This is a genomic window from Paenibacillus sp. MAH-35 (assembly GCF_058135425.1).
In genome coordinates this window covers 1-57,671 of sequence record NZ_JBYUPU010000022.1, presented here as the reverse complement: position 1 = coordinate 57,671, position 57,671 = coordinate 1, and the positions used below count along the sequence as shown (strand labels likewise).

The window sequence follows — 57,671 nt, the reverse complement described above, 5'->3', positions numbered from 1 at the left end:
ATTTTGCTGTTCCTTATAAGCTTTGCGGCGATGATAGGGCACGATGCGGGTCACCTCCGTCAGATGATAGTCGGCTCATACATGTACCGGAAACTGCCGGTCTTTCCTGCTGCTTCCTGTTAGTTGTCCTTGCTCTTCTGCTTGCCGGGCAGCCGCTGATCGGCCTTGCCTTTGCCCTGAGTCCGCCGGTTGCGTTCGTCCTTACGCTGCGTATCGTGAAGCTTGTCTAAGTACGATTGCGTATCGTCCACATTCGATTCCTCCTCGGCGTTACGGATGAATTCTATCCCTACAGGAATAAGAACACGTCCTTAGTGTATCCAGAACGAAAGTAAAACCGACACGTTCAAGTTGCCATTTCGAGCAAGCGGGCCTCAGCCGAAGAAATGCCGAAAAAGCTCCCTTCCCCGAGCTCGGGGGCGGAAGCTTTACGGTATACGAAGATATTATGCGCGCTGGCGGAAGAAGTTCCAGCCGCCGATCGTCGCCGGATTGCCTTCGTCGCTCGCAAGCAAAGCTTCATATTGAAGGGCAACCTTGCGGAACGCTTCGACATAACCGTCGATTTCTTCCGGACGGAAATGTTTGAACCACGGCAGCGAGTAGACGCGGGTCGCGATCGTCTCCGATACCGGCAAGCTGCCTTTCGGCTGACGCAGGTCGCGGCTTGCGTTCGCAATAATCGTCGGCTTGCCGTGACCGTATACGTCCGCCGTATGCTGCAGCGGATGCAAATGCAGCGGCAGGTTGCAGCCCGGTCCGATCGGCACGCCTTCGGCGCTAACCGCCTGACAGAATCGCGTTACCGACAGTCCGCCGAGCTCCTCGGGCACATAATGTCCGTGCGTCGCGTACCAGCCGCCCATCGTGCTGTTCGAACCTTTCTCAGGACGATGCGCTCTAAGCCCCGGAACGCCTTCCAACTGGTCCCAGAAATAGTTCATCGCCTTGTCGATCTCGCCGATCCGCTCGTCATAATACTTCAATTGAACGCGGCCGACAGCGGAGCTGACCTGGTGCATCCGGAACTTGTAGCCGCCGAGCGGCAGACCGATATTCGGCTGCAAGTACGGAGTTTGAATCTCCGCGTTGTTCCGCTCGTAATGGCCGAACGCGATCGCACGCTCGTAAATTTCCAGATCGTTCGTAACGAAAATGCCGCCTTCGCCGATCGCAAACGATTTGCCCGCCATGAGGGACATCGCCCCGACGTCGCCGATCGTTCCGACCCGGCGTCCTTTGTAGTAGCCGCCTTGGGCATGGGATACGTCCTCGATGACTTTCAGGTTGTGCTTTTTGGCAACCGCCATAATCGCATCCATATCGGCCGGATAGCCGAGGTAATGAACGACAACGATCGCTTTCGTCCGTTCGGTAATCCGGTGCTCGATATCGTTCGGGTCCAGACACAGCGTAACCGGATCGATCTCCGCGAACACGACGGATGCGCCCAGCGAATAAGCCGGGAGCGCGGACGCCCAATACGTGACGCTCGGACAGATGACCTCGTCGCCTACGCCGATGCCGCAGCCGTAAAAAGCGCCAAGCAAGGAGCTCGTACCGTTGTTGAACCCGAGAGCGTATTTCGTCCCGAGCCAGTCGGCGAACTCGCGCTCGAACTTTTTCGTAATATCGGTACCGGACATCGAGCCGTCGCGCAGCACCTGTACGGCAGCCGCCTCGTCCTCCTCGGTAATGATCGGCCATTTAAACATACTTTGTGTCGGCTGCGGCACCGCTTTCGGACCGCCCAGAATCGCAAGCTTGTTCAATTCGCTCATCGTTCAACACTCCTCGGTTTTTAGTTACGCTGCATTAGCGTGTTCCAATCTCTTCAGCTCTCTTACCGCAAAGCTTTCCCGCCAAGCAGGCTGATCAAGCTGGCCGGATGTTCGTCGCGCAGCGTGTAGGCCGCCTTCGTACCATCGCTGCGAAACCGGATCTCCCGCCGGTACGGAGGCTCCACTCGCAGCATGGCAAACTGCCCGGGATCTTCCAGAAACCGGCGTACCGACCGTTCCGCTCCGGCACGAATCCGGTCACGGGCGATTTCGGGATGGACGTGTATCGCCCCGTTGTTGCGTTCTTTGTACCCCTCGGTATTAAATTCGTCGCCGCTGCCCGGCATGAGCCCCCGCTTGACCGATACCGTCTCGATCCCGCCGACGAGTGCAGCCGCCTCCGCCGCAAACGCTTCGTCGCCCGCCCCGAAGATCGAACGGATGCCGAGCGAAGCTCCGCACATCGCAAGCTGGCCGAACTCTCCGACCGACACGTCGTTGATCAGGTAGTCGATGACGTTGAACCAGCCGGTATGGGCCATCTGTGCGAAGTTCGTACCCGCTTTGGCATGCTGCCCGACCCAAGCGATCGCGTCAAAGGAAGAATCCAGCATCGAGAAGTAGTTGCCGTGGTACGGCCCCCGCATATACTCGGCTCTCGGGTCGAGCAGCAGATGATTGATCCCGCCGTAGCCGTGTCCGTCCACGACGAGAAATTCGGTCGCTCCGCCCGCGGCGAACCCTTCGATGGCGGCGTTCGTCTCCAGCGTGAGCAGCTTCTTGCCGTCCTCGTAATACGTTCCCCCGGGGACGACCCAGTGGTCATGATTCACAATTCCCGCTACGCCTTCCATGTCGGTCATGATGATCATCTTCATACCGGTTCACCCCATCCGCAGAGCCGCCATTCGGCACGCTTGCTTCGACCGAATGTTGTCTCAGGCAATCGCTTTCCTTTTTTCAAAGTAAATATATAATAGAACTTGAAAGGACGTATGACAGAATCGTCACCGTCACGTGACACTTTTTAACCTATGGAGGCGCCATCATGAGAAAGACGATCCTTCCCGAATATCAGGACCATATCGGCGGGCTTGCGATGACTCCGGACGGCCAGCAGCGGTTTTTTATCAACGTCGGTTCCGTCGCCCATTCGCACCTGCACCATCACGATTTCGCGGAATTGTCTTTTTTCGTGGAGGGCTCGGGCGCCGAGTCGATCAATGGCGTTGAGCACCGGATTCGTCCGGGCACCGCTTCGTTTCTGCTTCCCAACCATATGCACAAGCTGGACAGCGACCCGGACCGGACTTTTACGAAATACCGATGCATGTTCGATATGCCGATCTTGTTCGGCGTCCATGAGGACCCCGAATTTTCCAGACTCGTATACGGAATCGGAATCTCCTCGCCGTCGTTCGTCGATTTTGACGGCTCTTCGGCCGAACGGATGCGCACTACGATGGAGCAGCTCCTGGAGGAATACGGCAAGCCGGACTATCCCGGACGGCGTCACATGATCCGGCTGAAGCTGAGCGAAGCTTTGCTCTTATTCGTCCGGGAAAGCTCGGGCCAGCGGATTGCCGGTTCCGGAAGCGAGACGGAGAAAGTAAAGCTGTCTCCGATCCTGCAATACGTTCATATGCATTACACGGAGAGGTTGACGCTCGAAGAGCTGGCCTCGACTTTCCGCCAGAGCGCGCCTCACCTCAGCCGTTCGTTCAAGGAGCATACGGGCAAAGGGTTTCTCGAATATGTCCGCCAGCTTCGTATCGAAAGCGCCGTTACAATGCTGCTCCATACGAATATGAGCATTACCGATATTGCCGCTTCGGTCGGCTTCGACTCGTTTCGCACGTTCGCCCGTGTCTTCCGCGATATTAAGGGACAGACGGCGAGCGAATACCGGGAGGCTGTGAGAGCGGGACACCACCGGATGTAAGGAACTGTACGCCGGTTCATGCAGCGCAAATAACCGGAGCAAGCTCCCGCGTATTATTGGCGACGTGCAATCGATTCGGAAATTTCTCAAAAATAATCGGAAAAGTACGGACGTTCCCGGCTAATCAGCTTTTCCAGCAAATGAACGCTGGCCTGATCCGATTGGAACCGCCCGATTTTCGATAAATAGGTAGGCCGCTTGTACCCCATTAGCATCGTCGTCAGCGTCGGGATGTCGAACGAGGCAGACGGGTTCGTCCCTCCTTCGTCCAGCCGTCCTTTACCGGAACAATCGACCGTCAGCGTAAACGTTCCCTGGTTCCATTCCAGCATCGGGTCGTGCAGCTTGAACACAAGCGTGCTGTCCCTCTCCTGAAACTGAAACGGGTACTGCTCGACGAACATCCGGATGTCGACGATCCGCGCCATATAATAAGGGGCGATCGTCTCCTTGATATCCCCGTCGTCCAGCAAAAAGGCGAGCGGCTCATCCTTGAAAATGCTTCCCTTCACACGAGTAATCATTGAGAAATGAGCGCTTATAAAGTTCCACAGCCCCGTCCTCGCCTCTTCGTTCAGGAAGATCATTTCCTTTATATAAAACACTTCCTCCGCCACCCAATACAACAAATAACCGGTCGGCTGGTCGTTGCCGTCGAAGTAGATCGCCGCGGTCATATCGTCCAGATCCCAGCGCAAATACTCTTCCCAGGCCAGCTCGTTGCGCAGCATCGCCCCGTGGGTCTGCAGCGCAAAATGATCGTAGATGGTCTTGATGTCCGGATGTTCGATCGGCGTCCGCTCCACATTGCCCGGCACGCTCCTAAGCTTCGGCAGTTGGGTGTCTTGAACCTCGAAGGTCAGCTTGTCCGAGATGATCTCCCAGCCCTTGCGCCGGTAATAAGGGATCGAATACGGGTACAAATAGGAGATCGACTGCTTCCTGTCGCGCATATGGCTCAGCGCATGGAGCATCAGTTTGTTCATCAGCCCCCGGTTGGCGTATTCGGGATACGTCCCGACCCCGGTCAATCCGCCCATCTCGTATATATGGCCGAACACGTTCACCTGAAACGGGTATACCGCCAGCTGCGAGATCAGCTTGTCCCCGTCGAACCAGCCTAGCACGTCCGCATGCCGGAGAATCGGCAGCTTCGACTGCGCAATCTCCCGGTTTTCCCATCCAAATGTCTGCAAATCGCGGTCGGTCACCTGGAACACGTAACGGAGCAAGTCGTTAAACTGCTCGCCGTGTCTCGGTTCCACTTGTCGTAATCTCAGTCTATCCTGCATATGCCGGCGACTCATCATGGACCTCCTCCATCGGGTAAAACCGTTTCCATTAGTTTGATCAGATAACGGGTTCTCATACCCGGTTGGCGGTAGTCCGGCTTTCCTGAAACGGCAAAAAGGACGGGAAAAAGTCCCCGTCCTTCAAATCGCTTATGCAGACTGCTGCAGTGCGTTAAAACCGCCTACAACCTAGTACAGCTTATTCAAAACGGCCTTGGCCGTCCGCTCCAGCGACTCATACGTCCGCTCCTTATGACCGATCGCAAGCGCCGTGCAGAGCACGTCCAGCGCATGGATCTGCGACAGCTTCGAGGAGAACGAGCCGCCCTGGAGCGGGCTTTCTTTGGATGCGGTCAGCAGCACCACGTCCGCAAAATGGGTGATCGGCGAACGGGCGTGGCTCGTCAGGCAAATGATATTTGCGCCGCGCCCCTTTGCGATTTCCATCGCATCGACCAAATCTTTGGTGCTGCCGGAGGTGGAGATGCCGATCACGACATCGCCGGGCTTCGTCAACGCTGCGTTCATCGCGATAATATGCGCATCGTTCTCGGCCGCGCATTCGTATCCGATCCGCATGAACCTGTGCTTTGCGTCGATCGCGGTGATCCCGGAGGAACCCACGCCGAAGAAATACAGCTTCCTTGCCTCGCGCAGAATCGCGATCGCCTGCCGCAAGCTGTCCTCGTCCAGCAGCGTCGTCGTATTATGAATATTTTGCACGTTAATCGCGCTAATCTTCTTGACGATGATGCTCATCTCGTCGTCGTCTTCAATATCTCCGTGGATATTCTGGGAAGGCGTCGACAAGTTTTGGGCGACGGACAGCTTAAACTCCTGATAGCCGCGAAACCCGAGCTTCCGGCAAAACCGGATTACCGAGGTTTCCCCCACGTTCGCCTTCTCCGACAGATCGGTTATCGTGAAAAAGACGGCCGCTTCCGGCTCCTTCATGACGACGTCGGCCACTTTTTGCTCCGACTTCGTCAGGGAGGAATACACGCTTGAAATTTTTAACAACGTATTGTTCAAATCGGGTATTTTGGTATGTTTCATAGATTCAGGCAAGGCTGCCCGCGCGGCTTATACTTCGTTCCAGATACGGAACGTGTTGTCCATCGCTGCCTTGGCCCCCCACTTGCACTCCTCTTTGCCTTCGAATTCGATCGAGATGTATCCGTCGTAGCCGGACTCCTTCACGAGACGGACCACTTCATAGATGTCGATATCGCCTTGGCCGACGACGGCGCCGCGCATGTAGTTGCCGCTTGTGGAGCGGAACCAGCCTTCACCCGGATTGCGATACGACGGACGGACATAAAAGTCTTTGAAATGAACCATCGAAGCGTAAGGCAGGCTTTTCTTGACCGCCGCAACCGGATCTTCGTCGACGCACAGGAAGTTGCCGATATCGATCGTATGACGGAAGTTCGGACGGTTGACCGCTTCGATAATCCGGTGAACGCGTTCCGTCGCTTGTACGAAAAACCCGTGGTTTTCGATGCTGGTAACGATGCCGAATTGGTTCGCATAGTCTGCGATTTCGATGGATGCTTTCACGATCGTGTCGAAATCGGCTTCGAACTTCGCCGTGCCCGTCTCCGGAATCGGACGCGACGCTACGTCATGACGCATCCGCTTGACGCCGAGCCGTGCCGCGATATCGACATGCTTCTTCACGCGCTCGATCTCCGCACGGTAGCCGGCTTCGTCCAAATCAACGAATTTGGCGCCGATCGCGTAGTTGGAAATGTCGATGCCGACTTCCGCCGCCTTGTTCACGATCGCGTCGATCAGCTCGGAATTGTTCTCCAGCGTAAATCCGACCGGCACGATTTCCACGTGCTGTCCTCCATTATCGGCGATCCATTGAATCGCGCCCAATACGTCCATTTCTCCTGCCGAGATCGCTCTTGCCAAGCTATAAGTGCTTAATCCGATTTTCATGTTGGATTCCCTCCGATTAATAAAATTTACCCCTATTTTCAATCTACCCATCCATTGTAGCCGAACCGGAGCGGGTTGTCTGCCTTTTTTTCCGCAGAAGCGGCCGTTTTCACCGGAAGTTCACGGGATGGCGGCGCACAGCCCCTTCATTAATATAGGAAACGATTTTAAGAGCTGCCGTCCTGCCGAGCCCGGATGATTGCCGGAAAGAATCGTTATAACCGAATCCGGATTTTCTTTTTGTCCGGCGATGTGGTAGTATGAAGTTCTATTTTTTCAAGAATGCAAACCAAAGTTGGAGGTAACTGAATTGGATATTCAAAGTGCCTATCAAGAGGAATTGGATAAGCTGGAGCAAGCCTCAAGCATGATCAGTCGCAGACTGCAGGCTCTACAGTCGGTTCCGAGGTATGCCGGCGACGATGTGAACGAACAGATTCTGGACGCGATCCGGCAGGACAAAATTAGAGCGATGTCGGGCGCATCGGACGAACCTTACTTCGGCAGGCTCGACTTTCAGGAGGAAAAGGAGCAGGATGCCCGTCCCCTGTATATCGGAAAGCTCGGGATGGAGGACGACAAGTCCGGACAGCCGCTCGTCGTCGACTGGCGGGCGCCGGTGGCGAGCCTCTTTTATTCGTTTAACGGCGGCGAAGGAAACGCCTCGTACGAGGCGCCGGACGGCCTGATCGAAGGGCTTGTTTATTTGAAGCGAAATCTGGTGATCCGCAAACAAATTTTGCAGCGGGTTGTCGACACGTACGACCGCAGCAGCGACAATCCTGCCGTCACCGACGAGTTTTTATTGTACCGGCTCGGCGAGAACAAGGACAACAAGCTACGGGATATCGTCTCCACAATCCAGGCGGAGCAGGACCAGATTATCCGCTCCGTCAAAAATACGGCGCTTATTATCCAGGGAGTCGCCGGCAGCGGCAAAACGACCGTCGCGCTTCACCGGCTGGCTTATTTGCTGTATCAATACCGCGATCAGATCCGCGCGGAACGCATGATTATTTTGGCGCCCAACCGGATGTTCCTGGACTATATATCCTCGGTTCTTCCGGAACTCGGTGTCGGACATATCCAGCAGACGACGTTCGAGGATTGGGCGCTCGAGACGCTCGACGACCGGCTGTCGCTGGCGGACGAAGCCAAGCGGCTGGAGCGCTGGTTCGCTTACGGCGGCGACAAACCCGAATTAAACGACGAAGCGCCGGGCCGGTTCAAGGGATCGGTCCGCTTCATGCAGGCGATCGGCGCCGCTCTGGACGAATTCGAGACCGGCTTCGTGCCGGATGGAGATTTCGACCCGTGGCCGGGGGCCAGGCTGCCCAAGGCGAAGATCAAGGAATGGTTTTTCGAGGAATATAAGCATTATCCGCTTATGAAACGGAAGGAACGGCTCGAAGGCCGGATCAAGCGCTGGCTCGAAATGGAGCTGAACGAGACTCGCGACCCGAACGTGCGCAAGGACCGCAAGAAAAAGGGTTCGCAAAAGCTGAAGACGTACTTGAAGCTGTGGCCGGACGATACCACCTTTACGTTTTACCGGTCGTTGTTCCCGCAGGCAAGCTCCGGCGGCTCCGGCTCTGGCTCCGTCAAATCCGCCGACAAAACGGTTCGACGGAACCTCCCCGGTCTGGATATCCCGGCGGCGGTGGCCGACGAATCCGAGCGCGCGTACCGGAGCCGCCGGGTATTTCCGGAGGATCTCGCCCCGATGCTGTTCATCAGCGAGCGGCTGTACGGCATCGACGGAAACCGCACCTTCGACCACGTCGTCGTCGACGAAGCGCAGGACTTCTCGCCCCTCCAGGTTGCCGTGCTGAACCGGTATGTCCGCAACGGCTCCTTTACGATACTCGGCGATCTGTCCCAAGGAATACATGCTTACAAGGGCATCCGTTCCTGGGAAGAGTTCGTCAGCTTGTTCGACTCCGGCGCAAGCGGCTACTTCACACTGGAGCGAAGCTACCGGTCGACGATGGAAATTATCCGCTTCGCCAACCTCGTCCTGGCCGGCGGCATCCCGAACGCTATGCAGGCGGTTCCGGTATTCCGCAGCGGCGAGAAGGTAAAGGTGCTGCGGCATGCGCCGGAAGCCCGGAATTCAACGATCGTACGCGCCGTCCGCAAGCTGATGAGCGGAACCGCCTCGACCGTGGCGGTGATCGGCCGAACCGAGGCCGAATGCAAGGACGTGCATACGATGCTGCTTCGCGAGGACATCTCGGCCACACTGATCGATTCGCAGCGGAACAAGTATGAAGGTGGCTTATCCGTCGTCCCGGTATATCTTGCCAAAGGACTCGAATTCGACGCCGTTATTCTGATCGATGCGGATGAGGCGCATTACGGCGGCAACGAGCACGACGCCAAACTGCTTTATGTGGGCTGCACGCGCGCTCTCCACGAGTTGTGGGTGCTGCACGCCGGAGAACCGACTCCGCTGATTGCCGGCATGGACGATGAATATTCGAAATATTCACCTGTATAAGGAAACGTCTGCACACATTTTTACAAATGACATGAAACAAAAGACACCGCCCAACGTAGAAGTATAGGGCGGTGTCTTTTGTTACGATGAAACAGGCCGCAGAGTGGATACTCGCTTTGCATGCGGATATAGGTCGGGGCGCCTTATCGACTAAAGTCCAGGTTCCGTCTCGTCAAAAGTCGGTTTCGTTACTGGAGAACTATAGTACAATAAGTACAGTACAATTTATAGAATCGGCAAAAAAAATGAAACGCCTTCTTTTGTTCAGACCAGCGTTAACGTATGATAGAGTTTGGATACTCAAAGTATGGGAGACTACTTTATGCTGCATGGAATTACTGATTTTTTATCGACTTTCGGAATATGGGGAATGTTCATCCATTCGTTTATCGATGCGATCATTTTCCCGATCCCCGCGTTTTTTCTCCAGGTCTCCTTAAGCATATTGAACCCTTCCTCCGCCCTATGGCTTGCGACCGTCGGTTATGTCGCCTGCCTGCTCGGAACCCCGATCGGGTATTTGATCGGAAGATTGCTGGGCAAATCGGTGCTGACCAAACTCGTCAAAAAGGAATGGGTCGAAAAAGCGACCGTCATGTTCAAGAAAAACGGCGAAGCCGCGATTCTGATCGGCTCCTTTACGCCGATTCCGTTTAAAGTGTTTACGATTTTGTCCGGCGCCCTCCATTTTTCGATTTGGCGCCTGCTGGCCTTTGCCGCAATCGGGCGTGCCGCCAAGTTTTATATCGTCGGCGTCCTGTTTTATTACTACGGCAAAGCGGCGGAGCAACTGATCAACAGCTACCTCACCTACGTGTTTCTCGGGATCGCCGTCGTACTCGCCATCGGCTGGGCTTGGTTAAAAAAGCGGCAAAAGAAAAAAGAACAGGCCGTCCGGCAGCTTTCCGAGGAAAGCCCCGTTCAAGCGAGCCTTGCCCCGATCGAGCAAGCTGCGGAAACTCCTGCTCTGGAAGAAACGGTACTGGCCGATTCCCAAAAGGACCGGATTCCGAAAGATCAAGCCGTCAAAAAGATGGCTGCCCCGCGCAAGCAGGTCCCTTAAACGCACGGTGCGGCGTACGCTTCCTATACGCGAACAAGCTCTCCCAGCTTCGGTACGAGCAGCTTGTCCGGATGCAAGCCGCTTGTCCTCCAGGAGGCGTACAGCCTGTCCAGCGCTTCCTTGGGGGTATCGTCCGCAAGCCGGAACGCTCCGTAATGCATCGGCACGAACGTATCGGCTCCTACGTCCCGGAACGCCTGGATCGCTTCCTCGGGCGTAACATGCTGCGGCGACATGAACCATTCCGGCTCGTAGGCGCCGATCGGCATAAGGGCGATATCGATGTTCCGGAAACGGCGGCCGATCTCGGCGAAACCGCGGAAATATCCGGAATCTCCCGCAAAATAAATCGTAGTTTTGGCTGGATTACCGGCTGCTTTCTCATCCTTCTCCCGCTTGTCCGCTTCGATCACCCATCCGCCCCAGTGCGTCCGGTTCATGTCCCACAGCGTTCTTCTTGTCCAGTGCTCGGCCGGCACGAACGTAAAGCTGACCGCTCCCGCCTTCCAGCTGTCCCACCATGCGAACGGTTTGACGTTGGATAATCCTTTGCGCCGAAGCAGCACTTCGGTTCCTTCGGGCACCAGGTGCATCGGGTTTCCTTTCAGCTTGCGCAGCGAAGGGATGTGCAGATGATCGTAATGACTGTGTGACAGCAGCACGATATCTACAGGGGGCGTATCCGCCAGAGGGATGCCCGGTTCCGTCAATCTCCGCTCGAATCCCATCCGCGACGCCCAGACCGGATCGGTGACGATATTTAATCCGCCCAGCTGCAGCAAAAACGTCGAATGTCCGATCCAGAAAAACCGTCCGTGATCCGGCGGAGCAAGGAGTTCTGCGGGCAACTCGGCGGCATGCGGAACCTGATAGGACAAATCTTTCACTTTTCCTTTCCGTTCCTTCTGCCATAAGCGGAGATCGCGGAAAGTCGGTTTTTTCGGAGCGCCGTCCATATTTTCATATACTCGCACGTTTTCCTCATCCTTGTCTTCAACAATCCGGTATTCCTTATCTCATACGCATCAACAATGTTCCGGTTTCGGGCCATAACCGGAAGTGTTCCTCCTCCGTCCGGTTTCCATCCGGGTGCCCGCCATGTTACAATGAATACCAGATCATTAACGGAAGCGGGGAGTCCAGACATGCAATATTCGCTTAAGGAAGAAATCGCCAATGCGATCAGTCACGGCATCGGAGCGCTGCTGAGCGCAGCCGCTCTGGCCGTGCTGGTCGTGTTCGCCAGCCTGCACGGCACCGTATGGCATATCGTCAGCTTCAGTATTTTCGGAACGACGCTTGTCCTGCTGTATACATGCTCCACCTTGCTCCACAGCTTTCGGGAAGGCAAAACGAAAGATATTTTCGAGTTTCTCGATCATTCCGCGATTTATTTGCTGATCGCCGGCACGTATACGCCGTTTCTGCTCGTTACACTTCGCGGCCCGCTCGGCTGGACGATTCTCGGGATCGTCTGGGGACTGGCTGTCGCGGGAATCGTCTTTAAGGCGTTTTTCGTCAAAAAGTTCATTATGCTGTCCACCCTGTTTTACATCGGCATGGGCTGGCTCATCGTATTTGCGATCAAGCCGCTGTATGAGCAGCTTCCCTGGAACGGGCTGCTGTGGCTGGTCGGCGGAGGGATCTTTTATACGGTCGGAACGATCTTTTACGTGTGGCGCAAAGTTCCGTACCATCACGCCATCTGGCACACGTTCGTCATCGGAGGAAGCGTCTGCCATTTTATCGCCATCCTGTTTTACGTGCTGCCTATGCCGGGTGCAGCCGCCTGATACGTATAGCCGTCTTGCAGCCCCTGACACTACGCGGACCCGCCTCCAGCCGGTCCCGCCGGTGCCGGGGGCTTTTGAGATCCAATGAGTTCCAAACAAAAAAGGAACCGCACGGGTTCCGCTCTTGCCGTAATTCTAGCCGTATTTATAAGTAATGCCGTAACCGCCCTTCGGATATACCCAATGAATGTTGTGCGAAGGACAAGCCAATCGGCAAGTGCCGCACTCGATGCAGTTCTCGTACGCCACGGTGGTGATTTTCTGCTTTTTGTCCCACTCGTAGACGTCGGACGGGCAAAAGTAGTTGCAGTCCTTCGTCTTGCAGGATAGGCAAGTGTCCCTCTCCTTGATGATCAGATGCGATTTGTCGTCGCACTTGTAACGGATTGTAAACAACCGGTCGGAAACCCCGCATTCGCTCATCCGTTCATCGCCCTCCATCCTTTGTAGCCGAGCTTGAGCAGGTTCATCGAGCCGCCGGCCGCTTCGCGGATCAGACGGACCGCTTTTTTCTGCTTATCCGCCTTCGATGTTCCGTCGATGCTCAGCATCTCGAACGCCGCCTCGTTTACCGCTTTCGGCAACTTGTCGAACAGAAGCTCGGGGTTTTGCTCTTTCAGCAGACGATGCATCCCCCGGTATTTGCGCAGATCCTTCATGACGAACGTTTCCCGTATCAACTCGTCGTACCGTTTGAGCGACGCTGCAGAATAATCGCCTTTTTGGTGCGCCTCGATGATCGCTTCCGCCACCAAACGGCCCGATGTCATCGCCAGATTCGTCCCCTCGCGGTGTACGAAGTTGACCAGCTGGGCGGCATCGCCGGCTACGCACCAGCCGTCCCCCGACAACTTCGGAATCGAATGATAACCGCCCTCGGGAATAAGATGGCCGGAATATTCCTTCATCTCTCCGCCTTGAATCAATTTGCGGATCATCGGGTGCTGCTTCACCGCATCCAGCAGCGCGTACGGCTTCACTTTCTTATCGCGCAGATGATTCACCATCACGCCGATCCCGAGCGAGATCGTATCCTTATTCGTATACAGGAAGCCCATCCCGGCCATGCCAAGCGACGTTTGTCCGACAAACTCGATCGTGACGCCTTCGTCGCCCTCCAGTCCGAAACGGTCCTCGATTTTTTCTTTGGGAAGCGCGATCACTTCTTTGACCGCCAGCGACACCTCGTCGGGAGCCCATTCCTTATGAATGCCCAACTGCTTGCCAAGCAGCGAGTTGACTCCGTCGGCGATGACGACGACATCGGCATACAGGTCGCCCTGGTCGCGGTCCGTCCGGACGCCGACCACGCGCCCCCCTTCGATCAGCAGCTCGGTCGCCACCGTCTCATACACCGGGATCGCTCCCGCCTGTACGGCTTTGTCGGCGAACCACGGATCGAACCGGACCCGCAGTCCCGTGAAGCAGTTGTACGGATCTTTGAACGCTTCGTTACGATGTCCAAGCGTGACGACCGATTGCTCGCCCATCAGCCACAGCCGCTGCTCCACGATATGCCGCTCGACGGGAGCGTTCCGCTCCTTCCAGAATTCAGGAATCAGTTCTTCGATCTGCTTCCTGTATAATACGCCTCCGAACAAGTTTTTGGCACCCGGAAATTCGCCTCTCTCCAGCAAAACGACGGACAATCCCGCACGAGCCATCGTCAGAGCCGCCGCCGCGCCTGCAGGGCCGGCGCCGACGACGACGGCGTTAAATTTTTCGGTCATGAGCCGCTACCCCTTCCCTTATTCGGCGATGTGTGATCCGTTATTGCCGACGCCGACTGTTTGCGCCGCTTCATTTCCTCGGTTATAGCCGGTACGATCTTGAATAGATCACCTACGATCCCGTAATGGGCGAATTGGAAAATCGGCGCCTCCGCATCCTTGTTAATCGCGACGACGACCTCGGAATTGCTCATGCCGACCGTATGCTGGACCGCGCCCGATATGCCGATTGCAAAATAAAGCTTGGGCCGCACGGTCTGCCCGGTCTGCCCCACCTGATGCTCATACTTGATCCAGCCGGCATCGACGGCGGCCCGGGAGGCGCCGACGACTCCGCCGAGCGTATCGGCCAGCTCCCGGAGCATCGCAAACGGCTCCGGGCCTCCCAGTCCGCGGCCGCCCGCTACGATAATGTCCGCTTCCTCCAGATTGATTCTCCCCGTTTCGCGGACGAAATCGAGCACTTCGGCGGCAATGTCCCCAGGCTCCATCCGGAACGCGATCTCTTCAATCGCCGCCTCGCGCGAGACGTCCCGGGGCAGCGACTGGAATACGCCTGCGCGGGCGGTCGCCATCTGCGGACGATACTGCTTGCACAAGATGGTCGCCATCATTTTCTCGGAGAAGGCCGGACGGCTCGCCAGCAGCAGACGGGACGGCGGCAGCTCAACGTCCAGTTCCGTCGTGTCCGCCGTCAGCCCGGTGGGCAGATGAGTCGCGATCGCGCCGGCCAAATCTCTGCCGGTCGCCGTCGCTCCGAACAAGACGATCTCCGGCTTGGCATCCTCGATCAGCTGCAGCACGACTCGGCTGTACGGGCGTGTCCGATAATTCGCCAATTCCGGATGATCGCACCAATAGACGTGATCGGCTCCGTAATACCCGGCTTCGCGGGCGAGATGGCCGACTCCGTGACCGATGACGAGCGCTTTGACCGGAACGTCCAGCTTCGCCGCCAGCTTTTTCCCTTCCCCGAGCAGCTGCCAGGAGACCGGCTTCGCTTCGCCGTCCCGCTGCTCTACGACGATCAGGACGCCGCGGTAAGCGGACCAATCGGGCATTTGTTCTTCCGCCCGCTCCGTTGACATGGCACTTTGCCCCTTTCCCTATCGAATACAGGTTGAACCAACAATTGCGTCTATCGGCTGGCAGCTGTCCAGCCCAGCTTCTCCGGGAGCGCCTTGTCCCAGAGCAGATCCGCCAGCCGCTCGGCCATCTGCGCTTCCCCGTCGCCTTCGACCATCGTTGTCTGCACGGCTTTCACTTCCGGAACCCACGTCTTGGATACGATCGTCGGCGAACCTTTCAACCCGATCTTCGTTTTGTCCAAATCCGGGAAATCGGCGGTCGTCCAGACGACGGGCTTGTAACGCGCCGCCCGGATCATCCCTGGCAGCGAGGCCCGCCTCACTTTGTTCAGCTCCTTAAGCGCCGTTATAAGCACAGGCATCCTCGTACGGACCGTCTCCACCCCGTCCTCCAAATTCCGGTTCACGGTTACCGTCCGCTCCGCCGGATTGACATCCACCACTTGACCGACATAGGTAAGCTGCTCCAAATCGAGCCTGCACGCTACGCCTGGGCCGACCTGACCCGTATCGCCGTCCAGCGTTTGCTTGCCGCAAAAGACGATATCGGCAGGCCCCCACGTCTCCTCGATTTTGCGGATCGTCTTCGCGACGACATACGAGGTCGCGAGCGTATCCGCCCCGGCGAACCCGCGGTCGGTGACAAGCACCGCTTCGTCCGCCCCGAGGGAGATGCATTCCTTCAGCCCTTTCTCCGCCGGCGGCGGTCCCATCGTCACGACCGTAACGCGGGCGCCCTGTTCGTCCTTGATGCGCAGCGCTTCCTCCAGTCCGTGCATGTCATAGAAATTAACGATGCTCGGCACCCCTTGGCGAATAAGCGTGTTCGTTTTCGGATCGATCCGGATTTCCCGGCTGTCGGGCACCTGCTTGATGCATACTACGATGTGCAGCAACATATCCCCTCCTTTTCACTTTGCATCGGCACCAGCCTGATCCTCCTGCCCCGGCTTCTTGTTCTTCCTGGTAAATTCCATCTGTTCGAGCGTAGCATGGTGAAGGTCCCAGACGAACTCGTTGTCGTATTCGTAAGTGTCTTTGCCGATCCATCGGTATACGATCCCAAAAACAGCGCCGAAACACGCGAAGCAGCCCAGCATAATGACGATGAACGCGCCCATCAGGACGACGCCTCCTCCCCGGATTCCGTCGATTGCTATCATTTATATGTCCACCGCAACCAAAAAAGCACCCCCGGTTGAAGGCGCTTTCCATCATGGAGCAGGCGGTATCGGGTGCCGCATCGAAAAAGGGACCCGTAAAGGTCCCTTTTCGCCTATCTATTCTATAAGATCCGAGTTACACGTTCTCGGCCACCATCTTGTTCGTCACGCTGCCGAGGTTTTCGATCTCGACCGTTACGACGTCGCCCGGCTGCAAGTAGACGCGCTTCTCCGGAGGATATCCGAGTACGACGCCTTCCGGCGTTCCGGTCAAAATGATATCGCCCGGCTCCAACGTGAAGTGGCGGGAAATGTAGCTGATAATTTGCTTGCAGTTGAAGATCATGTCGGACGTATTGGAGTTTTGACGCTCCTCGCCGTTCACGACCGTCCGAATATTCAATTGGTTCGGATCGGCAATCTCGTCGGCGGTTACAAGCTCCGGGCCGATCGGCGTAAAGCCGTCGCACACTTTGCCGAGCATCCACTGGTTCGTACGCAGCTGCAGATCGCGCGCGGAAATGTCGTTCGCGGAAGCATAACCGAACACGCTGTCCAGCGCCTGCTCTTCGCTGACATGTTTCGTGCGGCGTCCGATCACGATCGCCAGCTCGGCTTCATAGTCGACTTCCTTCGAAGTAACAGGGAGTTCGACGTCGTGGCCGTGGCCGTTCAGCGTATTGTTGAACTTGTTGAACAAAATCGGGAACTCCGGAATTTTGGCGTTCGTTTCCTCAGCATGCTTCCGGTAGTTTAAGCCGACGCAAATGATTTTCTCCGGACGGGTCACGCACGGTCCGTAAGAAACCGATGCCGCATCGAGCCATTCCGCCCCGGAATCCGCTTCCGCTGCGCTAACGTACGATTCGACCGCTTGGCGGGCAGACGCTCCGCCTTCGATCAGTTCATGAATTGTAGTCGGAAGGGAGCCGCTGGTCCCCGAACGGGCGGCGGCCGTAATGTTCAGAATGCCGCGCGCGGTTTTTACTCCCAATTGATTCTGGTTGTCGATCTGGATGGTGACGAATTTCAACGTAGTTCCTCCCCTTTGGTAGCGGCCGTCCGTACTAACCGGGCATGTCCCGCTCGAAGGCGGGAGGCTGGTCAGACGTTTAGGTTGAACAGACGAACCGTATTGTTCGCAAAAATGTCTTCCCGCTGCTCCGCAGTCAAATCCGCTTCCATCATCTGGGCGTAATTCGTCAGAAACGAGCAGCCCGGCATGTCCGAACCGAATAAAATGCGGTCCGTGCCGACTTGATCTACCGCATAATCGATATCTTCGCGTCCGAATAACGATCCCGAAAAATCGGTCCAGACGTTCGGATAATCGCGAACCGCCTTGATCCCGTGATACGCGTTGCCGCCTAGATGCGCCATAATCAGCTTCGCTTCGGGGTAACGCTTGGCAAGCCCGGCTACATGCACGCCGGTAGATTCGTCCGGATACTGGTTCACCGCTTTATGAAAAGCGTGCAGCAAGATCGGGACCTTGTAATCGATGCAAAGCTCTACCAGCGGATATACAAGCGGATCGTCGCAATAGGCGGCAATCCACAGCTTCAGTCCGATCATCCCGTCATCCTCGATGCCGCGGCGCACAACTTCCGATGCGTCGGCATTACGCGGATTCGCGTAGACATACCCTTCCACCAAACCGGGCTGCTCGCGCTTGAATCTGACAACGTCCGCATTATGCTGCCGGACTTCGGACTCGTCCGGATATTGTCTCGCGATTCCGGAGACGAAAATCTTCGCGATATCGTACCGTTCGCAGTTCTCGAGCAGTTCCCGGGTATGCAGATCGTACCGGCCGCCCCATACATGAGTATGCATGTCGATAATCATGGTTGTTGTTCCTCCCGGGCTATCACCAATAGAAATCGGCTATATCCATCGTAGCGGAATCGGGACGGCAAGTAAACGACATAATTCGGTCTTTTATACAGACACGGTCTGAATCATGTCTTTAAACCGCCAAAACTCATCGGTTTACGGCACATAATACAGCCTGGTGCTCATCTCTTTCGCGCCTTGACGGACGGCTTGTACGATGCGCTCCCACAGCTCCGGCTCCCATCTCGCTTCCGGGATCGATACCCCGAGCGACGCCGTTACCTTCTGGGCGGTGCCGAAGACCGGAGCCGCCACGCAGCGGATGCCGTGCACCGACTCTCCATAACTCGTTCCTACGCCTTCGGTACGGATGGCGGCAATCTGCTTCATCAGTTCGCCGAAATCGGTAATCGTCGTCTCCGTCAGCCGTCCCAGCTGCTTATCCGGATACAGCTTCCCGATCTCCTCGTCGGTCATGCCGCTCAGCAGCGTCTTGCCCATCGCCGTCGCGTGAAGCGGCAGCTGCATGCCGAGATGGGAGACGAACCGTACCGGATGCGTGCTTTGCTTTTCCGCTACATACAACGCTTTATCGTGATTGCGGATCGTGAGAAACACCGATTCGTTCAGCTCGTCGACGATTTTTTGCGCGGCATATTGGAACTCGCCGGACAGATCGGTCCGCTGGGCGTACCTGCTGCCGATCTCGAACAGCTTGTAGCCGAGACGGAACGTCTTGCCCTGACTCTCCGTCTCCAAATAACCGCGCGCCAGCAAGTTTTGCAGCAGCTTGTGCGCGCTGCTCGCAGGGAGATCCAGCTCCCGGGATAACTCGGATAAATTGATCGGCTCCTGCCGCTCGGCGAACAGTTCGAGAATATCGAGCACCCGGTCGGCGGATTTGACGGTAGCGGTTTGCTTTTCGTTGTCTTTCATAGTTGCCCCTTTCCGGTGCTGGGATCAGTCGCTATTCCGGTTTGTCCGCCGAATATCGGCCGGCTATCGGGTTAAGACAGCTTGATCAGCTGGCCTCCATCGACGACCATATTCGTTCCGGTCATATAGGAAGATTCATCGGAAGCGAGGAATACGGCGGCCGCCGCAATTTCCTCAGGCTGCCCTACCCGCTTCATCGGTACGGTCCGCAAATAGTCCGCGATGGCCGGCGGGTTGTCGATCAGCGGCTTGGTCAGCCGGGTCTCGATAAAGCCCGGGCACAGCGCGTTGACGCGGATGCCTCGCTCGGCAAGCTCCAGCGCCATCGACATGGACAAATTAATCATGCCGCCCTTGGTCGTATTGTAGTGCACCTGATCCGATTCCGCCTGAATGCCGTTGACGCTGGACATCTGGATGATCGAGCCGCCGGTCCCTTGGCGGACCATCTCGCGGGCGGCACGCTGGCTGACCAGGAAAGCGCCCTTCAGATTAATCGCCAGATGACGGTCCCACTGCTCTTCCGTAATGTCCAGAAAAGGCGAGACTTCGCAAATGCCGGCGTTATTGACGGCTATGTCGACCTTGCCCCATTCGGCAATCACTCCGTCGACGAAGCGGTCCACCTGAGCCTTGTTCGATACGTCGGTCTCATACGCGATCGCTTCTCCTCCCGCTTCGCGAATGAGCGCGACCGTCTCATCCAAAGCGGCTTTGCCTCTGCCGCATAACGCAACCTTCGCACCTTCGCGCGCGAACCGGATCGCAACCGCCTGGCCGATCCCGTGCGATCCGCCGGTCACGATCGCCACTTTGCCGGATAGTCTCATCTTCAGTTCCCCTCCGTCAGTCTCGCGAAGACGCGATCGATCGCCGCGAGCGTCGCCTCGATATGCCCGGCTTCGTGAACGGTGGACAAATACCACAGGCCGTTAGGACGAACCAGAACGCCTTCCTCCAGCATCAGCTCGGCGAACTTGGCATAACGCGCGGCATTGCGTTTCTGGAACGTATCGAAGTGGGTCACCACGTCTTCGTCGATAAACATCATATGGAATACCGGACCGATCTGGTTGACGACCCCTCTCATCCCGTGCTTGCCGAACAAGGAGCGGATTCCGGAAGCGAGCTGAACCGCATGTCCCTCCATTGTACCATAAACGGCCGCGTCATTCTGCGTCAGCAGCTCAAGCACCGCAAGCGCGGCGGAAGTGGCGACGCCGTTGCCGTTGAGCGTTCCGAGATGGCTGACCTGCTCCGAGTCGATCAGCTCGAAAATCTCCTTGCGGCCGCCGACCGCACTTACCGCGATACCGCCGCCAAGCGCTTTGCCGACCGTCACCAGGTCAGGCGTCATGCCGAACCGGCCGTGAGCTCCGCCGGGGCTTAACCGGAATCCGGTGATGACCTCGTCGAAAATAAGTACGATGTTCAGCTCGCGGGTCAGCTCTCGCATTTTCTCCAGGTAACCCGGCTGCGGCAGAATACAGCCCGAGTTGCACATGACCGGCTCCGTAATAACCGCGGCGATTGAGCCCGCATGCTCGCGCAGCGTGAACTCCAGCTGCTCCGGATCGTTCCATGGCAGGAGAATAACGTCCTGCAAACTAAGCTCGCTTTGTCCCTTCGTGCCGGGAGGCACGCTGTTCGCGGCGGCGGAAGTCGCCTTCTGCATCATATCGGGGCTCGGGAACGAGGTGAAGATCGAGTCGGACCAGCCGTGATAATGGCCGTGGAATCGGACGACTTTGCTTTTCCCGGTATAAGCGCGGGACAGACGAAGCGCCAGCATGACCGCTTCCGTGCCGGAGCCGCTCAGCACCACTTTGTCCGCGCACGGCAGCACTTCCGTCAAGCGGCGGGCCAGCTCGATCTCGCCATCGTGCTGCAGTCCGTAGGTGATTCCTTTCGCCATGGCTTCACTTACTTTGGCGTTAAAGCCTGTATGGGCATGCCCCAAAATAAGCGGTCCGTAGGCGAGCTGATAGTCGATATATTCATTGCCGTCCACATCTTTCACGATAACTCCCGATGCGGATTCCACATACAACGGGGTCGGCTTCATCGAGCCGCGCAGCGTACTCGCCACTCCTCCTGCCAGCACTTGTTTCGCATCCGCCAGTTTAACACGGGACTTCTCATAGTTTTTCATCTTCGTTCTCCTCTCCGGTTATCGGTTATCCGAGCTCGTCAAGCGGGTATATAGGCCGGTACAAAGCTTCAAACTGGAAGCGGTGCAGGTTCGCCGTGCAGCATCCCGGCGTGTCGACGTCGATCGCCAGCTTGGCAACGTCGCCGAACGCCGTTTTCCATGCGAGCGCCGATTTGACTACGATGATCTGGAACGACTCGGGATCGAGTCCGACGGAGCGGACATGTCCGGGGTCCCAGGGAGCTACCCGCTTCTCGGTCAGCATCACGGTGACGCTGCCGCATTGCACGACGGCGGTCAGCCCCATGCGCGCATGCTGCCCGGTCATATAAGCCCCGACATGACGGTAATTGCCGTCAAACAACGTACGGACCGTACCGGTAATCGGCACCGGCTCGCCGTGCTTGTCGTCCGTCTTGCCGCCTACGCTGCAGCTCAATTCGCCGCCGATGCCGAGCTTCGCCGCCATCCGTACCGCTTCCGGATCGCAGAGAACGATCAGGCTTTTCTTCGAGGCGGCCAGCAGATGAGGCAGCAGCGTCGTGGAATCGGCCGGAGAGCCTCCGCCGACGTTGTCGGAGCTTTCCGTCAATATAACCGGCCCTTCCGGATGACGGGCGGCCCGTTCGACCGCTTCGGCCGGGCCCGTCTGCCGGACGAGGAACCGTTCCCGGCGCTCCCACGCCGCCGCCCGCAGCCGCTCGGCGCACTGTTCGGCCGCCGCGATGTCCTTATCCGCCGTTACGACGAACGTCATCCCCGCATCCGCCACATCGCTGTAGGGGAAACCGCCAGCCACCGATATATTGAGAATGCCAGGCGACTTCTCCAGCTCAAAGGCGAGGTCCATCAGTTCCTTCATCGCCCCGGCATCGGTCAGCATCGCTTGCGGAGCGACGAGCATCCGCGTATGAATCAGCTTCTGAACGGGCTCGATCTCCCCGTCGAGACGGCGCTTCAGCAATCCGGTCGCTTCCACGGCCCGGTCATAAATATCCACATGCGGGTACGTATCGTAGGCGACGATGATATTCGATAGAGCGACCATCGTCCCGCTTATATTCGCGTGCAGATCCAACGTTACGGCGATCGGAAGGTTGCTGCCGAGCTTCGTGCGAAGCCGCCGCAAAATTTCGCCTTCCGCATCCGGGTATGACACGGCGACCATAGCACCGTGCAAAATGACGACGAGTCCGTCGATCTCCGGCTGCACCGAATCGGCCATGCCGTTCGCGATCGCATCGAACGCTTCGTCGGTCACCATGCCGCTCGGAGTAGCCTGGGTGTACAAGCCCGGCAGCAGCTCCAGTCCCAGCGCCGCAGCCGCGTCGATGACGCCGCCCATCGACGTTTTCGTCCCGGTATACCGTTCGAGAAACGCCTCATTCCCTTGAATCCAGTCGCCAGCGAACGAGTCCAGCCCGGTTGTGCCGGGCGCAAATGTATTCGTTTCGTGAACGACGCCGATGACTCCGATCTTCTTCGGTCCGTTGTTCCCTGTATGTGCCATCGTTTTATTCCCCTTCCGCTTCGCACCAGTCGATCATGATTTCCGCGAACCAGCGGATCAGCTTGTAATAACTGTCCAGATCCATCTGTTCGTCGGCCGCATGCGCGTTCGCCCCTGAAGGCCCGAGCACCAGCGCCGGCGTCGGACTGTGCAGGTTAAACATAAATCCGTCGCAAGCGAACGGAGAACCTTGCGAAGGCCCGGGCTCCTGTCCCAAAGCGATCGCCCCCGCCTGCCTGACAGCGGCGAGAAACTGTTCCGTCTGCTCTCCCTCCGCCATCTCGCTGCCGGACAAATACCGGATAAGCGGAGTCAATTGCGGCCTGCATTTGGCCAAAATCGGGAAGTTAGGCAGCTCGCTCTCGTAAAACTCCCACAGCATGTCGAGAATTTGCGTGTCGGTCATACCCGGATACCCTTCGATCCAGAAGTTCAGCCTGCCGTCGGCCGGCAGCTTCTCCTGAAGCTCCCGGTTCGTATCGCCGGACACGATCGTCAGCACGACGACGTCGATGCCTCTGTCGGTATGGCTCCACAACGGATGAGGCTGGATAAGTTCGTTAAGCCGCTTCTTGAACTTCTGGAGCAGCATAGCAAAGGATACGGTCGCGTCCAGGGCGCTGATGAGCTCTTCCCCGTTAAAGCCGATGCCGCTTTTGCCGGAAAACTCCGCCTTCCAGATCCCTCCGCCGAGATGCGCAGGGTACGGAATCAGATTCGTCGGCTCGGGGATGATCGCCATATCGGGGTTAATCCCCATCAGCCGGCCTGCTAACGTGCCGTTGGCTCCTCCATGCTCTTCGTCGACGACACTTTCAATATATACTGTACCACCCAACCGTATATCCAATTCCTGCAAGCATCGTACTGCTTCGAGTGCCGCCGCCATGCCGCCCTTCATATCGTAAGAGCCGCGTCCGAACAGCTTGCCGTCGCGGATCGCTCCGGAGAACGGACCGTCCTCCCAAGGCTCGACGCCTTCATATACCGTGTCTGCATGACCGGAGAACACAAGCGATCTGCCACCTCCCGTGCCCGAAAACTTGCCGTGAACGTTCGGGCGGTTCGCATATTGCCTGCCTTTCATATACGCGGGGTGCTCCTGCAGTCCCGGTACCGTATCGAGTTCGTACTGCGATACTTCCGCTCCGATCGATCGAAGGCGATCTGCAAAAAACGACTGGTAAGCGGCTTCATTTCCATACGGCGGATGATTGACACTCGGGATCCGGACGAGCTCGGAAGCCAAGGCGGCGGATGCCGCCTTGTTCCTCTCCACCCATTGCCCGATCTTCTCGGATAACAGGCTTCGTTTCATCAGGCGTTTTCCCCTCTACGAGTCGGCGCATAGGCGATGACGTCGATTTCGATTTTATAATTGCCCAGGCCGCTTTGCACCGTCGTACGGGTCGGGTACGGCTTGCTGAACAACGTTTCGTACACTTTATTGTAAGCCGGCGAATCAGCCAGGCTCGTAAGGTGAGCGTTCACTTTAATGACATGATCGAGCGTAAGGCCGGCCGCTTGAAGAATCGTCTCGATGTTGCGGACGCTTTGCTCCGTCTGGGCTTCGATCGTGTCTCCGACAAGCTCCCTCGTATCCGGGTATACGCCTACTTGGCCGGACACATATACGAAATCTCCGGCGCGGAGCGCATGGGAAAACGGCAGGGGGAACTGGGGAGCGTTAGGAGCTTTAATTTCGATAGACATGGTACGGATCATCCCTTCAAATGTATAAAGTTTAGAATAAAATGTGCGCGCATTGCCTGGACTTACTGAACTTTGCCTCGGGCATCTACCGTCAGCCATTTCTCGAAGCGGCCGCCGCGTACGCCGGCAAGCCGGTCATGCAGATTCGTCACGACACAGCAATGATTCGGCACGATCCGGAGCTGCTGTCCGACCTGGAATTGTTCCCGGTCCGGAACCGATACGATGCCGTGCTCCTCGCTCAGCCGTTCGATGACGACTCCCTCATGACCGAGGATAACGCCATAACCGGGATGATACTTACTCACGTCGCTGCTTAACGTCTTCGAGCCCGCGTCGATAATGATCGTACCCGGACGCGGACGCCCGACCACCGTAGCAACCACCGTCATCGCGCATTGCTCCTCGGAGATCAGCCCCATCTTCCACTGGCCTCCGTCGCCGAATACGTAAGCGCCCGGACGCGTCTCCGTCACGCCGATCCCGGCAACGTCTGTGATGAATTTGGAAGTCGGAGTCGAACCTACGCTGATGTTCTCGATTCCGATGCCGTCCTTCTCCAGAAGCTGTTTCGTCATCAGCAGCGCTTCCGCTTCTTGCTTGGCCGCTTCACGAATCGCATCCGGAGTATTGTGGCCGTACGCATGGCCGGAGTGCGTCATCAAGCCGGTCACGCGTATGTACGGCAGCTGCGAGATCCGCTTGACCAGCTCGGCCGTCTCTTCGCCCGGCTCCCGGCCGCAGCGGTTGAGACCTGTGTTCACATCGACATAAAGAAGCACGTCCCGGTTCAAGCTTTTGCCGAATTCCGACAGCTGTCTGGCGACGTCTTCATCATCGGTGCTGAGCGTAATTTTCGCCTTCTCCATCAACCGGCCGAGCCGCTCCAGCTTCGAAGCCCCGATGACCGGGAACGCAATCAGAATATCGTCGATGCCGCCTTCCGCCATCACTTCCGCTTCCCCGAGCTTGGCGACCGTAATGCCCGCCGCTCCGTAACGGATCTGCTCCTTCGCCAGCCAGACGCTTTTATGAGTTTTCGTGTGAGGACGCAGCTTCACGCCGGCTCTGGAGGCGTTATTTGCGGTATCTCGTAAATTTTTGTCCAGTATATCCAGATCGATCAGAACGGTTGGAGACTCCCATTGCTCCATAGTGCTCATTCGAATCCTCTCCCCGAAAGGTATAGTTAGATTCCGGTGCCGGACGGACCGGAAAAAGTGTTTTCGCGATCATCGTATCACAGCACCAATTTCCCATCAAGAAAAACTTTTCCCAAATAGAAAAAAAGACCCTTGTCGAACATAAAGTCCGATAAGAGTCCAGTTTGGTCAACATTGCGGAACCGCAAGTCTGTCCCGATGTCAGGGGCGCTGTGTCCCGAAACGGGAAAAAAGGAGCTAGCAGCCCCTTCCCCGTAAAGTCGCAGCGGCTGCCGTCGATTAACCTTTGATCGAACCGAGCAGCATCCCTTTGACGAAATATTTCTGCAGAAACGGATAAATAATGAGAATCGGAATGATCGCCACAACGACTGTGGCCATCTTGATCGTCTCCGGCGGCAGCGTCTGCAGATCGCTCGCATTAACATTCAGCTCCGAGCTGACGCTTGGCGATACGATCATATTCCGCAGCACGACCTGGATCGGCATCAGATCTTTGTCGGTCAAGTACATAATACCGCCGAAGTATGCGTTCCAGTGGGAGACCCCGTAGAACAAGCCGAGCGTCGCCATAATCGGCATCGACAGCGGTAGGACGATCCGGAAGAGCGTCTGCATGTCGCTGCAGCCGTCGACCTTGGCCGCCTCTTCCACCTCGGCCGGCAAGTTCTCGAAATACGTCTTCATGATCAGCAAGTTAAACGACGAGACGAGTCCCGGTATAATAAGCGCCCATATCGTGTTAAGCAAGCCGGTCGCCCGGACGATGATGTACAGCGGAATCAGACCGCCGGAGAACAGCATCGTGAATACGATTCCGACGAGAACGAAGTTACGTCCCGGCAGAAACCTTTTCGAGAGCGGGTAAGCCAGGAACGTCGTAACGAGCAGGTTACAGAACGTTCCGATTACCGTTACGATTACCGTAATCTTCAACGCGTTCGGAATCCGGTTGCTCTCGAAAATGTATTTGTAGGCTTCGAAGGTTACTTCATTCGGCCAGATGACGAATCCGCCGTTACGCAAAACTTCCGCGATCGGAGTAATCGACATCACGACTACGTAGTATAGAGGGAACAACGTAGCAAGACCGAACAAGGTCATGGACAAGTAGATAACAAAGTCGACAACGTAATCGGATTTTGTCTTTTTGAGTATGAATGACATCGTTTTGACCTCCTACCAGATCCCGGACCCGCCGAGTTTTTTTGCAACCTTGTTCGCGGTGACGACAAGCACAAATCCGATAATCGATTTGAAGAAACCGACCGCGGCCGCCACGCTGAAATCCAGTTGCTCGATCCCTCGCCGGAATACCCAAGTGTCAATGATGTCCCCAACCTCATATACACGGGCGTTCAAGAAGATATACACTTGCTCGAAGCCTGCGTCCAAAATATGACCGATACGCAAAATAAGCAGCAATACAAATACTTCGCGGATACCCGGCAGCGTAATGTGCCAGATCTGTCGCCAGCGTCCCGCTCCGTCAACGACGGCCGCTTCATACAGCTCGTTATTGATCGTAGCCAGAGCCGCCAGGTAGATAATGGCGCCGTAACCGGTACTTTTCCAAATATCCGTTATGATCAGTATAGGCCTAAACCAGTCTTTGTCTGTTAACAAGTTCAGTGTCTCGCCCGTATTATCTCTCCACCAGGTGCTGATCAGACCGGCGTCCGGAGCCAGGAAGGAGAATACGAGTCCGTATACGATAATCCACGACAAGAAGTAAGGGCCGTAAGTGATCGTTTGAACGACCCGCTTAAACCACTGCAGTCGAATTTCGTTCAAAATCAGCGCAAACAATAAGTCCGGCAGCATGTTGAATACGATTCTGTACACGCTGATTACTAATGTGTTTCGAAGTAGATCCCAAAAGTCCGGAGACGTGAACACGGTTCGGAAATTGTCGAATCCGGCCCAATCACTGCCCCAAATCCCTTTGACCAGGTTGTACTTCTTAAATGCGATCAGCAGGCCGCCCATTGGTATATAGTGGTAGATGATGTAATACAGTATGCCTGGAAGCATCATCAGGTAAAACCAACGGTAACGGACGATTGTTCTGCCAATGAAGCGGAACTTTTGCGCTAAGCTCACAGGTCCGTCCGAATTTCCTGCCGCAACATGGTCTGTCTTCACTCCTGCATTCCTCCTGTTTGAATTGCGTTTCGTGTCGAAACGGTAAAGCGTTTACAAAGCTATCCCATACATTAATAATATTCGTTCGGGATTCTGATTACAAGGTTTGCGTGACGCAAAATATGTCTTTAAAAGGTCTTTATTGTACAAGCAGCGAAAGACCCGGGAAGCTCAAATTCGGATTACCTCTTTCCTGCAAGGAACACCGAACCGCTCGACTGTCCCGTCGCCGAGATCGCCTGTGCCGCTTGCGGTAACGGGCACGTATACGACGATGTCCCACTCCGACGCTGCCCCTTCGAGACTGACTTTTCCGTCATCGCTTAAGTCGGCCTTTAAGGTGCGGCGATATCGTTCCCAGTCGTTCACTTTTTTTCCTGTCCATAATTCAAACTGAAGTTGACGCGCTTCCGACACCAGCTTACGGATCGAATTTCGCACGGCTTCCCAGTTGTAAATATGGATCTGATGGTACAGGAAATGCGCCACTCCGCCTACCCGCTTCACCTGCTCCAGAAACGGACGGATGACGGAATTGTCGGACAGATTCGAAAGCTCCAGATCCTGGGTTAAGAAGCTCATCTCGAGCACGTCGTAATGTCGATTGCCGTCGTTCGCCCATGCGATCGGGAAGTAAGGGTGACAGGTGCCGAACAGCATGCCCACATTGCCTTTTTTGCTCGGGCCGCGAGTCTGATCGGCCGCGATCCCGTGCCGATCGCACCATTCGAACAGTTCCCCCCAGCCTTCGAAGCGGGTGTAGTGGTTTTTGTTCGACGTAATCCGGTCCATACCCGTTGCTTCCTTGAGCCATCCGAGCTGGCGGACGAACTCTTCCTCCGACCATTTGCCGCCTTGGCTGTCCAGCGCGTTGTAGTGGAACGCGAGCTCATGGCCGGCTGCTTTCACCTTGTCGTAAATGTGTCCACTGTACCCCGACTCCAGCATGCACCAGGTCGTCTGAACGCCGACTTCATCCAGCAGCGCCAGCGTCGCCTCCGCATGTTCGTCCTTATTATGGTCACTGTCATGGGAAATCATGAGCACCTGCGAGATTCCATCCGGATAATAGCCGATGAGAGGGATCGTTTTCCCGTCTCTGACCAGCGCCTCCAGCATCGATCCGATGAACGCTTCCTTCCACAGATCGGCATACGGGTATGGGAAATACGGCATGCCCGTCTCCGTTACGACCCGGTCCAGCTCCCAGTCCACAGCCATCTGATCGTCGGCTTTCAAAATGTTGTCGTTCACCGCGCCGGTCCCGTCGCTCGCAGGAACGCCGTCTTCGAGTACGGGCGCTTTCCCCTGCTGCAGCCGGACGATCGTATCCCAGATGTCGACCGACCAGCGGTACAGCCGGCCGGCCCCGACGGAGAAAACCTGCAGGGCGGGTCCCGCCTCCACTCCGTCCGGACGATCCTTCACAATCGACCCCGTCTGTTCGGCCGGAGCGGCGCTGTTCTCCTTGAACGGACGCCACGGAACGGCTTCCAGAAAACGCAGTGGCGTCTGCCCGGCGGCTTGCGTGTTCAGGTGAGCATAACCCACGCCGATCTCCTCTTTGGCGTAGCCCAGTGTCGTACCCAGCTTATTCAAGCCCGCGCATGAGATCACGACGCCGCCCCGCTCCATATACGCCGTCAGTACGGCCGCAGTTAGGTCATCTTCCGCGCAGACGGCGGCAATAATTACATCGCAGTCACAAGCTTCGACTTCCGACGCTTCATGCAGCTCGGTATAACCGATCCCTGCATGCGACAAAACTTCCCCGGCAAACGATCCGAACGCGTTCTGCCCATATTGGTTCCGCTTAAGCAGGGCATTCCGGTCGCGCAACACCGCAATTTTGGCTGCTTTTGTCATTCCACTTCTCTCCCCTCGGTTAGTCAGACCCATCTTGTTCCTGATCCCGGACACATTTCGAATCTGTATATTACCTGTATTTAATTAATCATAAAAACATTAAAAATGTATCATATGAAACGCCGATCGGCAATGAAGAAGTTTTGGCACAATGGATCAAAGTTGTTTTTTTTGCGGTTCAAACCGGTGTGAAAACAAGGAAAAAGCTTGATTTCTCAAGCTTTTCCGGCCGTTGGATATTCATCTGCACATTCGCGCCGGCAAACAGAAGCGGCGCGTTCATGGTTCATTCAAAAATCCAAAACGCAAAACAAACCTACCTGATCGGCGGATCAAGGGCAACCCACCCCAGAACGGACTAAATCGCTTTTTTCGAATCGGGCTGAAAGGAAAGCGGATACGTTTTCTCCCCGCTGCATTCGGTACAGACGTGCATGTAACATTCCGATTGTTCCTCCATGACGGTACCGCATTTGGCACATTGCTTTTTGGGCAGCGAATCGAAAAACTGGTTGACGGATGGCAGCATTCGAGACCTTCACACCTTTCGGAATAGTTGTACTAATACAGATTGTATTTAATGTGATTTTATTATATAACAATCTATGCGTAATTGCGAGAAAGAATATTTTGACAAAACAAAAACGGGCTTCCCGGCCTGTCGGCCAAAGAACCCCGCTCGCTTGCTCGCTTTTCTTCTGCTTCCCGTCAACTACGAATCAAACCCGCTGTATCTTTCCTCGTCTGCGATACTCTGAATATCGTCCGAACGGATCGTCATAATCCGGTACCCGTCCTTTTCGTGTTTTTTCATCGCTTTTTGCTTGTAAAATCGGGGACTGCCTTCCGCTGCGTCCTCGTCGTAGAACAACAGGATGCCGTCCGTTTTGCGAAGCAGCAAATCGTCTCTCGCCGTCAGCTGCCAAACACCGTTGTAAGGCTGGTTGCTCACCGTCCCGTAATAATCGACTTTGTTGAGGATGTCGTGAAAATACTGCTGCTTCTCCTCTTTCCACTTTTCTTCCGGATTTTGATAAGCCGCGATGATCGACAGCTTCAAGTGCGGATACCGTTTCTTCAGTTCGATAACGGTCTCGCACGCCCATAGATCCACGCCGTATTGGCCCGGCGTAAGCACCCACTCCAATCCTTCCTCGATTAAAGGAAGGAGCCTTCCTTCGATCGCCTTTTTAATATAAGCGATCCCTTTGTTTTTCTGATCGAATATGTTAAGCTCGTGCGCCCGGTAGCCCGTAACCAGAATGTTCTTCATCCGTATATTCCTCTCTGTGCCGTTATGCTGGTTGAAAGCAAGTCCGGCACCCGCCGCTGCAAAGTGATGTCCTATGTACGAATATACGGAATTTTTGTGCGCATGTACAACCTTTCTGTCCCGCCAAGGGAAAACGCCGTTGAAAGGTCAGCGCCATGCAAACGGGGAGAAGCACGCCTAAGCTTCCTTAGCATCGCCCAAGCTCCAGCGCGCTTCTCCTTGCAGGATCACCGGTCAGCCCTGACCCGGAGCGGTACCGCCCGGCGCGCGGAACGAACCGACGCCCCATGAGCCGAGATTCCCTTGTTCGTCCTCGATTTTCCCCTGAACGGTCAAAATTTTGCGCGACTGATGGATCAGTTCGGCGGTAACTGTTACTTTGCCCGGCCGGAGAGGCGATAAGTAATGCAGATTCAGATTCGTCGTCACCACCTTTTCTCCCGGCCTGGCGACCATCGCGGTAATGCCCATCGCATTATCCAGCAGCGAAGCGTGCACGCCTCCGTGCAAGATGCCGATGCCGTTCAGATGCCGGCTCTCTACCTCCAGCGACACGATTGTTTTGCCCGGCTCCGCAAACTCGAGGACACACCCGATATCGTCCCAAAACGTACCTCTGGCCGCTTCCTCCAGCTTGCGGATCAACTCCTCCACGTTGCCGTTCATGATGCCGTCTCCTTCCGAAGCAGACTTGACGGAAGAACCGCCTCACCGGACGCATCCCGTTCCTCTTGCATCCAGGCCCTCCCGTCCTGCTCGCCTAGCGGATGACCGTATACCTTTGCTCCGTTTTGACGCTTTCCGCAATCCGGCGCTTAAGCGCTATCGTATCGACCGGTGTGTGCCGAGTCCATTTGCGAAGCACCGACAGCTGAAGCGACAGGAGGTCGCCCGAAGCCATTGCCGCCACGTTTTGTTTGGCCGCCTGCTCGATCTCGGCGAACGCTTCGCAAACGTACACCTTCGTCATCGCTTCCGCCAGCCCGCTTTTGATCTCGCCCGATTTCGCCGATATTTTCTCCGCTCGCAGCAGCGCGCTTTCCATCGCATAGATCCGGATCATCATATCGGCCAGCCGCGACAGCACTTCCTGCTGCTCCTCCAGCTCCATCCCGTACGTTTGAACCGCCTGCCCGCCGATGAGCAGAAAGATTTGCTTCGCCGTCGCGAGCAACCGCTTCTCTTCGCCGAGTCTGTCGTCCGTCTCGCTCCTCACGGAGGTCGGCTCCAGCATGCTCTCCTGCACGCTCTGGGCACGCTCCATCAGCGGGAGTTCGCCCTTCATCGCCTTTTTCAGCAGCGTTCCGGGAATGAGCAGCCGGTTGATTTCATTCGTCCCTTCGAAGATCCGGTTGATCCGTGAATCGCGGTAGATACGCTCAATCTTGTACTCCTGGATAAACCCGTAGCCTCCGTGAATTTGCACCCCTTCGTCGGCCACACGGTCCAGCGCCTCCGTACCGAACACTTTAATGATCGAGCATTCCAGCGCATATTCGGCTATGCCTTTGGCGGATTGTACGCCCGACTGCTCGCTGCCCAGGTCGATGTCCTGCAATATCCCGTCGATCAACCCGGCCGTACGGTATACCATGCTTTCAAGCACGTAAGTAACGACATTCATCTCCGCGAGCTTCTGCCCGATCAGCGGAAAGGACGAAATCGGCTTGCCGAATTGAGTCCGCTCGTTCGCATAGGACACGCTTAGCGCGATCGCCTCCTTGGCCCCCCCGACGCAGCCGGCTCCCAGCTTGAACCTGCCGATATTCAGAATATTAAAGGCGATAAGATGACCCTTGCCAGGTTCCCCGAGCAGATTGGATACCGGGACGCGGACCCCCTCCAGAATAAGCGGGCAGGTCGACGACCCTTTGATGCCCATCTTTTTCTCCTCGGGTCCTATGCTGACCCCTTCCATCGAGCGCTCGACGATAAACGCCGAGAACAGCTTGCCGTTTATTTTCGCATATACGATAAACACATCGGCAAAGCCGGCGTTCGTAATAAACTGCTTCGTTCCGTTCAGCTCGTAATACGTCCCGTCCTCCGACAGTTTCGCCGTCGTCCTCGCCCCCAGGGCGTCCGAGCCGGACGAAGGCTCTGTCAGGCAGTAAGCGGCGATCTTGGAACCGTCGGCCAAGTCCGGCAAATACCGTTTCTTCTGCTCCGGGGTGCCGAAAAACACGATCGGCAGCGTGCCGATCCCCACATGCGCGCCGACCGACAACGCAAACGAGGAGCCTCTCGCCAGCTTCTCGCTGATCAGCGTCGAGCTCACTTTATCCAGGCCGAGCCCTCCGTATGGCTCGGGAATATCGACGCCAAGCAAGCCCAGTTCTCCGGCTTTGCGGATCAGCCGGACGGTCAAGCCGTAGTCCAGCTTCTCCAGCGCCTCGTCGTGCGGCAGCACCTCGTTCTCGATAAAATGCTCGGTCGTCCCTGCGATCATCAGCTGCTCCCCGCTCAAATCCTCGGGCGTCGTTACGCTGTTCCAGTCCGCCGAATCGATGACAAAGCTTCCGCCCTTCACCGTTGTCACCATATGCGCCGCTCCTCCTTCAGCCTTCATAAACTTCAAATACGCCTGCCGCCCCCATGCCGCCGCCGATACACATCGAGACGACGCCGTAACCGCCGCCGCGCCTGCCCAGCTCGCGGATTAACGTCGCCGCCAGCTTGGCTCCCGTGCAACCCAGCGGGTGGCCGAGCGCGATCGCGCCTCCGTTGACGTTCACCTTCGCTTCGTCCAGCTCAAGCTGACGGATCACCTGAATGCACTGCGAGGCGAAGGCTTCGTTAATTTCGAATAAACGCACCTCGTCCCGGCCGATACCGGCAAGGCGCAAAGCTTTCGGAATCGCTTCGACCGGCCCGATTCCCATCAGCTCCGGCGCTACCCCGGCGACCGCAAAGGAACGGAACGCCGCGAGCGGCTTCAGGCCGAGCGCCTCGGCTTTGCGCCTGCTCATCACGGTCAAGGCGCTCGCGCCGTCGCTGACCGGCGACGCGTTGCCCGCCGTTACCGTGCCTTTGGCCGAGAAAGCCGGCTTCAGAGAGGCCAGCACCTCCATGGACGTATCCGCCCGAATGCACTCGTCCGTATCGAAGCGGAGCGGCTTCGTCCATGCGCCCCGTTCGGGATCGAATCCGCGAACTGCCGTATCGACCGGGACGATCTCGTCTTTAAATGTTCCCGCCGCTTGCGAGGTCGCCGCCTTCGCGTGGCTGGTGCAGGCAAACCGGTCCTGCTCTTCCCGGGTGATGCCGTATCTGGCCGCCACCCGTTCGGCCGTATGACCCATGCCCATATACACTTCGGGCATACTTGCGATCAGCTCCGGGTGCGGGGAAGGCTTGAAGCCCGTCATCGGGACGCGGCTCATGCTCTCTACCCCTCCGGCAATGATCGTATCCGCATACCCCAGCTGAATGCGTTCGGCCGCATACGCTATCGCCTGCAAGCCGGATGAGCAGAACCGGTTGACCGTTATCGCCGGCACCGTTACCGGGAACCCGGAATACAAAGCCATCGCTCTGGCGAAGTTAAGCCCCTGCTCTCCCTCGGGCATTGCGCAGCCGATCACGATATCGTCCACCTGCTCTTTCGTCAGACCGGGAACCCGCTCCACAGCGGCCTGCAGCACGGTTTTGCCCAAATCTTCGGGCCGCGTCTGGGCAAGCGAGCCTTTGCGTCCCCGGCCTACGGCTGTCCGGACAGCCGATACGATTACCGCCTCCTCCATAGAAGCCACCTCCCGTCAGTTTCTCAGCGGCTTGCCTGCCGACAGCATATGCTTCATACGCGCCTGCGTCTTCGGTTCGCCGCACAAGCTCAGAAACGCTTCGCGCTCCAGATCGAGCATATACGCTTCCGTGACCTGCGTACCCGAGGGCACGTCTCCTCCGGCCAGCACATGGGCCAGCTTTCGCGCAATTTTGAAGTCGTGCTCCGAGATGTATCCGCCTTCCCGCATCGACTGCGCTCCGGCCAGCAGCACCGCTTTCCCTTCGCGGCCAACGACCCGGACCGGCTCGCCGCTTCGGCGGGCATAACCGTCGCGGTGCAGCTCCAGCACGGTGCGCCGCGCCTCGTGCACGAGCCGGTCGCGGTTCATCACCGTCCGGTCCGCGCTCCGCATAAGCCCGAGACGAACGGCTTCCGGCGCGCTCGTCGACACCTTGGCCATGCCGATCACCTCGAATGCGCGGTTGACCGCCGGCTGCAGATCGTCGCCGCCAGCCGCCGTCAATTCCGCCGCACGGAGCGCCATTTCCTTCGTTCCTCCGCCCGCCGGGATCAGGCCGACTCCGGCTTCCACAAGGCCGTAGTAGGTTTCCGCGTAAGCCGTCACCCGGTCTGCGGCCATGCACACCTCGACGCCCCCGCCCAGCGTCATCCGATGCGGCGCCGCCACCACCGGGCGTCCGGCCGTCTTCAGCTCCATCATCGCCTCCTGGAACACGCGAATAATCCGGTCCACTTCGTCCCATTCTTCTTCCTGAGCTTCCATCAAGAGCAGCATCAGATTGGCTCCGACGCAAAAGTTGCGGCCTTCGTTCGCAATAACAAGTCCGCGGTAATGGCGGCGCACCTCTTCCACGCTTTTGCGGATCATCGTCAAAATATCGCTGCCGATCGCATTGCTCGGCGAATGGAACTCCAGACAAGCGACCTCTTCACCGATGTCGATCAGACTCGCGCCGCCGTTGGACAGCACGGTGCGTCCTTTGTCCTTCAAGCCCCGGAGGGAGAGATGCTCGATATCGTCCACGAGCTGTACGTACTGCCCGGCGTGGGCATACCGCCTGCTGCCGTTCTCCCGCTTGTAAAACGTCGCGTTGCCGGCCTCGATCCACCGCTTCACCCAGTCCGGGACGATCGCCCCTTCGGCTTCCATGCGCGCTGCCGACCGGGCAAGCCCGATCGCGTCCCACAACTCGAACGGGCCGAGCTCCCAGTTGAAGCCGAGCCGCATCGCTTTGTCCACATCGGCGATCGTATCCGCGATTTCATCCGCTTTGTCGGCCGCATAGAGGAGAACCGGCTTAACGACTTCCCAGGCCAGCTCGGCATACCGGTCTTCGCCTCCGAGCAAAGCCCTGCACTTCGCCGCCGCCCCTTTGGCTGCTCGAGCCGCCTCCAGCGATGCCGCCTTCACCGGCGAAGCCTCCGCATACTGCATAGTGGCCGGATTCAGCTCCAAGATCCGGGAACCCGTATCTGTCTTCACTTTTTTGTAAAATCCTTGCCCGGCCTTCTCGCCTAGCCACCCGAGGCGGGTCATGTCCGCCAGCAGCTCCGGAGTGTCGAACGTCGCCTTCTCCGCCGGATCGGAGGCATGATCGTACACGTTTTTGGCTACATGGACGAACGTATCCAGGCCGACCAGATCAAGCGTGCGGAACGTGGCGCTTTTGGGCCTGGCAAGCACAGGGCCCGTTACGGCGTCAATCTCCCCGACCGTATAACCCCGCTCGGCCATGAGCCGCAGCGTGACGAGCAATCCGTAGGTCCCGATCCGGTTGGCGATAAAATTCGGCGTGTCCTTGGCAAATACGACGCCTTTGCCGAGCCGGTGGCCGAGAAACTGCTTCATCCCGGACAATACGTCCAGCTTCGTCGCGGGTCCCGGAATGACTTCGACGAGCGGCATATACCGGGGAGGGTTGAAGAAATGAGTCCCGAGAAAATAGGAGCGCAGCTCCGGCCCGACCGCTTCCGCCATCGCGGCGATCGAGATGCCCGACGTATTCGAGCTGACGACCGTTCCCGGCGTCCATACCGGTTCGATCCGACTCAGCAGCTCCCGCTTGTCATCCAGCCGTTCGGTGATCGCCTCAATAATCCAGTCCGTTTCCTTCAGCCGATGCAGATCGTCCTCCACGTTGCCTATACGGATCAGCTCCGCGCACCGTTCTTCGAAAAAAACAGCCGGATTCGTCTTCTTCAGCCGGATGATCGCTTCTCTCGCCAGCCGGTTGCGCACGTCCGGATGCCGGATCGTTCGTCCGGCCTCTTCCTCTTCCGGCGTAAGCCGTTCCGGTATGCGGTCGAGCAGCCATACATGAATGCCCGCATTCGCCAGATGCGCCGCGATCCCCGCCCCCATCACGCCGGAGCCGATAACGGCGACCGTTCGGATCGTTCTCATACGGTAAGTCCCTCCTTCTTGGCATCTTGATGCGTTAACTCCGCGGCCCGAACACCGATTCCGCCAGCAGCTCGGCGACGTCTTTCGCCGCCACACGATCCTCTGCGGACAGCTGCTTCGTACCGTCCTCCATCATCGTCAGGCAATACGGACAAGCGCTGGCGATCACGGCCGGCTCTACGGCGAGCGCCTGCTCGGTCCGGGCCACGTTGATCCGCTTGCCCCGGCTCTCCTCCAGCCACATCAGACCGCCGCCGGCCCCGCAGCACATCGCATTAGCTCCGGATCTGTCCATTTCGGCGAGAGTCAAGCCCGGTATCGCTCTTAAAATATCCCGCGGAGCTTCGTAGGTGCCGTTGTACCGCCCCAAGTAGCAGGAATCGTGATACGTCGTCCGCTGCCGGACCGCATGCTGCGGTACCAGCTTCCCTTCCTCCAACAGCCGGGCGAGCAGCTCGGTGTGATGGAACACTTCGACGCCGTCATCCAGGCCGAACTCCGGATACTCGTGCTTCAGCGTATTGTACGTATGCGGACAGGCGGTTACAATTTTACGCACGTTGTACGTTTGGAACACTGCAATATTTTCTTGGCACAGCTGCTGAAACAACAGCTCGTTGCCCATCCGCCTCGGCGTATCGCCGGAATTGCGCTCCTCGGCACCGAGAATCGCGAACCGGACGCCGGCATGGGCCAGCAGCTTGACGAGCGCGACGGTCACCTTTTTGGTCCGGTTATCGTAAGAGCCCATCGATCCGACGAACAGCAAATAGTCGAAATCCGGCAGATCCCGGACCGTCGGAACCCATATTCCTTTCACTTCCTCCAGCCATTTGGCGCGGTCGCCACGGCTGATCCCCCAGGGATTGCTTTGGCGTTCGATGTTTTGTAAGGCGCGCTGGCCGTCGTGAGGCATGCTTCCTTCCGTCAGCACCAGATACCGACGCATATCGATAATTTTATCGACATGCTCGTTGCCGACCGGGCACTGGTCTTCGCAATTGCGGCATGTCGTGCAGGACCACAGCTCTTCCGGGCTCATGATGTCGCCAACCAGGTTTACATCCGCGATCGCAGTCGCCGTTCCGGACCCGGCGCTTTCTCCTTCCGCGCCGCTGCCCGCCTTGATCCAGCTTTTCTTCTGCAGCTCCATCGTCGGGCCGATATCCGTAATTCCGCCGCCGCTCCATTCCCGTCCGGCAGGCTCTTCCGGCCGGAACACGGAGGCCGAACCTGCGGTGCCGGGGAAAGCGAATGCGGGCACCCAGGGCGATTTCGAAGTTACCGCCGCCCCCTTCTCGGTCAGATGATCGCGCAGCTTGACGATCAGATGCATCGGAGACAACAATTTCCCGGTCCCCGAAGCCGGGCAGACGTTCGTACAGCGGCCGCACTCTACACAAGCGTACAGATCGAGCAGCTGCTTGCTCGTAAACTGCTCCACCGCTCCCGCGCCGAACGACTCCGCATTCTCGTCCTCCAGATCGAGCGTCCGCAGCTTCCCCGGCGGAGACGAGCGGGCCAAAGCCAAATTCACCGGAGCCGTCAGCAGATGAAAATGTTTGGATTGGGGGACATATATGAGAAAGGCGAGCAAAATGAGCAAATGCGCCCACCAGGCGGCGTAATAAAACACCGCTGCGGTTACGCTCCCGGCCAGGCCGCTCATCGCTGCGGCAAGCAGCGATGCCACCGGCGCGAGCGGCGAAGCGGGCAGGTCGTGCCACAGTCTTTCGAAAGCAGATACGAGCAGCACCGACAGCAGCAAGGCTCCGATAAAATACAATACAATACTCGGCTTCCAGTCTCGCTTCAGCCTCGCCAGCTTTTCCCCGTACCTGCGATACCCCGCATAACCGATCGCCGCAAGCACCGCCACGACGGTAATCTCTTGGGAGAGCACAAACAGGTCGTAGGCGGGCACAGGCAGCCGGACGCCGAACAACCCATTCAGCACGATGTCCACCGCCCCGAACTGAAGGACGATGAAGCCGTAAAAAACAAGGAGATGCATGATCCCGCTTCGGCGATCTTTCATCAGCTTGCGGTGTCCGAATAACTGGGCGACCCATTCGCGCGCACGGCGGCGGTCGAGGCGGGCCGAACTCTCGGGCGGCCCCAGCCTCATGTAAGCGATCCGGTGGGATACCGCCTTCCCGAACAGCAACGCGCCATAGCCGGTCGCAGCTAGAAATAAAGCGAAATGGACGACTTTCCAGACCACAAATACACACGCTCCTTTCCGCTTTTGCCCTGCCGGCCGGATTATTCCCGGGCTTCGCTTCATATAAATCAGGTAGGCAGGAAGCGCAAAACGCGAATTCGCGTTACTTGCAATGTATGTTCGGCCGGGCTGGTCCCATGACAACAATACTCGTCTGCTCCGCAGCCGCGAATCCGCCAGCCGGCCGCAGCAGCCCATACGGAAAGGGGTAAGCCGATGAATGTGGTCGTATTGCTGAAACAAACGTTCGATACGGAGGAGAAAGTGCGGGTCCGGGACGATGCGGTGGATGAGGACGGCGTCAAGTTCGTCATTAATCCTTACGACGAATATGCGGTAGAAGAGGCGATCCGGCTGCGGGACGCGCACGGCGGCCAAGTGACGGTCGTGTCCGTCGGAACTGAGCGGTGTGCGGAAGCGCTTCGGACGGCACTTGCGATGGGAGCCGACGAAGCGGTGCTGATCGGGGAGCCGGACGGCGCGGACGAGGCGGTGATCGCCAAGCAACTCGCCGCCTATTTGCGCAGCAGGCTCTTCGACCTCGTGATCGCCGGACATTTCTCCGTCGACCGCGGCTCCGGCCAAGTGGCGCTGCGCGTCGCCGAGCTGCTGGATCTCCCCCACGCCGGCGCAATCACGAAGCTGACGGTCGATCCGGCTCCCGGCGGGAGAGCGGTCGCGGTCCGTGACGCGGAAGGCGACGACGAGACGGTGGAGCTTCCCCTGCCTGCTCTGATCACCGCCCAGCAAGGACTGAACGAACCGCGATATCCGACGCTTCCGGGCATTATGAAAGCGAAGAAAAAACCGTTCTCGCGTTTATCCGCTGCGGATCTGGGCTTGTCCGACAACGAGCTGGCGCCTTATACGCAAACAATCGGAATTCGGCTCCCGGCTCCCCGTCAGGCCGGCCGCCTGCTGGGCGGAGAGACGCCCGACCGCGTACGGTCGCTTCTCCAGGCATTGCGCGAAGACGCCAAAGTGTTATGAATCCGAAAAGGAGGTGTCCCCATGAGCCGTTATGTACTCGTTGTAGCCGAGCTGCGCGAAGGCGCACTTCGCCAAGTATCGCTCGAAGCGGTCGCCGCAGCCCGGATGGTTGCAGGCGAAGACGGCACCGTTGCCGTTTACTTGGCGGGTCATCACCCGCAAGCGCATACCGGCGAGCTGCACCTTGCCGGTACGGACCGGATCTTCGCCGAGGAACTGGCCGCAGGAGAGACGGTTCATACCGAACGGCTGCTGCAGTCGCTGGTGAAGATCGCCGCCTCGAACCCGCCTGCCGCGGTCGTGCTCGGACATACCGCCTTGGGCCGAGATATTGCCCCGCGGCTGGCCGCCCGGCTCGATGCCGGCCAACTATCAGACGTCATCGCGATCACGCCGGAGCAAGGCACGCTCGCCTTTACCCGTCCGATTTACGCCGGAAAAGCTTTCGAGAAACGGATCTTTCTCCGCGAGCCATGGGTCGTCACGATCCGGCCGAACAATTTCCCGTGCAAGCCGGAACGAAGCGCCGCCGAGGAGCCCGAATCGGCCAGTTGCGCAGTCGAAGCGGTCCCCGCTCCGGACAGCGGCGGTCTGCGCACCGTCATCCGGGAGGTCGTCCGCCGAACGGCGGGCAAAACCGATCTTGCGGAAGCGAAAATGATCGTGTCCGGCGGACGCGGGGTAAAAAGCGCAGACGGCTTCCGGCCGCTGGCGGAGCTGGCGGATGTGCTCGGCGGAGCCGTAGGCGCTTCGCGCGGAGCATGCGACGCCGGCTACTGCGATTATGCGCTGCAGATCGGCCAGACGGGCAAGGTCGTGACGCCCGAGCTGTACATCGCTTGCGGGATCAGCGGAGCGATTCAGCATGTAGCCGGGATGAGCGGTTCGCGGGTCATCGTCGCGATCAACAAAGATCCGGAAGCGCCGATTTTTAAAATCGCCGATTACGGAATTGTCGGGGATTTGTTCGAGGTCGTGCCGCTGCTGACCGAGGAGTTCAAACGTCAGTTATCCCCGGAATAAGCGGATATCCCGCCGCATGCACCTTTTCCGCGATAATCCGGTACCCTTCCGCATTCGGATGAAACCGGTCGTCCGCGAGCAGGTTGTCTTCCTTGCCGAGAAACTGATTGTACACATCGATGACTTGAACGTCGCCCGCATGAAACGAACGCAGATGCTCATTGAATTTATTAACCCAAAACGCCGCTTCGGCAAATTCCGGGAGCGGATTGTACAGTCCCAGCACGCGGACGAAGTAAGGATCGCCTCCGGCTTTTATCGCTTGGATCGTTTCCAGGATCGAGTCGATATTCCGCTGGTACGCCTTTAAGGCGGACACCAGATGCCGCGTATCGCTATCGAAGAAATAATGCTTTGCCGCCTGAATCAGATCGTTTCCGCCGGCGGTCAGCGTAATGATCGTTGACCGCTCCGCAGCGGAACGCACCTGCCCGTTCGTCCGGACCGTTTCGAGCACTGCGCCGGTCGTCGCCCCGCTGATCCCCGCATTTTCCGTCCGCACCTGCCGCCCGTAGCCGGTCTCAAGAAGCCGGGCATACCGGTGTACGAAACTGTGCTCCGGAAGTGCTCCCACTCCTGCCGTCAATGAATCGCCAATCGCCAAATACGCAAGCTCCCGCTTCATGAAACCTACCTCCACACGTCGTCATTGCTATACCATATTCAAGAAACGCCGAATGGGCCCCGACGCCAAGCAAAGTTTTCTTCCCGGAGACAGGCTCCCGGTTCGCATTGCGCCGCTCTTTCCTGTTACAATGGGGATATAACGCTATGGAAACGGGGGAGCCAGGATGAAACAGACCATCTGGAACACGATCGAACATCACGCGGACGCGCTTAAGGAAATCGCTCTGTTCATCGGTGAACATCCCGAACTCGGCCACGAGGAAGTGCTGGCGTGCGGGAAACTGACAGATAAGCTCAGACAGCACGGTTTCCGCGTCGAGACCGGAATACTCGGCCTGGATACCGCCTTCATCGCTACGTACGAATCGGACAAGCCCGGACCGACGGTCGCTTTTCTGTGCGAATACGATGCGCTGCCCGGACTTGGACATGCATGCGGCCATCACCTGATCTGCACGATGGGAATCGGGGCGGCGATCGGACTGAAATCGGCGATCGATACGACCGGCGGCACCATACGCGTCTACGGAACGCCTGCGGAGGAGACCAAAGGCGCCAAAGTGCCGATGGCCGAAGCCGGGTTGTTCGACGATGTCGATCTGGCGCTGATGGCGCATCCGTTCCACCGCTACGAGCAATCGGGTTCCTCTCTGGCGATGGACGCGCTTCAGTTCGAATATTACGGCAAATCGGCGCACGCCGCCGCCAATCCCCAGGACGGAGTAAACGCGCTCGACGCCGTGCTGCTTCTGTTCAACAGCCTGAACGCGCTCCGGCAGCAGCTCGAAAGCCATACCCGCATCCACGGCGTCATCACGGACGGCGGCAAAGCTCCGAACATCATACCCGACTATGCGTGCGCGCAATTTTATGTACGGTCGGCGAACCGTCCTTACACCGACGAGACCGTGCACAAAGTGATCCGGTGCGCTGAAGGCGCTGCGCTGCAGACGGGGTGCACGCTCAAGACGAGCAATTACGAATATTCGTACGACGAGCTGCGGACGAACGAACCTTTGTCGGAGGCGTTCACCGCCAATTTGCACGAGCTCGGAATTGCGGCCGACCGCGTATTTTCCGGACAGGACCACGGTTCGCTTGATCTGGGCAACGTATCCCGCCGCTGTCCGGCGATCCACCCGTTCGTGCAGGTCGTTGATGAGCCGTTCATGCTGCACACGCCGGAATTTCGCGATCACGCGATGATGAACCGCGCGCTGGACGGGATGATCCTCGGCGCCAAGGCGCTTGCAGGCGCCGCTTGCGATGCGGTGGCGACTCCGGGCATGCTGGAGCGGATTCGCTTGGCGTTTGAAGCGGACCAATAAAGCCGGGACGGTAGGACCGGATCAGACCCGACCAAACGGTCAGATGCCGACAATTTGTCGGGCCTAACAGAAAGGAGCGTTTTATGATGGGACAAGGATATACGTTCACAATCGAACCCGGATCTTTTTATTCGTTCGAGGACGAAGCCGCTTTAGTGGAGCAGTGCAAGGCATGGGGATTGCTTTCGGAGAAAGCGGCGAAAGCCAAAACATTTTATTACAAAGGGAACGGACTGAACGTCCCTTGCAGCATTATCGGATTGGCCGATCCGATTACCGCAGTCATCGAATTCGACAACAAACAGCGGCATTGCATCCACCCTTCGTATCTGAAAGAAATGCAAGCTTCTACGTTCGGCCGGAGGGTTACAGCTTTGTCGGACGACCCAACCGAAGCCGAAGATGCGGAACCGGCTGCGGCGGTACCGGCGGAAGTGCAGGAGGCTCACGAAGCTCAAGTAGCTCAGGAGGTTCAACAAGTTCAGGCGTCAACGCCGGACGAGCCTGCGGCCGAAGAACCGGCGGCTTCCGTTCCGGAATCGAAGCCCGAGCCGGCAGCCAAAGGAAAAGGTAAAAAGGAAAAGATTCAACTGCCGGAAGAAAAAGTGAAAATGACAGCCACCGTGATGGAATTTACGACAGTGCCGAACCATTTCTCCGATACGGACGACGAAGTTATCATTTACGAAGCGGTAGCCATCACCGAACCCGAGATCGAGCTCGGCTCCGCCTGGTCCAGCCACAGCGCCACTCTGAAAAAGCTGGACCTTGCGGTCGGAGACGTCCTCACCTTCGAAGGCAAGATCGTGGCCAAAAAGCTGACCAAACATCCGGTACCGTATAAAATCAACAATCCGGCCAAGCTGCAAAAAGTAACGGAAGAGTAGTGCAGCCGGTATGCGGGAACATGAAAAGCCTTCAACTCCGCATTGTCAGCGGCAGTTGGAGGCTGGTTTGGTTTGTTCTGAACACTTTGCACAATTATGGAGAGATTGCAAGGAAAGGATCGGATTTCGGATTGCTGCGGAGGTGTGGTTCTTTCACCGGAGTCACTTAGCACGCTTTAGAAGTTCCTTCCGTTTGGCGCTACACACCGGCCGGCCGTTACTGCGTTACATAAGCGAGCAGCAAAACGGCCGTATTCGCAATCGCGTCTTCGTGAGTCCGCTCCATGCCGTGGGAGGCGTGTACGCCCGGACCGATTAACGCTGCCCGGATGTTGCTGCCGCCACGAAGTGCCGCTGTCGCATCCGAACTGTAATTGGGATATATATCGACGGCAAACGGAATCCGCTCCTCCTTGGCCAGTTCGATAAGCCGCGAAGTCATCTCGTAATCGTACGGGCCGGACGAATCTTTGGCGCAGATGGATACGTCGGTTTCCTTGCATTCCAGATCGTCTCCCATCGCCCCCATATCGACCGCGATCAGCTCCCGGATATCCGCAGGCAACGATGACGATCCGTGTCCGACCTCTTCATACACCGAGATAAACACTTTCACGGTTCGCTCCGGGACGGTTCCCGAATCTTTCAGCGCCTTCAGCATAGCCAGCACGGCCGCCACGCCCGCCTTGTCGTCCAGATGCCGCGACTTGATGTATCCGTTAGCCAGCTTGCGCGTACGAGGGTCCCACGAGATGTAATCGCCTGTCTGAATCCCGAGCTGCGCTACGTCTTCTTTGCTTGCTACACGCTCGTCGAGCCGGATTTCCATATTCACCTCTTCCCGCTTCAACTCTCTTGCGTCCCCGTATACGTGAACCGAAGGTTTTACCGACAATACCGTGCCTTCATACTCCCGCCCGTCGCGCGTATGAACGCGGCAATATTCATTCTCAACCGACTGCATCATATAACCGCCTACCGGAGTGAACCGGAGTGTTCCGTTTGGCTTGACGGACCGAACCATCGCGCCGAGCGTATCGACATGCGCGGAGATGCCGAGCACTTCATCGCTTTTGCCGTGAACGGTAAGGATCGAACATCCCTTCGGGGTCCGCTCGGTTAAACAGCCGAGTGCCGCCGCCTCTTCCTCAACGAGCCCGATAATGCGGCCGCAAAACCCGGAGGGACTGGGTACCGCCAAAAGCCTGAGCAAAATGTCATTCATATATTCGCGGTCGATTCTTATCGCCATGCCTGTTTCCATCCTCTCCTGATTCCGTATCTACGTCCAGTATACCGGATTATCCCTCTCCCGGAAACTTGCGGACATCCGCCGATCGTATGAGATCGGAGCGGCAAGAGACACTATAAGAGTTCCCGCCTGAAGCTGGAACATCTCATAAACCGGGAGGTGAACACCGATGGCAGGACGGAACAATCGGCCGAAAAAGAACGGCCCGGCTGGACATCCTTCGCAACTCGACCAGTATCGCGAGGAATTCGCCTTGGATTTGACCGAGAAACCGGAAAACGAAAAGGAACGCAAAGACAAGACGCGTTACACGCAATAATTGGCGGGTAGTTAACCGATCCCGGTTACGGGGGATTTCACGTTTTACGGTAAAATCAGCATGAAGAAGAAAACCGTCCGGGAAAGATCCGGACGGTCCTTTGACGTGCAGACCCGCAAGTTTGTACCTGGGAGGGAAGCGGTACCTTCGCTCCAACCGCTCATGACTGAGATTTTGCGGGAACAACGCGGCTATACATAATGCATCGTAAAACAACCATTCGTCTGCCGAGCGGGCGGTGTCGTTTTCGCCAAAACGTATGCGCGGGCTCTGAACAAAATAGGAGCTTTTGGCATCTTCTATTTTCGGCCTTCTCGACAAACCGGGTCGGATAGAGGCGGTTTGCCCCCCTTATTTCAACCAATCTGATGGGAATGTACCCTTTTCAGGATTTTAACAGCTTCAAACCGCTCTTAATCTGTGTCCAAACAGGTTTCCGGACAAAATAACGGGTACAAAACGCTCCTATGCGGTTCCTTCCTCCCCCGCTTCAAGCGAGGCAGAAAGGCGAACGGTTGCGCCTTCAGTCCGAACGGATCGGAAGCCAATTCAGCACGCGGCTGATGTACGAATCCCAGAAGCTCCATTCGTGAAGTCCGGGACCTTCCTCGTATGTGACATCGAGTCCGACGTTCCGCGCATGGGCCAGAAACCGCTGGTTGTGCGGATACAAGTAATCTTCCGTCCCGCAAGCCTGGTACAGCTTGGGCTTAGGTCCATCTGACAAGGCTACCTTCTCGGCGAGACGAAACAGATCATCCTGTTCGGGAATGCGGTCCACTTGTCCGAAAATATAGCCGAAATCCCGGCTCCAGCGCTCAGGTCCGTCTGCGAGATCCAAAGCTCCGGATAAGCTCGCAGCGGCGACAAACAGATCCGGCCTGCGAAGCGCCAGCTTAAAGGCGCCATAACCGCCCATAGACAAACCGGCCACAAACGTATCCTCCCGCTTGTCCGACAACGGGAAGAACGCTCTTGCTTTGGCCGGGAGCTCCTCGCTGACGAACGTCCAGTACGGATACCCGCTTGCCATATCCGTGTAGAAGCTGCGGTTGACGGCAGGCATGACGATGGCCACGTTTTTGGTTCTCGCATACCGCTCGATCGCGGTATAACGCGTCCAAGCCGTGTGATCGTCCGACAGTCCGTGCAGCAAATAAATCGTCGGAAGTTTGCGGTCCGTCTGGCCGGGTTTCGGATCGGGAAGAATGACGTTCATCGATACGCCGATGCTAAGCGTATCGGAAGAGAAGCTGCATTGCATAAATGCCATGAGTGCGACCAACCTTTCGGAAATTTACGTTACGTTCAGAACGCTCTCATTATACTGCACTTTTGCCCTTGCTTTCCATCTTTCTACGCTTGATTTCTCCACTCTGTCCGCCTCTGTTGCATCGCGGAGCTGTCTTTAATCGCGCACTTAATTGGAATAAGGATTGAATACCTGTATATGTCTTGTTACAATAATACCGATCCGCATTCATTTTCCGAATACATAAGAATCGAGGGACTCGATTATGATTATCGACTGCCACAACCATCCGGACTGGTACGGGTACAACGTAACCCGCTTTCTGGACAACATGAAGCAGTACAACATCGACAAAACATGGCTGATTAGCTGGGAGTGCCCGGCGGACGAGTACAACCCCGCCTACAACAAAAGCATTCCCGACGCCGGGCTGCCCGACGGTCCGATCTCTTTCCGCCGCTGCGTCTCTTACGCCGAGCAATATCCCGACAAGTTCATTCTCGGCTACGCTCCCGACCCGCGACGACCGGATGCGATCGACAAGCTCGATCATGCGATCAAGCTGTACGGCGTCCGCGTGTACGGCGAGATTAAGCTGCGGATGATGTACGACAATCCGGATGCGATCCGCCTGTTCCGTTTCTGCGGGGAGAAAGGGCTTCCGGTTATCGTCCATATCGACTACGAATTCGACCACGGCTCCAAGTACCCGCGTCCGAACTGGTGGTACGGCGGCGGTATCGACGCATTTGAGCGCGCGGTCAAAGCATGCCCGGATACGACCTTCCTCGGACACGCTCCCGGCTTCTGGGCGCATATTTCCGGCGACGATCAATTCGACAAGGTCGCTTATCCCAAAGGCAAAGTAGTCGAAGGCGGCAAAGTGGGCGAGATGCTGCGCAAATACCCGAACCTGTACTGCGACATCTCCGCCGGTTCTGGGGCCAATGCGTTCAGCCGCGATCCCGAATTCGCCAAAACGTTCCTGACCGAGTTCCAGGACCGCATCCTGTACGGACGGGACTATTTCGACAACGTCCACCAGGAAGTGCTGAACAGCCTAGATCTGCCGGCCGACGTGCTCGGGAAAATTTACTCCGGCAACGCCTTGAAGCTCGTTCCGCTCGACTGATACAATAAGGGAACAAAGGAGCGTTCCCTATGCCTAACATTTGGACTCATTTCATATTCGGCCGCGAGCTGGCGGACCTTGTCGGATTTCAGGCGGCATCCGCCTCTCCGGAGCTCCGACGCGTCTACAATATAGGCTGCCAGGGACCCGACTTTTTATTTTATCATCGCTTCCTCCCATGGCAGAAAACGGCCGGCATGCCCGAGCTAGGAAGCGCCATGCACAGCAGACAATGCGGCCCTTTCCTGCTCGATCTGCTAGAAGCGGTACGGGGCAAGCCGCTTAACGCTCCGGACACGGTGTTCGCGCTTGGCTTTTTGACCCATCATATTCTCGATCGTAATGCGCACCCGTACGTGTTTTATTTGTCGGGCTTCAAGAAGTGGGACCATCAACGGTTCGAGATTTTTATCGATACCCTGGTCGCTCGTACACGGCTCGGGATCGAGACGTGGAACACTCCCGTCTGGAAAGAGATCGACGCCGGCGGCGCACTTCCCGGCGGGATTGCTGCAGTGTTCGAGCGATTGACGCGGCTGCACTATCCGGAGCTTGGCGGACGGTTCACCGCCAGGGACTGGGACGATGCATACCGCGATATGATTCGCGCTCAGAAGCTGTTCCACGACCCGGCCGCGATCAAACGGAAGATTACATTCGGTCAGATCGAACCGTTTCTGTTCAAGAAGGAAGTGCCTGCACTGGACTTTCTAAACGAATCGCGGAAGGAATGGCGGCATCCCTCCATTCTGGAGGAGCGGCATACCGAAAGCTTCTGGGACTTGTGGGAGCTGGCGATCCAGGACGGCGAGCCGCTGATGAGAGCGGCGCTGGACTATATTGCGCCTGAATCGGCTGTCGCAGAGAACGGATCGGCGGGATCAGCAGTTTCGGACCATGCGCATGCTCGCGTCAAGCTGGAAGCCCGGCTTGGCGATATCTCGTACGAGACCGGCAAGCCCTGCTCCGAAGGCCATAAGATCGTTCATGCAAACCCGATGCTTTGACTTCCCAGCGCCAGCGGAACGAAAAACGAATCGAATCAGCCTCCTGTTATCAGCCCTTTTGCGGACAACAGGGGGTTTTCTTTTGCCGCATATGCTGGATTCATGACGAACGAAAGTCCGTCCCGTCGCGGATGTATGAATTACCCACAATCGTTCACACTAAAGCAGATCGGCGATTCTCTAACCTTACATTAAGGAGGAAGGAGCAGCCTAAGCTATGGATCGGGATTTTACCGCACCTCATCCGAAACACACACGACATAGCTCCACGCCTCTGCTGCTTAATCCGCATATACCGTTTTGGCGAAACCGGGTGCTGCAGCTTCTTATTGCCGTTTACGCCGCCTTTTGGATATATATGGCCTTATCGCCGACGAACCGGATGCAATGGTTGATGGAAAACATGCTCCCCGTCGCAGCCGTTCTCGCCTTAACGTTTACCTACCGGAAGTACCGTTTGAGCACGCTCTCTTATTTGCTGCTGTTTGCCTTTTTTTGTCTCCATACGTACGCAGCTCATTATACGTATCAAAGCACCCCGTTCGACGTCTGGCTGAAATCGGCTTTTCATACGGAGCGCAGCTACTTCGACCGGGTCGTCCATTTTGCTTTCGGCTTACTGTGGGCGTATCCGGTGCGCGAACTGCTAGTCCGAAAAGCGAATCTTCGCGGAGTGTGGACGTATGCCGTTTCGGTGTCGATCGTGTTCGGCTGCAGCGCTTTGTTCGAAATACTGGAGATGGTCGTCGCCCTGATCGGCAGTCAAGCCGGCGAAGATTACATGGGCATGCAAGGCGATCTGTTCGACAGCCAGAAAGATATGGCGCTTGGAATGGCCGGAGCCGTCGTCGCCATGGGATTGCTGGGGTGGATCAATAAACACCGGAATACGGCTAGATGATAAAAGCCGCATCCTGGTGGAGCTGCTTGCCCAAGGAAGGATCGGCATCGCGGATGTATTCGCCTGTTCCCCACTTCTGCTGCCTAGTTAGATGCATCGCTTCGCTACAAAACAACCAAATTCGTCTCACCCAACAACCGCATCTAGCAAAAATCGTAAGGGGCCAGCTTCGCGAAAACGCAAATCAGCTGACCCTGTAACAAATAGGAGTCTTTAGCGAGGCTGTCGATTCATTGTGGACAACCAAGTGGAAAGGGAAAAGATTACCTTCTGGCGAGTTTTGTCTGGAATCCCCTACCTTACAATCCTTATGAAATCAAGGGATTCCGGACAACCTGTCTGAGCAGAAGAAGGTAACTTTTCACTTGGAACGGCCTGCTATCACTTCTACACAATGAATCGACAGTCTCTTTAGCATCCTCTATTTTTGCCTTTTTCGGAGGGCAGCAGCTAATAAAGGCGGCTTGCACCCCTTATTTCAACCAATTAGCGGGGGAGTACCATTTTCGGGGATAATAGAGGGTACAGATCGCTCTTATTTTTCCGCCAAAGCGGGTTTTGGACAAAATAGGGTACAAACCGCTCTTATTCGGTTTTGGGTTTGGGTTTGGCCTTGGGTTTGGCCTTGGGTTTGGCCTTGGGTTTGGCCTTGGGTTTGGCCTTGGGTTTGGCTTGGACCATGGCTTTTGGCTTCGCGCTCGCGCTCGCTCTTGCTCATGCCCTGCCCCTGACCATAGCTTCTCCCGGCGCATTGGCTCGGATCAATCGCTCCGCTGGTTGACAGGTGACGAGCTATTAATTGTATGAGAGAATCGAAAAACCGATGCCCCGGAGGGACATCGGCCGATTCTGGTGCGGTGCGGTAAAGAAGAGAAGCTGCAAGCGTCAAACCTCCGCCGCTGCCGCCTCTGCCGCGCCTTTTTGCAAATTCACTTTCATCAGCATAGCGATTCCGACGATGAAAAAGACGGCCAGCGCCAGTATGCCAAGCCGGCTCGAACCTGTCATCAAACCGACTACCGAAAAGACAAACGGTCCGACAATCGCGGAAAATTTGCTGGACACCGTAAGAAATCCGAAAAATTCCGCCGGACGGTCCTGCGGCACGAGCCGGCTGTAGATCGAACGGGCGATCGACTGACTGCCGCCCTGCACCATCCCGACAATAAACGCTAGCGCGTAGAAATGCCAGGTCTCGCTCATAAAGTAACCAAGCAAGACAATCAGCACGTAAACGCTTAACGAAATATATAACGACCGCTTCGAGCCGAGCCGCTCCGCGATTTTACCGAACAGCAGCGTGAACGGGATGCCGACAAACTGCGTAATGACAAGCGCGCCGATCAGATGACCCGTACCCAAGCCGATTTCCGTACCGTAAATCGTGGCCATCGTAATAATCGTGCTGATGCCGTCATTGAAAAACCAGTAAGCGATCAAATATTTAAGCAGCTCCGGATACCGTCTGATCCGCTTAAACGTATCCCGGATGCGGGTAAATCCGATTGCCGTATATTGGCCGATCGTGTGACTGCCTCCGGTTTTTTTATCCTTTACTTTGCGGAACAGAGGCAGCGAGAACAAATACCACCACAAAGCGACCGAAGCGAAGGAGATATAAGTGCCGGTCGTTTTATCCGGCAGTCCGAACCATTGATACTTTTCAATTAACAGCAGGTTGATCACAAGAAGAATCCCCCCGCCGATATAACCGAACGCATAACCTTTGGACGATATGTAATCCCGCTTCTCCGGTACGACCAGATCGTTTAACAACGCATCGTAAAACGAATTGCCGCCGGTAAATCCGATCGTTCCGAGAATAAATAAAAACGAAGCCAATACGTAGTCGCCGTTGCCTACAAATACAAAGCAAAGCGAAGCCACGATACCCAAATACGAAAACATCCGCAAAAATCGGATCTTGTAGCCCGAATAGTCCGCAACCGCTCCCAATATAGGCGTCAGCACAGCAACAAACAGCATAGCAATCGATTGCGTAAGCCCCCAATACGAGGTGGCCAGCTGTTCGTTCTGCAGTGTCGACGCAGCTACGCTGCTGTAGAAGATCGGCAGCACCGCGGCCATCATCGTCGTGGCGAATGCGGAGTTGGCCCAGTCGTACATCACCCATGCCCGAACCGTTTGTCGATCCACGGGAGTCCCCCTTTCGTAGTAACCGCTGTCTTCCGTTATAATCCATCCCCATTGTAACACCGCACCCGGCGGACGCCTACGATTATTTTCGGAAATGGCTGCGCTCTCGCGTCTTCCCAAACACAAAAAGCCGCAGCTTGCGGCGGCTCCTCGCATTATATAGAACATGTAAACTTTCTACACCCTGCGGCGATTCAGATGGACGAACGTAATAGCGAGCGCAAGCACCAGCACGCCGCCTTTAATAATATCAAACGCGTAATAAGGCATGTTCAGCATCGTCAGCCCGTTCAGCAGCACGCCGATCAGCACCGCGCCGAGGAACGTGCCGATGACGTTCGGTTTGCCGGCGCCGAGCACCGAGAATCCGACGAACACCGCCGCTACCGATTCCATCAGGAGCGGAGCGCCTGCATCGATTTGACCGGAACCGACCCGGGCCGCGTACAGCAGCCCGCCGATGGCGGCAAAGCAGCCGGACAGCACATAAGCGATCATCCGGACACGGTTCACAGGAATGCCGGACAGCCTCGCGGCTTCGCGGTTGCCACCCGTAATGTACAGTTGACGGCCCCAGCGGGTGTATTTCAGGAAGATATGAACGAGCGCCACCGCCAGCAGCATCAGCACGACGGGTACCGGCACGCCGAGCAGCTCTCCTTGGCCGATCCACTTGAACGATTCGAGAAACTGCCCCGGCGCTTTGGTCCCGTCGGTCATCTGCATGTTGTTGTAGATCGCGTATCCCTTCGTATACGTCTTCTGAATGCCTCCGACCATATACATCACCGCCAAAGTGGCCAGCAGGTCGGGAATCCGGAAGCGGATTATGAGCAGCGAGTTAAGCAGTCCGATGACCGCGCCGATTAAGATCGGAACGAGAATGACGACGATCAGCGGCTGCTCGAACCAGACCATCATCGTCGCGGCCGCAACAGTCGTCAGGGAGACGGTCGAGCCGACCGACAAGTCGAAGCCGTCTACGATTTGTGATAACGTCACCCCGATCGCAATAAACGTCACGATCGAGATCGAACGCAATATATCGGCGATATTGCCGTAGGTTAAAAAGTTTTCGTTCGCTATCGAGAAAAAGAGGAATACACCGGCTATGACGACCAGAGCGCCGTACTTGAAAGACAAATCCAAAAGCTTACTTTTCATCCTCCTGCTCCTTTCCGGCGCTTGCGAACAGCAGAATTTGCTCTTCCGTCGCCTCGCCTCGATTAAACTCCTTGACGATCCGGCCGTCGCACATGACAAGTATCCGGTCCGAGATGCCGATGATTTCGTTCATTTCCGAAGACAGATACAGCACGCCTTTCCCTTGCCGGGCCAGCTGCCCGATCAAGCGGAAAATATCGCTTTTGGCGCCGATGTCGATCCCTTTGGTCGGTTCGTCGAACATATAAAGCTTCGCCTCGGTCGGCAGCCATTTGCCGATCGCGACCTTCTGCTGATTCCCTCCGCTCAAGTAACCGACCGTCTGCTCGATATGCGGCGTTTTCACGCCGAGCTGTTCGACGAGCTGTGCCGAATGTCTCGACTCGGCTCTGCCCCGAATCCAGCCGGATGGCGCAAGACGTTTCAGAATCGGCAGCGTCAAGTTTACTTTCACCGACTCCCCGATCAGCACCCCCTGCTGCCTGCGCTCTTCGGGGACAAGCACGATTCCGGCGCGGATCGCATCCTGCGGTTCCTTGAGCTTCAGCGCCGTTCCGTTCATACGGAGCGTCCCCTGATCGATCCGGTCCGCGGCGAACAGCAAGCGGGACAGTTCCGTCTTGCCCGCTCCGACAAGTCCGACGATCCCGACGATTTCCCCGCTGCGCACTTCCAGATCAACGCCGTGCACTTTGCCCGATCCGTGTACGTTGTCCGCCTGGAACAACACGCTTCCGATATCCGCCTGAAGCTTTGGAAACTCCTCCTCCAGCGACTTGCCGAGCATCAGCTCCACGATCTGCGGTGCGGACGTTGCGGACGCTTCTACGGTCGATACACGTGTTCCGTCCCTCATCACCGTAATCCGGTCGCAGATTTCGAATACTTCCGGGAGCCGGTGGGAGATGAAGATCAGGCCGACACCTTCCGACTTTAACGTTCTCATCGTGCGGAACAGGCTCTCGGTTTCCTCCAGGCTGAGAGGAGCCGTCGGCTCGTCCAGGATGATGTATTTTGCTTTCTGCGCCAAAGCTCGAGCAATCAGAACGAGCTGCTTCTGGGAGATCGGCAGCTCGCCTGCCGGCTTGTCGACGGACAGCTTCGTCACGCCGATGCCTGCGAGAATGGCAGCCGCTTCCCGCCGGAGCGCTCCCCAGCTTACAAAAGCGCCGCCCGAGCCGTAGGACAGCCGGTCCAGCATAATATTCTCCGCCACACTTAATCCGGGAGCCAGAGCGGTATCGACCTCCTGGTAGACGCACTGGACGCCCGCACGCTTCGCGTCGATCGGCGTCCGAATCGACACGGCCTGTCCGTCGATCGTGATCGTCCCTTCGTCCGCGGTGTAGGCGCCGGACAATACTTTCATCAGCGTGCTTTTTCCCGCCCCATTCGCACCGAGCAGCGCGTGAACTTCGCCGGAACGCACTTCAAAATCGACGCCCGAAAGCGCACGGACGCCAGGGAAAAACTTGCCGATTTGCTCCATTTTCAGCATTCCGCTCATCGATTTACCAGCCCCTTCCTGCATTCCGCCGATACATGCGAAATCCCACCGGCTTGCCGCCGATGGGAGCTTGTCTATCTAACCTTTATTTCTGAATCTGTTTCTCCAGTTCCTTCACCTTGTCCGACAAGCCTTGCTGGCTGCCGCTCCAGCCTTTGACATAATCGCCGAGCTGGGTCGTCGATACCGCTTTGTCCGTCGGGAGCTGATCGCGGGAGACGAATACCGGTTCCAGCACGACGCTGTCCGGCGCCGACTCGCCCAGAAACTTCTGATACAGGTAACGGGCTTGCACGCGGCCGATATCTTTCGGATCGACGGCAGCGGAGGCGATCCACGGTCCGTTTTTGTCTTGGATCATTTGCAGGTCCTCATCGCTCAGATCGATACCGTATACTTTAATCTCCGTACGACCCGCCTGCTGGATAGCGCGGGATGCGCCTTTGGCAAACTCGTCCCATGCCGCCCATACTGCGGTGATATCGCCTTTGTTCGGATACTTCTTCAGAATCGCTTCCATCTGCGCCTGCGTATCGAGCGCCGTATTGTTCGTAGCCGCTCCGAATGCCGCGATTTCTTTAATATCTTTGTTTTTGTCCATAAACTCTTTGTACGCCAGTTGACGGCGTTCCATCGGAGCGAATCCGGCTACCCAGATTTTGACGATGCTGCCTTTGCCGCCGATATCTTGAGCCATTTTCTCCAGCGTGACCTTCGCCATCTGCTGGTCGCCTTGGGACAATACGGTAACGCCGGGCACTTTCAGATCGGTATCAAAAGCGACGACCGGAATTTTACGCTCCAGCGCCTTTTTCACTCCGGCTTCGAGCGCTTCCGGCTTGCCGTGGTCGATCAGGATGCCGTCGAACTTCTGGTTGACTGCGGCATCCAGGTTCGCGATCATTTTGTTCATATCGGTTTCGGCGCTGAATACGGTCACTTTGCCGCCCAGCTTCTCGACCTGCTCGGTTACGCCCGCTATGTACTGAGCGGAGAACGTTCCTTGGTTAAATTCCATAATTAGTGCAATTTTCTTGCCGTTAAGCGGTGGCTGCTCTCCGCCGCCCCCCGCATTCGTCGCCGATCCTGCAGGCTCCTGCTTGGTCGAGCACGCTGCCAGCATCATAGCCAGCACGACGGCCAGCACGACGGCGATGTAAGACTTTCTGTTTCTCATGGCCTGTTACCCCTCTCCGGTACTCCGTATCTGTGGACCGATTTCTGGAATGACGTACAGATCGGTCTGTATCCATCAATCCCAATCCGCCAGATCGGAATTGATAGATAGTATAATAGCACCGCCCAACGCCGGCGTCAATCATTTTTCGACAATTTAACCTTCTATTCCAATTAAATTAGTTTGTTTTATTGGCGATTGTCACCCAATTGTTATTTTCCCGCTATCTTGCCCCTGCTTATCAGCGATTGTTTTGGCACGCTCCGCCCTCTATACTTAATTGTACTATCGGGAAAAGAGAGGCTTGCCGCTATGAATGTATCGCTGTTATCTCCCTATATACGAACAGCTCTCGATCACACGGCCCCAGCCGGCTGGGTGCTGCACGAGCGTGTCCTGTTCGACTACGAGCTGCTTTACGTAAAGGAAGGGCACATTATCGTGACGGTCAGCGATATTACCTACGAGGGCGTGCCCGGCGACATCTTTCTGTTCAAGCCCCGGGAGCGCCACTCGATCCGGCTTGCTCCGGGATGTCCCGCGCTGCGCCAGCCTCATATTCATTTTGACCTGATCGAACGGCCGGACAGCCCCGAGGTGAAGATCAGCTTTAAGCCAATGGATCAGATGAGCGAACAGGAGCTGCGCTGGTTTCGCGACGACGTGTTGTCCTCGCCGCCCATGCAGTTGCCCAGCCGGGTCCGCCTGCGGAGCAGCGCCCTGTTTGAATCGATGCTGCTCGGCATCGTGGACGAATACGAGCGAAAGCTACCGTTTTATGAAACGAACGTGAAAGGGATGTTCATTCAGCTATGGACGCAGCTGCTGCGCGAATTGTACTGGCAGGAGCACGAACATGTGCTGACCAATATGGAAGCGCTGCAAGCGGCCAAGCTGCATATTTCCCGCAATCTGGACCGCCGCCTGTCCGTCGACGAGCTGGCTGCCGCATCTAATATGAGCAAATATTATTTCATCCGTTCCTTTAAAGGAGCCTTCGGCGTCCCTCCGATGAAATATTACCAGAGCACACGAATCGAAAAAGCGAAGGAGCTTATCCAATTCACGACGCTGCCCGTTACCGAAATCGCGCAGCGGCTCGGCTTCCCGGGCATTCATGCATTTAGCCGGGCCTTCCGCAAGGCGGAAGGGGTCGCTCCCACCTATTACAGGGGAAAGGACCGATAGTTCCGTGTGTCCGATTGCCGCTGGGCAGCCGCCCTCTCCGCTTCCGCCCCGGAGACATATAGTGTAGTATCGTTTGCCGTAAAGGAGCTGGAACCAACATGAGGCCTGTCCCCTTTCCCTATACGCCGGCGCCCGCCTATACGCTCTACGTCCGTCCCGTTGTCGTCTATCGCGACATTTATCATCCGTATGTGATTCGTATTCTTCATCCCGTTCCTTGCATGCCGCTTCCAGCCGGTACCGGCTGCTGCCATGTATCCGGACGCGGCCGGACTTAAGAGACGGTTCCCGCCTCGGCAAAGAAAGTACGCCGCCTTACCATCAGCACGTTATCGTTGTATAAACCTCTTAAAGAGATGCTGCCGGAGTAAAACAATCCGGAGCATCTCTTTTTGTTTGGCGACATAGAAGTCCGATCCGAAAACAGCGAATAGTCTTATTTTTAATATTTGTATTTATTTCCATTAATTCTATTAATAGCACTTTTATAT

General features: G+C 56.7%; 53 protein-coding genes (1 of these 53 running past the window's edge). 14 read left to right on the top strand and 39 right to left on the bottom strand.

Annotated elements, in window-relative coordinates; translation table 11 throughout:
• The 4 genes from AC3Y2E_RS21505 to AC3Y2E_RS21490 form a co-directional block, all read right to left on the bottom strand.
• Positions 1-42, bottom strand: the start of a protein-coding gene (locus tag AC3Y2E_RS21505; protein WP_332073742.1) for a hypothetical protein. 96 nt of this gene lie to the left of the window's left edge; 42 of the gene's 138 nt are visible here — the first part of the coding sequence; it begins with the start codon at positions 40-42; its stop codon lies off the left edge, out of view.
• A 77-nt stretch (positions 43-119) separates the two neighbouring features.
• The gene (locus AC3Y2E_RS21500; protein ID WP_332073741.1) at positions 120-251 is read right to left on the bottom strand and encodes a DUF4023 family protein; all 132 of its coding nucleotides are present in this window, start codon (positions 249-251) and stop codon (positions 120-122) included.
• 195 nt (positions 252-446) lie between these two features.
• The gene (locus AC3Y2E_RS21495; RefSeq protein ID WP_379213962.1) at positions 447-1,781 is read right to left on the bottom strand and encodes a DegT/DnrJ/EryC1/StrS family aminotransferase; all 1,335 of its coding nucleotides are present in this window, start codon (positions 1,779-1,781) and stop codon (positions 447-449) included.
• 62 nt (positions 1,782-1,843) lie between these two features.
• Positions 1,844-2,659 (bottom strand): M55 family metallopeptidase, encoded by an 816-nt coding sequence (locus AC3Y2E_RS21490; protein WP_379213960.1) that lies wholly within the window; start codon positions 2,657-2,659, stop codon positions 1,844-1,846.
• 170 nt (positions 2,660-2,829) lie between these two features.
• Here AC3Y2E_RS21490 and AC3Y2E_RS21485 point away from each other — a divergent pair, with 170 nt between their 5' ends.
• Positions 2,830-3,723 carry a helix-turn-helix domain-containing protein gene (locus AC3Y2E_RS21485; protein WP_379213958.1) on the top strand — a complete coding sequence of 298 codons (894 nt, stop codon included), beginning with the start codon at positions 2,830-2,832 and terminating at the stop codon, positions 3,721-3,723.
• 86 nt (positions 3,724-3,809) lie between these two features.
• Here AC3Y2E_RS21485 and AC3Y2E_RS21480 read toward each other — a convergent pair whose 3' ends face one another.
• The 3 genes from AC3Y2E_RS21480 to AC3Y2E_RS21470 form a co-directional block, all read right to left on the bottom strand.
• Positions 3,810-5,030: a GNAT family N-acetyltransferase gene (locus tag AC3Y2E_RS21480; RefSeq protein WP_379214060.1), complete on the bottom strand. Its 1,221-nt coding sequence runs from the start codon at positions 5,028-5,030 to the stop codon at positions 3,810-3,812.
• A 174-nt stretch (positions 5,031-5,204) separates the two neighbouring features.
• Entirely contained in the window at positions 5,205-6,071 is an 867-nt protein-coding gene (locus AC3Y2E_RS21475; protein WP_190930820.1) for a MurR/RpiR family transcriptional regulator, read from the bottom strand.
• A 27-nt stretch (positions 6,072-6,098) separates the two neighbouring features.
• Positions 6,099-6,962, bottom strand: a complete 864-nt coding sequence (locus tag AC3Y2E_RS21470) for a sugar phosphate isomerase/epimerase family protein (protein ID WP_379213955.1) — start codon at positions 6,960-6,962, stop codon at positions 6,099-6,101.
• Between the two features lie 310 nt (positions 6,963-7,272).
• Between AC3Y2E_RS21470 and AC3Y2E_RS21465 the strand changes: the two genes are divergently transcribed.
• Positions 7,273-9,462: a HelD family protein gene (locus AC3Y2E_RS21465; RefSeq protein ID WP_489957463.1), complete on the top strand. Its 2,190-nt coding sequence runs from the start codon at positions 7,273-7,275 to the stop codon at positions 9,460-9,462.
• A gap of 322 nt (positions 9,463-9,784) precedes the next feature.
• Complete coding sequence (locus AC3Y2E_RS21460; RefSeq protein WP_379213953.1) at positions 9,785-10,525, top strand: YqaA family protein; 741 nt, start codon at positions 9,785-9,787, stop codon at positions 10,523-10,525.
• A gap of 23 nt (positions 10,526-10,548) precedes the next feature.
• Here the strand turns inward: AC3Y2E_RS21460 and AC3Y2E_RS21455 are convergent, their stop codons facing one another.
• Positions 10,549-11,481 (bottom strand): MBL fold metallo-hydrolase, encoded by a 933-nt coding sequence (locus AC3Y2E_RS21455; protein ID WP_379214056.1) that lies wholly within the window; start codon positions 11,479-11,481, stop codon positions 10,549-10,551.
• A 189-nt stretch (positions 11,482-11,670) separates the two neighbouring features.
• On the opposite strand from AC3Y2E_RS21455, the gene trhA reads away from it, so the two are divergent.
• Positions 11,671-12,318 (top strand): PAQR family membrane homeostasis protein TrhA, encoded by a 648-nt coding sequence (gene trhA / locus AC3Y2E_RS21450; protein WP_332073733.1) that lies wholly within the window; start codon positions 11,671-11,673, stop codon positions 12,316-12,318.
• Between the two features lie 135 nt (positions 12,319-12,453).
• Here the strand turns inward: trhA and AC3Y2E_RS21445 are convergent, their stop codons facing one another.
• The 24 genes from AC3Y2E_RS21445 to AC3Y2E_RS21330 form a co-directional block, all read right to left on the bottom strand.
• Complete coding sequence (locus AC3Y2E_RS21445; RefSeq protein ID WP_332073732.1) at positions 12,454-12,741, bottom strand: ferredoxin family protein; 288 nt, start codon at positions 12,739-12,741, stop codon at positions 12,454-12,456.
• Entirely contained in the window at positions 12,738-14,048 is a 1,311-nt protein-coding gene (locus tag AC3Y2E_RS21440; protein ID WP_379213950.1) for an FAD-dependent oxidoreductase, read from the bottom strand. Before AC3Y2E_RS21440 ends, AC3Y2E_RS21445 begins: the two co-directional genes overlap by 4 nt.
• On the bottom strand, positions 14,045-15,136 hold the full coding sequence (locus AC3Y2E_RS21435) for an electron transfer flavoprotein subunit alpha/FixB family protein (protein ID WP_379213948.1): 1,092 nt from the start codon (positions 15,134-15,136) through the stop codon (positions 14,045-14,047). Before AC3Y2E_RS21435 ends, AC3Y2E_RS21440 begins: the two co-directional genes overlap by 4 nt.
• Positions 15,137-15,186: 50 nt before the next feature.
• Positions 15,187-16,032 carry an electron transfer flavoprotein subunit beta/FixA family protein gene (locus AC3Y2E_RS21430; protein ID WP_379214054.1) on the bottom strand — a complete coding sequence of 282 codons (846 nt, stop codon included), beginning with the start codon at positions 16,030-16,032 and terminating at the stop codon, positions 15,187-15,189.
• Positions 16,033-16,047: 15 nt separating this feature from the next.
• Entirely contained in the window at positions 16,048-16,299 is a 252-nt protein-coding gene (locus tag AC3Y2E_RS21425) for a hypothetical protein (RefSeq protein WP_379213946.1), read from the bottom strand.
• Positions 16,300-16,435: 136 nt separating this feature from the next.
• The gene (locus tag AC3Y2E_RS21420; RefSeq protein WP_379213944.1) at positions 16,436-17,332 is read right to left on the bottom strand and encodes a fumarylacetoacetate hydrolase family protein; all 897 of its coding nucleotides are present in this window, start codon (positions 17,330-17,332) and stop codon (positions 16,436-16,438) included.
• Between the two features lie 71 nt (positions 17,333-17,403).
• A complete protein-coding gene (locus AC3Y2E_RS21415) occupies positions 17,404-18,147 on the bottom strand; it encodes an amidohydrolase family protein (RefSeq protein WP_379213942.1) in 744 nt (247 codons plus the stop codon).
• Between the two features lie 144 nt (positions 18,148-18,291).
• Positions 18,292-19,071 (bottom strand): IclR family transcriptional regulator, encoded by a 780-nt coding sequence (locus tag AC3Y2E_RS21410; RefSeq protein ID WP_379213940.1) that lies wholly within the window; start codon positions 19,069-19,071, stop codon positions 18,292-18,294.
• 71 nt (positions 19,072-19,142) lie between these two features.
• Complete coding sequence (locus tag AC3Y2E_RS21405) at positions 19,143-19,901, bottom strand: SDR family NAD(P)-dependent oxidoreductase (RefSeq protein ID WP_379213937.1); 759 nt, start codon at positions 19,899-19,901, stop codon at positions 19,143-19,145.
• 2 nt (positions 19,902-19,903) lie between these two features.
• The gene (locus tag AC3Y2E_RS21400) at positions 19,904-21,223 is read right to left on the bottom strand and encodes an aspartate aminotransferase family protein (RefSeq protein ID WP_379213935.1); all 1,320 of its coding nucleotides are present in this window, start codon (positions 21,221-21,223) and stop codon (positions 19,904-19,906) included.
• 25 nt (positions 21,224-21,248) lie between these two features.
• Positions 21,249-22,733, bottom strand: a complete 1,485-nt coding sequence (locus AC3Y2E_RS21395) for a M81 family metallopeptidase (protein WP_379213933.1) — start codon at positions 22,731-22,733, stop codon at positions 21,249-21,251.
• A 4-nt stretch (positions 22,734-22,737) separates the two neighbouring features.
• A complete protein-coding gene (locus tag AC3Y2E_RS21390; protein ID WP_379213931.1) occupies positions 22,738-24,051 on the bottom strand; it encodes a M20/M25/M40 family metallo-hydrolase in 1,314 nt (437 codons plus the stop codon).
• Positions 24,051-24,446 carry a RidA family protein gene (locus AC3Y2E_RS21385; RefSeq protein WP_332073720.1) on the bottom strand — a complete coding sequence of 132 codons (396 nt, stop codon included), beginning with the start codon at positions 24,444-24,446 and terminating at the stop codon, positions 24,051-24,053. The genes AC3Y2E_RS21390 and AC3Y2E_RS21385 overlap by 1 nt, the downstream gene beginning before the upstream one ends.
• A gap of 62 nt (positions 24,447-24,508) precedes the next feature.
• Positions 24,509-25,609, bottom strand: a complete 1,101-nt coding sequence (locus tag AC3Y2E_RS21380) for an alanine racemase (protein ID WP_379213929.1) — start codon at positions 25,607-25,609, stop codon at positions 24,509-24,511.
• Positions 25,610-25,888: 279 nt separating this feature from the next.
• Complete coding sequence (locus AC3Y2E_RS21375) at positions 25,889-26,776, bottom strand: carbohydrate ABC transporter permease (protein ID WP_190930802.1); 888 nt, start codon at positions 26,774-26,776, stop codon at positions 25,889-25,891.
• A 12-nt stretch (positions 26,777-26,788) separates the two neighbouring features.
• Positions 26,789-27,754: an ABC transporter permease gene (locus AC3Y2E_RS21370; RefSeq protein WP_317891282.1), complete on the bottom strand. Its 966-nt coding sequence runs from the start codon at positions 27,752-27,754 to the stop codon at positions 26,789-26,791.
• A 171-nt stretch (positions 27,755-27,925) separates the two neighbouring features.
• Positions 27,926-29,620, bottom strand: a complete 1,695-nt coding sequence (locus AC3Y2E_RS21365) for a polysaccharide deacetylase family protein (RefSeq protein ID WP_379213926.1) — start codon at positions 29,618-29,620, stop codon at positions 27,926-27,928.
• Between the two features lie 358 nt (positions 29,621-29,978).
• Entirely contained in the window at positions 29,979-30,149 is a 171-nt protein-coding gene (yhfH, locus tag AC3Y2E_RS21360) for a protein YhfH (protein ID WP_190930800.1), read from the bottom strand.
• 183 nt (positions 30,150-30,332) lie between these two features.
• Positions 30,333-30,893 carry an SLOG family protein gene (locus AC3Y2E_RS21355; protein WP_379213923.1) on the bottom strand — a complete coding sequence of 187 codons (561 nt, stop codon included), beginning with the start codon at positions 30,891-30,893 and terminating at the stop codon, positions 30,333-30,335.
• Between the two features lie 234 nt (positions 30,894-31,127).
• Positions 31,128-31,559 (bottom strand): PaaI family thioesterase, encoded by a 432-nt coding sequence (locus tag AC3Y2E_RS21350; RefSeq protein ID WP_379213921.1) that lies wholly within the window; start codon positions 31,557-31,559, stop codon positions 31,128-31,130.
• 94 nt (positions 31,560-31,653) lie between these two features.
• Positions 31,654-33,435 carry an acyl-CoA dehydrogenase FadE gene (locus AC3Y2E_RS21345; RefSeq protein WP_379213919.1) on the bottom strand — a complete coding sequence of 594 codons (1,782 nt, stop codon included), beginning with the start codon at positions 33,433-33,435 and terminating at the stop codon, positions 31,654-31,656.
• 16 nt (positions 33,436-33,451) lie between these two features.
• On the bottom strand, positions 33,452-34,636 hold the full coding sequence (locus tag AC3Y2E_RS21340; protein WP_379213917.1) for an acetyl-CoA C-acyltransferase: 1,185 nt from the start codon (positions 34,634-34,636) through the stop codon (positions 33,452-33,454).
• 15 nt (positions 34,637-34,651) lie between these two features.
• A complete protein-coding gene (locus tag AC3Y2E_RS21335) occupies positions 34,652-37,045 on the bottom strand; it encodes a 3-hydroxyacyl-CoA dehydrogenase/enoyl-CoA hydratase family protein (RefSeq protein WP_379213915.1) in 2,394 nt (797 codons plus the stop codon).
• A gap of 34 nt (positions 37,046-37,079) precedes the next feature.
• Positions 37,080-39,269 carry a (Fe-S)-binding protein gene (locus tag AC3Y2E_RS21330; RefSeq protein ID WP_379213913.1) on the bottom strand — a complete coding sequence of 730 codons (2,190 nt, stop codon included), beginning with the start codon at positions 39,267-39,269 and terminating at the stop codon, positions 37,080-37,082.
• A 216-nt stretch (positions 39,270-39,485) separates the two neighbouring features.
• Between AC3Y2E_RS21330 and AC3Y2E_RS21325 the strand changes: the two genes are divergently transcribed.
• Together AC3Y2E_RS21325 and AC3Y2E_RS21320 are read left to right on the top strand one after the other, a co-directional pair.
• Positions 39,486-40,259 carry an electron transfer flavoprotein subunit beta/FixA family protein gene (locus tag AC3Y2E_RS21325; protein ID WP_379213911.1) on the top strand — a complete coding sequence of 258 codons (774 nt, stop codon included), beginning with the start codon at positions 39,486-39,488 and terminating at the stop codon, positions 40,257-40,259.
• A gap of 21 nt (positions 40,260-40,280) precedes the next feature.
• On the top strand, positions 40,281-41,282 hold the full coding sequence (locus AC3Y2E_RS21320) for an electron transfer flavoprotein subunit alpha/FixB family protein (RefSeq protein WP_379213909.1): 1,002 nt from the start codon (positions 40,281-40,283) through the stop codon (positions 41,280-41,282).
• Here the strand turns inward: AC3Y2E_RS21320 and AC3Y2E_RS21315 are convergent.
• Entirely contained in the window at positions 41,257-41,907 is a 651-nt protein-coding gene (locus AC3Y2E_RS21315; protein ID WP_379213907.1) for a GDSL-type esterase/lipase family protein, read from the bottom strand. The two genes, AC3Y2E_RS21320 and AC3Y2E_RS21315, sit on opposite strands and share 26 nt — an antisense overlap.
• A gap of 166 nt (positions 41,908-42,073) precedes the next feature.
• Between AC3Y2E_RS21315 and AC3Y2E_RS21310 the strand changes: the two genes are divergently transcribed.
• Entirely contained in the window at positions 42,074-43,237 is a 1,164-nt protein-coding gene (locus tag AC3Y2E_RS21310; RefSeq protein ID WP_379213905.1) for a M20 family metallopeptidase, read from the top strand.
• An 83-nt stretch (positions 43,238-43,320) separates the two neighbouring features.
• Positions 43,321-44,124 carry a hypothetical protein gene (locus AC3Y2E_RS21305; RefSeq protein WP_379213903.1) on the top strand — a complete coding sequence of 268 codons (804 nt, stop codon included), beginning with the start codon at positions 43,321-43,323 and terminating at the stop codon, positions 44,122-44,124.
• A 217-nt stretch (positions 44,125-44,341) separates the two neighbouring features.
• Here the strand turns inward: AC3Y2E_RS21305 and AC3Y2E_RS21300 are convergent, their stop codons facing one another.
• Positions 44,342-45,376 carry a M42 family metallopeptidase gene (locus AC3Y2E_RS21300; RefSeq protein ID WP_379213901.1) on the bottom strand — a complete coding sequence of 345 codons (1,035 nt, stop codon included), beginning with the start codon at positions 45,374-45,376 and terminating at the stop codon, positions 44,342-44,344.
• A gap of 169 nt (positions 45,377-45,545) precedes the next feature.
• On the opposite strand from AC3Y2E_RS21300, the gene AC3Y2E_RS21295 reads away from it, so the two are divergent.
• Positions 45,546-45,695: a hypothetical protein gene (locus AC3Y2E_RS21295; protein WP_332073705.1), complete on the top strand. Its 150-nt coding sequence runs from the start codon at positions 45,546-45,548 to the stop codon at positions 45,693-45,695.
• 523 nt (positions 45,696-46,218) lie between these two features.
• Here AC3Y2E_RS21295 and AC3Y2E_RS21290 read toward each other — a convergent pair.
• Complete coding sequence (locus tag AC3Y2E_RS21290) at positions 46,219-46,968, bottom strand: alpha/beta hydrolase (RefSeq protein ID WP_379213899.1); 750 nt, start codon at positions 46,966-46,968, stop codon at positions 46,219-46,221.
• 244 nt (positions 46,969-47,212) lie between these two features.
• On the opposite strand from AC3Y2E_RS21290, the gene AC3Y2E_RS21285 reads away from it, so the two are divergent.
• The 3 genes from AC3Y2E_RS21285 to AC3Y2E_RS21275 all read left to right on the top strand — a co-directional run bounded on the left by AC3Y2E_RS21285 (position 47,213) and on the right by AC3Y2E_RS21275 (position 49,987).
• Positions 47,213-48,079: an amidohydrolase family protein gene (locus tag AC3Y2E_RS21285; protein WP_332073703.1), complete on the top strand. Its 867-nt coding sequence runs from the start codon at positions 47,213-47,215 to the stop codon at positions 48,077-48,079.
• Between the two features lie 29 nt (positions 48,080-48,108).
• A complete protein-coding gene (locus AC3Y2E_RS21280) occupies positions 48,109-49,086 on the top strand; it encodes a zinc dependent phospholipase C family protein (RefSeq protein ID WP_379213896.1) in 978 nt (325 codons plus the stop codon).
• Between the two features lie 217 nt (positions 49,087-49,303).
• Positions 49,304-49,987 (top strand): DUF2238 domain-containing protein, encoded by a 684-nt coding sequence (locus tag AC3Y2E_RS21275; protein WP_379213894.1) that lies wholly within the window; start codon positions 49,304-49,306, stop codon positions 49,985-49,987.
• Between the two features lie 885 nt (positions 49,988-50,872).
• On the opposite strand, the gene AC3Y2E_RS21270 is transcribed toward AC3Y2E_RS21275, so the two are convergent.
• From AC3Y2E_RS21270 to AC3Y2E_RS21255, 4 genes are all read right to left on the bottom strand, one after another.
• Complete coding sequence (locus AC3Y2E_RS21270) at positions 50,873-52,144, bottom strand: MFS transporter (protein WP_379213892.1); 1,272 nt, start codon at positions 52,142-52,144, stop codon at positions 50,873-50,875.
• A 177-nt stretch (positions 52,145-52,321) separates the two neighbouring features.
• Positions 52,322-53,308, bottom strand: coding sequence for an ABC transporter permease (locus AC3Y2E_RS21265; RefSeq protein ID WP_190930783.1), 987 nt, complete (start codon positions 53,306-53,308; stop codon positions 52,322-52,324).
• On the bottom strand, positions 53,298-54,815 hold the full coding sequence (locus AC3Y2E_RS21260) for a sugar ABC transporter ATP-binding protein (RefSeq protein ID WP_379213889.1): 1,518 nt from the start codon (positions 54,813-54,815) through the stop codon (positions 53,298-53,300). The genes AC3Y2E_RS21265 and AC3Y2E_RS21260 overlap by 11 nt, the downstream gene beginning before the upstream one ends.
• 85 nt (positions 54,816-54,900) lie before the next feature.
• Positions 54,901-55,992 (bottom strand): sugar ABC transporter substrate-binding protein, encoded by a 1,092-nt coding sequence (locus AC3Y2E_RS21255; protein ID WP_379213887.1) that lies wholly within the window; start codon positions 55,990-55,992, stop codon positions 54,901-54,903.
• Between the two features lie 312 nt (positions 55,993-56,304).
• On the opposite strand from AC3Y2E_RS21255, the gene AC3Y2E_RS21250 reads away from it, so the two are divergent.
• Both AC3Y2E_RS21250 and AC3Y2E_RS21245 read left to right on the top strand, forming a co-directional pair.
• Entirely contained in the window at positions 56,305-57,180 is an 876-nt protein-coding gene (locus tag AC3Y2E_RS21250; RefSeq protein ID WP_379213885.1) for a helix-turn-helix domain-containing protein, read from the top strand.
• Positions 57,181-57,278: 98 nt separating this feature from the next.
• Positions 57,279-57,458 (top strand): hypothetical protein, encoded by a 180-nt coding sequence (locus tag AC3Y2E_RS21245; RefSeq protein WP_379213883.1) that lies wholly within the window; start codon positions 57,279-57,281, stop codon positions 57,456-57,458.
• The last annotated feature ends 213 nt before the right edge of the window (positions 57,459-57,671 follow it).

Excerpts from the sequence above, each read along its gene's own strand:
- AC3Y2E_RS21495 (WP_379213962.1), bottom strand. The coding sequence starts at position 1,781 with ATGAGCGAATTGAACAAGCTTGCGATTCTGGGCGGTCCGAAAGCGGTG.
- AC3Y2E_RS21490 (WP_379213960.1), bottom strand. The coding sequence starts at position 2,659 with ATGAAGATGATCATCATGACCGACATGGAAGGCGTAGCGGGAATTGTG.
- AC3Y2E_RS21485 (WP_379213958.1), top strand. The coding sequence starts at position 2,830 with ATGAGAAAGACGATCCTTCCCGAATATCAGGACCATATCGGCGGGCTT.
- AC3Y2E_RS21480 (WP_379214060.1), bottom strand. The coding sequence starts at position 5,030 with ATGAGTCGCCGGCATATGCAGGATAGACTGAGATTACGACAAGTGGAA.
- AC3Y2E_RS21475 (WP_190930820.1), bottom strand. The coding sequence starts at position 6,071 with ATGAAACATACCAAAATACCCGATTTGAACAATACGTTGTTAAAAATT.
- AC3Y2E_RS21470 (WP_379213955.1), bottom strand. The coding sequence starts at position 6,962 with ATGAAAATCGGATTAAGCACTTATAGCTTGGCAAGAGCGATCTCGGCA.
- AC3Y2E_RS21460 (WP_379213953.1), top strand. The coding sequence starts at position 9,785 with ATGCTGCATGGAATTACTGATTTTTTATCGACTTTCGGAATATGGGGA.
- AC3Y2E_RS21455 (WP_379214056.1), bottom strand. The coding sequence starts at position 11,481 with ATGGACGGCGCTCCGAAAAAACCGACTTTCCGCGATCTCCGCTTATGG.
- trhA (WP_332073733.1), top strand. The coding sequence starts at position 11,671 with ATGCAATATTCGCTTAAGGAAGAAATCGCCAATGCGATCAGTCACGGC.
- AC3Y2E_RS21445 (WP_332073732.1), bottom strand. The coding sequence starts at position 12,741 with ATGAGCGAATGCGGGGTTTCCGACCGGTTGTTTACAATCCGTTACAAG.
- AC3Y2E_RS21440 (WP_379213950.1), bottom strand. The coding sequence starts at position 14,048 with ATGACCGAAAAATTTAACGCCGTCGTCGTCGGCGCCGGCCCTGCAGGC.
- AC3Y2E_RS21435 (WP_379213948.1), bottom strand. The coding sequence starts at position 15,136 with ATGTCAACGGAGCGGGCGGAAGAACAAATGCCCGATTGGTCCGCTTAC.
- AC3Y2E_RS21425 (WP_379213946.1), bottom strand. The coding sequence starts at position 16,299 with ATGATAGCAATCGACGGAATCCGGGGAGGAGGCGTCGTCCTGATGGGC.
- AC3Y2E_RS21415 (WP_379213942.1), bottom strand. The coding sequence starts at position 18,147 with ATGATTATCGACATGCATACTCATGTATGGGGCGGCCGGTACGATCTG.
- AC3Y2E_RS21410 (WP_379213940.1), bottom strand. The coding sequence starts at position 19,071 with ATGAAAGACAACGAAAAGCAAACCGCTACCGTCAAATCCGCCGACCGG.
- AC3Y2E_RS21405 (WP_379213937.1), bottom strand. The coding sequence starts at position 19,901 with ATGAGACTATCCGGCAAAGTGGCGATCGTGACCGGCGGATCGCACGGG.
- AC3Y2E_RS21400 (WP_379213935.1), bottom strand. The coding sequence starts at position 21,223 with ATGAAAAACTATGAGAAGTCCCGTGTTAAACTGGCGGATGCGAAACAA.
- AC3Y2E_RS21395 (WP_379213933.1), bottom strand. The coding sequence starts at position 22,733 with ATGGCACATACAGGGAACAACGGACCGAAGAAGATCGGAGTCATCGGC.
- AC3Y2E_RS21390 (WP_379213931.1), bottom strand. The coding sequence starts at position 24,051 with ATGAAACGAAGCCTGTTATCCGAGAAGATCGGGCAATGGGTGGAGAGG.
- AC3Y2E_RS21385 (WP_332073720.1), bottom strand. The coding sequence starts at position 24,446 with ATGTCTATCGAAATTAAAGCTCCTAACGCTCCCCAGTTCCCCCTGCCG.
- AC3Y2E_RS21380 (WP_379213929.1), bottom strand. The coding sequence starts at position 25,609 with ATGAGCACTATGGAGCAATGGGAGTCTCCAACCGTTCTGATCGATCTG.
- AC3Y2E_RS21375 (WP_190930802.1), bottom strand. The coding sequence starts at position 26,776 with ATGTCATTCATACTCAAAAAGACAAAATCCGATTACGTTGTCGACTTT.
- AC3Y2E_RS21365 (WP_379213926.1), bottom strand. The coding sequence starts at position 29,620 with ATGACAAAAGCAGCCAAAATTGCGGTGTTGCGCGACCGGAATGCCCTG.
- yhfH (WP_190930800.1), bottom strand. The coding sequence starts at position 30,149 with ATGCTGCCATCCGTCAACCAGTTTTTCGATTCGCTGCCCAAAAAGCAA.
- AC3Y2E_RS21355 (WP_379213923.1), bottom strand. The coding sequence starts at position 30,893 with ATGAAGAACATTCTGGTTACGGGCTACCGGGCGCACGAGCTTAACATA.
- AC3Y2E_RS21350 (WP_379213921.1), bottom strand. The coding sequence starts at position 31,559 with ATGAACGGCAACGTGGAGGAGTTGATCCGCAAGCTGGAGGAAGCGGCC.
- AC3Y2E_RS21345 (WP_379213919.1), bottom strand. The coding sequence starts at position 33,435 with ATGGTGACAACGGTGAAGGGCGGAAGCTTTGTCATCGATTCGGCGGAC.
- AC3Y2E_RS21340 (WP_379213917.1), bottom strand. The coding sequence starts at position 34,636 with ATGGAGGAGGCGGTAATCGTATCGGCTGTCCGGACAGCCGTAGGCCGG.
- AC3Y2E_RS21335 (WP_379213915.1), bottom strand. The coding sequence starts at position 37,045 with ATGAGAACGATCCGAACGGTCGCCGTTATCGGCTCCGGCGTGATGGGG.
- AC3Y2E_RS21325 (WP_379213911.1), top strand. The coding sequence starts at position 39,486 with ATGAATGTGGTCGTATTGCTGAAACAAACGTTCGATACGGAGGAGAAA.
- AC3Y2E_RS21320 (WP_379213909.1), top strand. The coding sequence starts at position 40,281 with ATGAGCCGTTATGTACTCGTTGTAGCCGAGCTGCGCGAAGGCGCACTT.
- AC3Y2E_RS21315 (WP_379213907.1), bottom strand. The coding sequence starts at position 41,907 with ATGAAGCGGGAGCTTGCGTATTTGGCGATTGGCGATTCATTGACGGCA.
- AC3Y2E_RS21310 (WP_379213905.1), top strand. The coding sequence starts at position 42,074 with ATGAAACAGACCATCTGGAACACGATCGAACATCACGCGGACGCGCTT.
- AC3Y2E_RS21305 (WP_379213903.1), top strand. The coding sequence starts at position 43,321 with ATGATGGGACAAGGATATACGTTCACAATCGAACCCGGATCTTTTTAT.
- AC3Y2E_RS21300 (WP_379213901.1), bottom strand. The coding sequence starts at position 45,376 with ATGGCGATAAGAATCGACCGCGAATATATGAATGACATTTTGCTCAGG.
- AC3Y2E_RS21295 (WP_332073705.1), top strand. The coding sequence starts at position 45,546 with ATGGCAGGACGGAACAATCGGCCGAAAAAGAACGGCCCGGCTGGACAT.
- AC3Y2E_RS21290 (WP_379213899.1), bottom strand. The coding sequence starts at position 46,968 with ATGGCATTTATGCAATGCAGCTTCTCTTCCGATACGCTTAGCATCGGC.
- AC3Y2E_RS21285 (WP_332073703.1), top strand. The coding sequence starts at position 47,213 with ATGATTATCGACTGCCACAACCATCCGGACTGGTACGGGTACAACGTA.
- AC3Y2E_RS21280 (WP_379213896.1), top strand. The coding sequence starts at position 48,109 with ATGCCTAACATTTGGACTCATTTCATATTCGGCCGCGAGCTGGCGGAC.
- AC3Y2E_RS21275 (WP_379213894.1), top strand. The coding sequence starts at position 49,304 with ATGGATCGGGATTTTACCGCACCTCATCCGAAACACACACGACATAGC.
- AC3Y2E_RS21265 (WP_190930783.1), bottom strand. The coding sequence starts at position 53,308 with ATGAAAAGTAAGCTTTTGGATTTGTCTTTCAAGTACGGCGCTCTGGTC.
- AC3Y2E_RS21260 (WP_379213889.1), bottom strand. The coding sequence starts at position 54,815 with ATGAGCGGAATGCTGAAAATGGAGCAAATCGGCAAGTTTTTCCCTGGC.
- AC3Y2E_RS21255 (WP_379213887.1), bottom strand. The coding sequence starts at position 55,992 with ATGAGAAACAGAAAGTCTTACATCGCCGTCGTGCTGGCCGTCGTGCTG.
- AC3Y2E_RS21250 (WP_379213885.1), top strand. The coding sequence starts at position 56,305 with ATGAATGTATCGCTGTTATCTCCCTATATACGAACAGCTCTCGATCAC.
- AC3Y2E_RS21245 (WP_379213883.1), top strand. The coding sequence starts at position 57,279 with ATGAGGCCTGTCCCCTTTCCCTATACGCCGGCGCCCGCCTATACGCTC.